General features: G+C 46.9%; 58 protein-coding genes and 3 tRNA genes (2 of these 61 running past the window's edge). 43 read left to right on the forward strand and 18 right to left on the reverse strand.

All coding sequences use genetic code 11. The annotated features are described in order from the left end of the window. Together ICE94_RS06105 and glnK are read left to right on the forward strand one after the other, a co-directional pair. Positions 1–982, forward strand: partial view of an NAD+ synthase gene (locus tag ICE94_RS06105; RefSeq protein WP_216149850.1) — the 3' portion only. Its footprint begins 635 nt before the window's first position; only the last 982 of its 1617 coding nucleotides appear in the window; its start codon lies beyond the left edge, outside the window; its stop codon occupies positions 980–982. 47 nt (positions 983–1029) lie between these two features. Continuing rightward, positions 1030–1368, forward strand: coding sequence for a P-II family nitrogen regulator (glnK, locus tag ICE94_RS06110; protein ID WP_216149852.1), 339 nt, complete (start codon positions 1030–1032; stop codon positions 1366–1368). A 12-nt stretch (positions 1369–1380) separates the two neighbouring features. On the opposite strand, the gene leuE is transcribed toward glnK, so the two are convergent. Continuing rightward, positions 1381–2028, reverse strand: a complete 648-nt coding sequence (gene leuE / locus ICE94_RS06115; RefSeq protein WP_216149854.1) for a leucine efflux protein LeuE — start codon at positions 2026–2028, stop codon at positions 1381–1383. Positions 2029–2046: 18 nt separating this feature from the next. Next, entirely contained in the window at positions 2047–3003 is a 957-nt protein-coding gene (trxB, locus tag ICE94_RS06120) for a thioredoxin-disulfide reductase (RefSeq protein ID WP_216149856.1), read from the reverse strand. 51 nt (positions 3004–3054) lie between these two features. Here trxB and ICE94_RS06125 point away from each other — a divergent pair, with 51 nt between their 5' ends. The 5 genes from ICE94_RS06125 (at position 3055) to ygiD (ending at position 8728) form a co-directional block, all read left to right on the forward strand. After that, the gene (locus ICE94_RS06125; RefSeq protein WP_216149859.1) at positions 3055–5367 is read left to right on the forward strand and encodes a DNA translocase FtsK; all 2313 of its coding nucleotides are present in this window, start codon (positions 3055–3057) and stop codon (positions 5365–5367) included. A 3-nt stretch (positions 5368–5370) separates the two neighbouring features. After that, entirely contained in the window at positions 5371–6033 is a 663-nt protein-coding gene (locus tag ICE94_RS06130; RefSeq protein WP_216149861.1) for an outer membrane lipoprotein carrier protein LolA, read from the forward strand. 24 nt (positions 6034–6057) lie between these two features. Further along, positions 6058–7374: a serine--tRNA ligase gene (serS, locus tag ICE94_RS06135; protein WP_216149863.1), complete on the forward strand. Its 1317-nt coding sequence runs from the start codon at positions 6058–6060 to the stop codon at positions 7372–7374. Positions 7375–7572: 198 nt separating this feature from the next. Further along, positions 7573–7854, forward strand: coding sequence for an HU family DNA-binding protein (locus ICE94_RS06140; RefSeq protein WP_216149865.1), 282 nt, complete (start codon positions 7573–7575; stop codon positions 7852–7854). A gap of 103 nt (positions 7855–7957) precedes the next feature. Continuing rightward, positions 7958–8728 (forward strand): 4,5-DOPA dioxygenase extradiol, encoded by a 771-nt coding sequence (gene ygiD / locus ICE94_RS06145; protein ID WP_255539100.1) that lies wholly within the window; start codon positions 7958–7960, stop codon positions 8726–8728. Here ygiD and ICE94_RS06150 read toward each other — a convergent pair. Next, entirely contained in the window at positions 8725–9540 is an 816-nt protein-coding gene (locus ICE94_RS06150; protein WP_370623779.1) for an SAM-dependent methyltransferase, read from the reverse strand. The two genes, ygiD and ICE94_RS06150, sit on opposite strands and share 4 nt — an antisense overlap. A gap of 67 nt (positions 9541–9607) precedes the next feature. Here ICE94_RS06150 and ICE94_RS06155 point away from each other — a divergent pair, with 67 nt between their 5' ends. Together ICE94_RS06155 and nadB are read left to right on the forward strand one after the other, a co-directional pair. Continuing rightward, a complete protein-coding gene (locus ICE94_RS06155) occupies positions 9608–11212 on the forward strand; it encodes a peptide chain release factor 3 (RefSeq protein ID WP_216149870.1) in 1605 nt (534 codons plus the stop codon). A 21-nt stretch (positions 11213–11233) separates the two neighbouring features. Further along, on the forward strand, positions 11234–12847 hold the full coding sequence (nadB, locus tag ICE94_RS06160) for an L-aspartate oxidase (protein WP_216149872.1): 1614 nt from the start codon (positions 11234–11236) through the stop codon (positions 12845–12847). 1 nt (position 12848) lies between these two features. Here the strand turns inward: nadB and nadC are convergent, their stop codons facing one another. Then, complete coding sequence (nadC, locus tag ICE94_RS06165; RefSeq protein WP_216149874.1) at positions 12849–13706, reverse strand: carboxylating nicotinate-nucleotide diphosphorylase; 858 nt, start codon at positions 13704–13706, stop codon at positions 12849–12851. Then, positions 13706–14818 carry a quinolinate synthase NadA gene (gene nadA / locus ICE94_RS06170; RefSeq protein WP_216149876.1) on the reverse strand — a complete coding sequence of 371 codons (1113 nt, stop codon included), beginning with the start codon at positions 14816–14818 and terminating at the stop codon, positions 13706–13708. The genes nadC and nadA overlap by 1 nt, the downstream gene beginning before the upstream one ends. 147 nt (positions 14819–14965) lie before the next feature. On the opposite strand from nadA, the gene ICE94_RS06175 reads away from it, so the two are divergent. Beyond that, positions 14966–15397 (forward strand): polymer-forming cytoskeletal protein, encoded by a 432-nt coding sequence (locus ICE94_RS06175; RefSeq protein ID WP_216149878.1) that lies wholly within the window; start codon positions 14966–14968, stop codon positions 15395–15397. A gap of 65 nt (positions 15398–15462) precedes the next feature. Here the strand turns inward: ICE94_RS06175 and ICE94_RS06180 are convergent, their stop codons facing one another. Both ICE94_RS06180 and ICE94_RS06185 read right to left on the reverse strand, forming a co-directional pair. Continuing rightward, positions 15463–15894: a polymer-forming cytoskeletal protein gene (locus ICE94_RS06180; protein WP_216149880.1), complete on the reverse strand. Its 432-nt coding sequence runs from the start codon at positions 15892–15894 to the stop codon at positions 15463–15465. Positions 15895–15911: 17 nt separating this feature from the next. Next, complete coding sequence (locus ICE94_RS06185) at positions 15912–16259, reverse strand: polymer-forming cytoskeletal protein (RefSeq protein ID WP_216149882.1); 348 nt, start codon at positions 16257–16259, stop codon at positions 15912–15914. A gap of 97 nt (positions 16260–16356) precedes the next feature. On the opposite strand from ICE94_RS06185, the gene panD reads away from it, so the two are divergent. After that, a complete protein-coding gene (gene panD / locus ICE94_RS06190) occupies positions 16357–16725 on the forward strand; it encodes an aspartate 1-decarboxylase (protein WP_216149884.1) in 369 nt (122 codons plus the stop codon). A 136-nt stretch (positions 16726–16861) separates the two neighbouring features. Here panD and ICE94_RS06195 read toward each other — a convergent pair whose 3' ends face one another. Beyond that, positions 16862–18247 (reverse strand): phosphomannomutase/phosphoglucomutase, encoded by a 1386-nt coding sequence (locus ICE94_RS06195; RefSeq protein WP_216149886.1) that lies wholly within the window; start codon positions 18245–18247, stop codon positions 16862–16864. A 4-nt stretch (positions 18248–18251) separates the two neighbouring features. Next, on the reverse strand, positions 18252–19712 hold the full coding sequence (gene pgi, locus ICE94_RS06200; RefSeq protein WP_216149888.1) for a glucose-6-phosphate isomerase: 1461 nt from the start codon (positions 19710–19712) through the stop codon (positions 18252–18254). Positions 19713–19795: 83 nt separating this feature from the next. Between pgi and ICE94_RS06205 the strand changes: the two genes are divergently transcribed. Next, positions 19796–19885, forward strand: a tRNA-Ser gene (locus tag ICE94_RS06205). Positions 19886–19925: 40 nt separating this feature from the next. Here ICE94_RS06205 and hemW read toward each other — a convergent pair. Genes hemW through rph form a run of 3 tightly spaced genes read right to left on the reverse strand, consistent with a single transcriptional unit; the run spans position 19926 to position 22424 of the window. Then, a complete protein-coding gene (gene hemW / locus ICE94_RS06210; protein ID WP_216149890.1) occupies positions 19926–21095 on the reverse strand; it encodes a radical SAM family heme chaperone HemW in 1170 nt (389 codons plus the stop codon). Further along, positions 21092–21691, reverse strand: coding sequence for an RdgB/HAM1 family non-canonical purine NTP pyrophosphatase (rdgB, locus tag ICE94_RS06215; RefSeq protein WP_216149892.1), 600 nt, complete (start codon positions 21689–21691; stop codon positions 21092–21094). The genes hemW and rdgB overlap by 4 nt, the downstream gene beginning before the upstream one ends. A 1-nt stretch (position 21692) precedes the next feature. Then, entirely contained in the window at positions 21693–22424 is a 732-nt protein-coding gene (rph, locus tag ICE94_RS06220) for a ribonuclease PH (RefSeq protein WP_216149894.1), read from the reverse strand. Positions 22425–22446: 22 nt separating this feature from the next. Between rph and ICE94_RS06225 the strand changes: the two genes are divergently transcribed. The 4 genes from ICE94_RS06225 to ICE94_RS06240 all read left to right on the forward strand — a co-directional run bounded on the left by ICE94_RS06225 (position 22447) and on the right by ICE94_RS06240 (position 26563). Further along, positions 22447–23367, forward strand: a complete 921-nt coding sequence (locus tag ICE94_RS06225; RefSeq protein WP_216149896.1) for a YicC/YloC family endoribonuclease — start codon at positions 22447–22449, stop codon at positions 23365–23367. Positions 23368–23369: 2 nt separating this feature from the next. Next, positions 23370–24008, forward strand: coding sequence for a guanylate kinase (gmk, locus tag ICE94_RS06230; protein ID WP_216149898.1), 639 nt, complete (start codon positions 23370–23372; stop codon positions 24006–24008). A 68-nt stretch (positions 24009–24076) separates the two neighbouring features. Then, positions 24077–24280 carry a DNA-directed RNA polymerase subunit omega gene (gene rpoZ, locus ICE94_RS06235; protein WP_216149900.1) on the forward strand — a complete coding sequence of 68 codons (204 nt, stop codon included), beginning with the start codon at positions 24077–24079 and terminating at the stop codon, positions 24278–24280. A 12-nt stretch (positions 24281–24292) separates the two neighbouring features. Next, positions 24293–26563: a RelA/SpoT family protein gene (locus ICE94_RS06240; RefSeq protein WP_216149902.1), complete on the forward strand. Its 2271-nt coding sequence runs from the start codon at positions 24293–24295 to the stop codon at positions 26561–26563. On the opposite strand, the gene greB is transcribed toward ICE94_RS06240, so the two are convergent. Continuing rightward, complete coding sequence (greB, locus tag ICE94_RS06245) at positions 26541–27026, reverse strand: transcription elongation factor GreB (RefSeq protein ID WP_216149904.1); 486 nt, start codon at positions 27024–27026, stop codon at positions 26541–26543. The two genes, ICE94_RS06240 and greB, sit on opposite strands and share 23 nt — an antisense overlap. A 19-nt stretch (positions 27027–27045) precedes the next feature. On the opposite strand from greB, the gene ICE94_RS06250 reads away from it, so the two are divergent. After that, a tRNA-Arg gene (locus ICE94_RS06250) sits at positions 27046–27122 on the forward strand. Positions 27123–27366: 244 nt separating this feature from the next. Continuing rightward, positions 27367–28338 (forward strand): tripartite tricarboxylate transporter substrate binding protein BugE, encoded by a 972-nt coding sequence (locus ICE94_RS06255; protein WP_216149906.1) that lies wholly within the window; start codon positions 27367–27369, stop codon positions 28336–28338. Here the strand turns inward: ICE94_RS06255 and ICE94_RS06260 are convergent. Beyond that, positions 28335–29978 (reverse strand): gamma-glutamyltransferase family protein, encoded by a 1644-nt coding sequence (locus ICE94_RS06260; RefSeq protein ID WP_216149908.1) that lies wholly within the window; start codon positions 29976–29978, stop codon positions 28335–28337. The two genes, ICE94_RS06255 and ICE94_RS06260, sit on opposite strands and share 4 nt — an antisense overlap. 60 nt (positions 29979–30038) lie before the next feature. Between ICE94_RS06260 and ICE94_RS06265 the strand changes: the two genes are divergently transcribed. After that, positions 30039–32537, forward strand: a complete 2499-nt coding sequence (locus ICE94_RS06265) for an ABC transporter permease (protein WP_216149910.1) — start codon at positions 30039–30041, stop codon at positions 32535–32537. Between the two features lie 10 nt (positions 32538–32547). Further along, the gene (locus ICE94_RS06270; protein ID WP_216149912.1) at positions 32548–32934 is read left to right on the forward strand and encodes a group II truncated hemoglobin; all 387 of its coding nucleotides are present in this window, start codon (positions 32548–32550) and stop codon (positions 32932–32934) included. Here the strand turns inward: ICE94_RS06270 and ICE94_RS06275 are convergent. Genes ICE94_RS06275 through ICE94_RS06290 form a run of 4 tightly spaced genes read right to left on the reverse strand, consistent with a single transcriptional unit; the run spans position 32890 to position 35028 of the window. Further along, complete coding sequence (locus ICE94_RS06275) at positions 32890–33498, reverse strand: RDD family protein (RefSeq protein ID WP_370623780.1); 609 nt, start codon at positions 33496–33498, stop codon at positions 32890–32892. The genes ICE94_RS06270 and ICE94_RS06275 overlap by 45 nt on opposite strands. A gap of 5 nt (positions 33499–33503) precedes the next feature. Continuing rightward, complete coding sequence (locus ICE94_RS06280; RefSeq protein WP_216149914.1) at positions 33504–34004, reverse strand: DUF3106 domain-containing protein; 501 nt, start codon at positions 34002–34004, stop codon at positions 33504–33506. Continuing rightward, on the reverse strand, positions 34005–34457 hold the full coding sequence (locus ICE94_RS06285) for a DUF3619 family protein (protein ID WP_216149916.1): 453 nt from the start codon (positions 34455–34457) through the stop codon (positions 34005–34007). Continuing rightward, positions 34450–35028: an RNA polymerase sigma factor gene (locus ICE94_RS06290; RefSeq protein ID WP_216149918.1), complete on the reverse strand. Its 579-nt coding sequence runs from the start codon at positions 35026–35028 to the stop codon at positions 34450–34452. Before ICE94_RS06290 ends, ICE94_RS06285 begins: the two co-directional genes overlap by 8 nt. Before the next feature lie 259 nt (positions 35029–35287). Between ICE94_RS06290 and ICE94_RS06295 the strand changes: the two genes are divergently transcribed. The 23 genes from ICE94_RS06295 to nuoK form a co-directional block, all read left to right on the forward strand. Next, positions 35288–36991, forward strand: a complete 1704-nt coding sequence (locus ICE94_RS06295; protein ID WP_255539153.1) for an acetolactate synthase 3 catalytic subunit — start codon at positions 35288–35290, stop codon at positions 36989–36991. Then, positions 36991–37482: an acetolactate synthase small subunit gene (gene ilvN / locus ICE94_RS06300; RefSeq protein ID WP_216149922.1), complete on the forward strand. Its 492-nt coding sequence runs from the start codon at positions 36991–36993 to the stop codon at positions 37480–37482. Before ICE94_RS06295 ends, ilvN begins: the two co-directional genes overlap by 1 nt. 37 nt (positions 37483–37519) lie before the next feature. Continuing rightward, positions 37520–38536, forward strand: coding sequence for a ketol-acid reductoisomerase (gene ilvC / locus ICE94_RS06305; RefSeq protein WP_216149924.1), 1017 nt, complete (start codon positions 37520–37522; stop codon positions 38534–38536). Between the two features lie 32 nt (positions 38537–38568). Beyond that, entirely contained in the window at positions 38569–39225 is a 657-nt protein-coding gene (locus tag ICE94_RS06310) for a phosphatidylserine decarboxylase (protein ID WP_216149926.1), read from the forward strand. A gap of 7 nt (positions 39226–39232) precedes the next feature. Further along, positions 39233–40087 carry a CDP-diacylglycerol--serine O-phosphatidyltransferase gene (gene pssA, locus ICE94_RS06315; RefSeq protein WP_216149928.1) on the forward strand — a complete coding sequence of 285 codons (855 nt, stop codon included), beginning with the start codon at positions 39233–39235 and terminating at the stop codon, positions 40085–40087. Positions 40088–40266: 179 nt separating this feature from the next. Next, positions 40267–41814, forward strand: a complete 1548-nt coding sequence (locus tag ICE94_RS06320) for a 2-isopropylmalate synthase (RefSeq protein WP_216149930.1) — start codon at positions 40267–40269, stop codon at positions 41812–41814. Between the two features lie 273 nt (positions 41815–42087). Continuing rightward, positions 42088–42357, forward strand: a complete 270-nt coding sequence (rpsO, locus tag ICE94_RS06325; RefSeq protein ID WP_216149932.1) for a 30S ribosomal protein S15 — start codon at positions 42088–42090, stop codon at positions 42355–42357. Between the two features lie 202 nt (positions 42358–42559). Further along, complete coding sequence (gene pnp, locus ICE94_RS06330) at positions 42560–44740, forward strand: polyribonucleotide nucleotidyltransferase (protein ID WP_216149934.1); 2181 nt, start codon at positions 42560–42562, stop codon at positions 44738–44740. 11 nt (positions 44741–44751) lie between these two features. Then, positions 44752–45774 (forward strand): NAD(P)H-quinone oxidoreductase, encoded by a 1023-nt coding sequence (locus ICE94_RS06335; RefSeq protein ID WP_216150994.1) that lies wholly within the window; start codon positions 44752–44754, stop codon positions 45772–45774. A gap of 3 nt (positions 45775–45777) precedes the next feature. Continuing rightward, complete coding sequence (tpiA, locus tag ICE94_RS06340; protein ID WP_216149937.1) at positions 45778–46530, forward strand: triose-phosphate isomerase; 753 nt, start codon at positions 45778–45780, stop codon at positions 46528–46530. A gap of 29 nt (positions 46531–46559) precedes the next feature. Beyond that, positions 46560–46937, forward strand: coding sequence for a preprotein translocase subunit SecG (gene secG, locus ICE94_RS06345; protein WP_216149939.1), 378 nt, complete (start codon positions 46560–46562; stop codon positions 46935–46937). Positions 46938–47007: 70 nt separating this feature from the next. After that, positions 47008–47092: transfer RNA gene (locus tag ICE94_RS06350), tRNA-Leu, on the forward strand. A 95-nt stretch (positions 47093–47187) separates the two neighbouring features. After that, positions 47188–47547, forward strand: coding sequence for an NADH-quinone oxidoreductase subunit A (locus tag ICE94_RS06355; RefSeq protein WP_216149941.1), 360 nt, complete (start codon positions 47188–47190; stop codon positions 47545–47547). Between the two features lie 12 nt (positions 47548–47559). After that, positions 47560–48042, forward strand: coding sequence for an NADH-quinone oxidoreductase subunit B family protein (locus tag ICE94_RS06360; RefSeq protein WP_216149943.1), 483 nt, complete (start codon positions 47560–47562; stop codon positions 48040–48042). A 1-nt stretch (position 48043) separates the two neighbouring features. Next, positions 48044–48637: an NADH-quinone oxidoreductase subunit C gene (locus ICE94_RS06365; protein ID WP_216149945.1), complete on the forward strand. Its 594-nt coding sequence runs from the start codon at positions 48044–48046 to the stop codon at positions 48635–48637. A 2-nt stretch (positions 48638–48639) separates the two neighbouring features. After that, positions 48640–49893 (forward strand): NADH-quinone oxidoreductase subunit D, encoded by a 1254-nt coding sequence (locus ICE94_RS06370; protein ID WP_216149947.1) that lies wholly within the window; start codon positions 48640–48642, stop codon positions 49891–49893. A gap of 32 nt (positions 49894–49925) precedes the next feature. Then, a complete protein-coding gene (gene nuoE, locus ICE94_RS06375; protein WP_216149949.1) occupies positions 49926–50414 on the forward strand; it encodes an NADH-quinone oxidoreductase subunit NuoE in 489 nt (162 codons plus the stop codon). Continuing rightward, positions 50414–51709, forward strand: coding sequence for an NADH-quinone oxidoreductase subunit NuoF (gene nuoF, locus ICE94_RS06380; RefSeq protein WP_216149951.1), 1296 nt, complete (start codon positions 50414–50416; stop codon positions 51707–51709). The genes nuoE and nuoF overlap by 1 nt, the downstream gene beginning before the upstream one ends. Before the next feature lie 26 nt (positions 51710–51735). Then, positions 51736–54042 carry an NADH-quinone oxidoreductase subunit NuoG gene (nuoG, locus tag ICE94_RS06385; protein WP_216149953.1) on the forward strand — a complete coding sequence of 769 codons (2307 nt, stop codon included), beginning with the start codon at positions 51736–51738 and terminating at the stop codon, positions 54040–54042. Between the two features lie 5 nt (positions 54043–54047). Further along, a complete protein-coding gene (nuoH, locus tag ICE94_RS06390; protein WP_216150996.1) occupies positions 54048–55115 on the forward strand; it encodes an NADH-quinone oxidoreductase subunit NuoH in 1068 nt (355 codons plus the stop codon). Positions 55116–55136: 21 nt separating this feature from the next. Beyond that, positions 55137–55622: an NADH-quinone oxidoreductase subunit NuoI gene (gene nuoI / locus ICE94_RS06395; protein WP_370623798.1), complete on the forward strand. Its 486-nt coding sequence runs from the start codon at positions 55137–55139 to the stop codon at positions 55620–55622. Beyond that, the gene (locus ICE94_RS06400) at positions 55622–56239 is read left to right on the forward strand and encodes an NADH-quinone oxidoreductase subunit J (RefSeq protein WP_216149955.1); all 618 of its coding nucleotides are present in this window, start codon (positions 55622–55624) and stop codon (positions 56237–56239) included. The genes nuoI and ICE94_RS06400 overlap by 1 nt, the downstream gene beginning before the upstream one ends. A 21-nt stretch (positions 56240–56260) precedes the next feature. Beyond that, a protein-coding gene (nuoK, locus tag ICE94_RS06405; RefSeq protein ID WP_216149957.1) for an NADH-quinone oxidoreductase subunit NuoK crosses the window boundary here: on the forward strand, positions 56261–56410 show its beginning. The gene runs 159 nt beyond the window's last position; the window shows 150 of its 309 coding nt (coding positions 1–150); it begins with the start codon at positions 56261–56263; its stop codon lies beyond the right edge, outside the window.

Consider the following 56410-nt stretch of genomic DNA (forward strand, 5'->3'; position numbering starts at 1 on the left):
ATTAGTCTTTGATGGCGGGTCATTTTCCCTTGATCAAAAAGGTCAGCTCATTGCCCGTCAGGCTTCATGGGTTAATGCCGATTATTTGCTGGAATGGCAGGCACATGGAGCCTGCGGTGACATTCATCCTGTAGCGCAGTCCGTGGAGCAAGATGTCTACAGTGCTCTAGTCTTAGGTGTACGTGATTATGTAAGCAAGAATGGTTTTCCGGGTGCCATCATTGGACTATCAGGCGGTGTTGATTCCGCTTTAGTGCTTGCCATCGCTGTCGATGCGCTGGGTGCTGACCGTGTACGGGCAGTCATGATGCCCTCGCGCTACACCGCAGATATCAGTTGGATCGATGCGCGAGAGATGGCCAAACGTCTACAAGTCCAATATGACGAATTAGCGATTGCTCCTATGGTCGATGCTTTTGAGGCTTCTTTGGCTGAGGAGTTCAAATCATTACCGGTGGATGTCACTGAAGAAAATATTCAGGCACGTATTCGTGGTACTTTGTTAATGGCACTATCTAACAAAAGTGGTCGAATTGTCCTCACCACTGGCAATAAAAGTGAGATGGCCGTGGGATATTGCACCCTCTACGGGGATATGGCCGGGGGTTTTGCGGTGATTAAGGATGTAGCCAAAACCTTGGTCTATCGTCTTTGCCATTACCGTAACGCAATCGCTCCTGTTATTCCTGAGCGCATCATCACACGGCCCCCATCTGCGGAGTTAAGGCCTGATCAAAAAGATCAGGATAGTTTGCCCCCTTACGATATTCTTGATGCGATTGTTGAGCGCTATATGGAACAAAATGAGGCGATAGATACGATCATTGCGGCAGGATATGCTCAGGAAGATGTTGAAAAAGTGACTCGTCTCATTAAGATCAATGAGTACAAGCGTCGCCAGGCCCCGATTGGTGTCAGGATTACCGCTCGAGCCTTTGGCCGTGATTGGCGTTACCCCATCACGAATCGTTTTCGTGCCTAGTGAACTTATGCCTGCGATTCGGTATGATTGATAAAAAGGAGATTGATATGAAACAAATTACCGCTGTAATTAAGCCATTTAAGTTAGATGAAGTGCGTGAGGGTTTGGCTGATTTGGGTGTAACAGGTCTCACGGTGACAGAGGTCAAAGGTTTCGGTCGTCAAAAAGGTCACACTGAGCTTTACCGTGGTGCTGAGTACGTTGTGGATTTCTTGCCTAAGGTCAAAGTTGAGGTTGTGGTGGCTGATGATCGTGTAGAAGCTGTGATTGACTCAATCGTGAAATCAGCGCATACCGGCAAGATTGGCGACGGTAAGATTTTTGTAACACCTGTAGAGCAGGTGATTCGTATTCGTACTGGTGAGACGAACGAGTCAGCTATTTAAGTAGGGCACGTTTTATTGAATCAGCCAATGCCCTGCAAAGGCAATAAACAGTAAACCGGTACTACCTAATACAGCGCTGTAGATCGCGGGCCTCTGACTGAGGCCCGTTGCTATTTTCTGACCCAAGATAATTAAGCAGCTCAGGTAAGCGATGCTAACAATTTGTAGAACCACGCCTAATATCAAGAATGAGAGGGCGGGTTGAGAATAGCTTGGGTCTACAAACTGTGTAAAAAATGAAATGAAAAAGGCAATCGCCTTGGGATTGGTGAGCGATAAAGTGAGTGCCGTTCGAAGGGCGGGTGTATTGACTGCCCAAGATCTCGATGTTGCTGGCGTTTTAGCTTGAAGTTTTTGATAGGCGCTCAATAGCAGTTGTAGACCTATGAAGCCCAAATAAAGGGCACCTAGCCAACGTACGATGGCATAGACGCCAGGCGCGTAACTCATCAGAGACGCTGAGCCTAATGCTGCTAGGATCATTAATACAGTATCGCCCAGCACAATGCCAGCAGCAGCTGCCCAAGCCCGCGCGCGATTTTGGCTTAATGCTTGAGCGAGTACATATAAAGAGTTAGGCCCGGGTAAAAGCACGATAAAAATCGTGCCTAGAAGATAACTCGAGAAATTCAGGACGCCGAAGGTGTGAAGACCTTCCATCAGACGTCCTGAAAGTGATTAAGCAAGGCTTTCTAGATAACGTTGCGCATCAAGCGCAGCCATGCAGCCCGTTCCTGCAGATGTGATTGCTTGGCGATAGATGTGGTCTTGCACATCGCCTGCTGCAAAAACACCAGGAATATTCGTGGCAGTCGCATTACCACTTAAGCCAGAGCGAGTTTTGATATAACCGTTTTCCATATCAAGCTGGCCCACGAATAAATCGGTATTGGGTTTATGACCAATCGCCACGAAGATGCCTTTGAGAGCAATTTCTTTTTTCTGGCCATTAGCATGCGCAAGGCGCACCCCTGTGACGCCGCTTTGATCGCCTAATACTTCATCAAGCGTACTATGCCATTCGATCGCCACTTTACCTTCGGCAACCTTGGCCATGAGGCGATCAATCAGGATAGGTTCAGCGCGGAACTTATCGCGACGATGAATAACAGTGACCTTATTGGCAATACCTGCTAGATAGAGGGCTTCTTCGACCGCCGTGTTACCGCCACCAATCACGCAGACATCTTGATTGCGATAGAAGAAACCATCACAGGTTGCACATGCCGATACACCTTTGCCCATAAAGGCTTCTTCACTCGGTAAGCCTAGGTATTGGGCAGAAGCACCGGTGGCAATAATCAGAGAATCACAAGTGTAAGTGCCAGCATCACCGATCAGTTTGATGGGCTTTGCAGTCAGTTCAGCGGTATGAATATGGTCAAAAATAATTTCTGTTTTAAAGCGCTCTGCATGCTCTAAAAAGCGTTGCATGAGTTCTGGACCCTGCACACCATGTGGGTCGGCCGGCCAGTTCTCAACCTCGGTCGTGGTCATTAATTGACCGCCTTGGGCCAAGCCTGTAATTAAGGTGGGGCTCAGGTTCGCGCGGGCTGCATAAACGGCCGCGGTATAGCCTGCTGGGCCCGAACCAAGAATTAGTAGTTTTGAGTGTTTAGTCGTAGTAGTATTCATAAGCACATTATAAGAGTGCTGACGTTTTTTGTTGATTACAATCTAACGAATATGGCACGAATAACACCTTCTACCCAGTCTAGCTCTGGAACTTCTATAAAAACTGAAGCAGAACAACGTTTTGCTCGTTTAGTCTGGGAGGTTAAGTGGTTAGCCTTTATGGCTTTGACCGTCGCCTTGTTTGCCATTCTATTTACTTACAGCAAAACTGACCCCGCTTGGTCACACGCCAATCAAGTAGCAACAATTTCTAACCTTGGCGGACGCGTAGGTGCATGGATCGCAGACTTGATGCTATATGTTTTCGGTGCCTCAGCCTATTGGTGGGTGATTTTGCTCTTACGCCGTGCAATGAGAGGCTGGCAAGAGCTTAATGCTTTGAAGTTGCCAGGTCAGTCTTTGGCCCCTGAACCTTTTTGGCCTCGCTTTTTCGGTTTTGGTCTGACGCTGTTTTCGTCGATGTGTCTCGAGTCGATTCGGATGCACAGTATGACGATGGATTTACCAAGACCACCTGGCGGTGTTTTAGGTGAACTCTTCGGGGATCCTTTACAGATGGCGATAGGCTTTACTGGCTCCACCTTATTATTACTTGTCACTCTGGCGATCGGCTTATCTTTATTCTTAAGATTCTCATGGTTAAGCTTGGCGGAGCAGATGGGGCGCCAGTTGGAATTGTTATGGCGTCGTGTTCGTGAGCGTCGTGAATCTGAGGCTGATCGAAAAATTGGTGAGGTAGCCGCAGAGGAGCGTGAAGAGCACGTTGAAGAAGAGCGAGTAAAGATTGAAGATGCGCCACCGGTACCCATCTATCGCGCGCCGCTAAAGGTTATTAAAAGCGAACGAGTAGAGCGTGAAAAACAGCAACCGCTCTTTGCAGAAATGGCGGATACGGCATTGCCACCCCTTTCTTTATTGTTAGAACCCCCTGAAGTGAAAGCTGAATCGATTTCTGCAGACACTCTAGAGTTCACTTCACGTTTGATTGAGCGAAAACTCAAAGAATTTAATGTGGAGGTCAAGGTCATCTCAGCCCATCCAGGGCCGGTGATCACCCGTTATGAAATTGAGCCTGCGGTGGGTGTTAAAGGCAGTCAGATTGTTAATTTGCAAACCGACCTCTCACGTGCTCTTGGGCTTGTCAAAGTGCGTGTCGTTGAAACAATTCCGGGTAAAACCTGTATGGGCATTGAGTTGCCTAACCCCAATCGTCAGTCTGTTTATCTCTCTGAGATTTTGGGCTCGCGGGTATACAACGATAGCCATTCTTTATTGACTTTATCTTTAGGTAAAGACATCGCTGGTTTGCCCATCGTTGCAGACCTGGCCAAGATGCCCCATTGCTTGGTGGCCGGTACGACTGGTTCAGGTAAATCGGTCGGTATTAATTCGATGATCTTATCTTTGCTCTACAAAGCAAAGGCAGATGAGGTGCGTTTGATCATGATTGATCCGAAGATGCTCGAGATGTCGGTATACGAAGGTATCCCTCATCTTTTGTGTCCGGTCGTCACAGATATGAAGCAGGCTTATAACGCTCTTAACTGGGCTGTTAATGAGATGGAGCGACGCTATAAGCTGATGAGTAAGTTTGGGGTACGTAATTTGGCTGGTTTTAATAAAAAGATCATGGAAGCCGAAGAGCGGGGCGAGCATTTATATAACCCATTTAGTTTGACGCCAGACGATCCAGAGCCTTTGCATAAGGCACCATTGATCGTGATCGTGATTGATGAGCTCGCTGATCTGATGATGGTAGTTGGTAAGAAGATTGAAGAGTTGATTGCGCGCATTGCACAAAAAGCACGTGCTGCAGGTATCCATTTAGTTTTAGCTACCCAGCGTCCGAGCGTCGATGTTATTACGGGCTTAATCAAAGCTAATATTCCGACTCGTATCTCATTTCAGGTGAGTGGCAAGATTGATAGCCGCACCATTTTGGATCAACAAGGCGCGGAGAGTTTATTGGGTATGGGGGATATGTTGTATATGGCTCCTGGTAGTGGTCTGCCCATGCGTGTACATGGTGCTTTTGTGACAGATGAAGAAGTGCATGCGGTGGTTAGTTGGCTCAAAGAGAAAGCCGGCGAGCCTAAGTACATTGACAGTATCTTGGAGCCGCAAAGTGAGTCAGATGCCGTGGGCGGTGCAGAGGCTAGTGGAGAGGCCGATCCGCTGTACGACGATGCCGTCAAAATTGTTCTGGAGAACAAGCGTGCTTCGATTTCTTTAGTACAACGTCATTTGCGCATTGGTTACAACCGTGCCGCACGTATTCTTGAGGATATGGAACGTGCTGGCTTGGTTTCAAAGATGGGTAGCAACGGTAACCGAGATATTTTGGTCAAAGGACCAGAGCACTAATTCATGCCTCAATTGATTATTTGGCTTATTAGCCTTGTTGCCCTATTCAGCGCTTCTGTAAAAGCTCAAACTCAAGCAGATGGCATTACCCAGCTCAAACAATTTTTATCTCAAGTGCAGTCCGCTGAAGGCGAGTTTGAACAACAGCAATTAAGAGCTCCCCGAGCGGGTGAAGATAAGCCCAAAGTACTGCGTAAAAGTTCGGGGCGTTATGTATTCAAGCGCCCTGGACAGTTTCTTTGGGAGACACAAAAACCATTTGCACAAAAAGTGATATCCAATGGTCAACAGATCTTGATCTGGGACCCAGATTTAAATCAATTGAGCATCCGCCCGATTGCTAGAGGTTTAGCAGCGAGTCCTGCAGCGCTATTATTTGGTGAGCAAGCTTTAGAAAATAACTTTGATCTCATCTCTGGTGGTGAAAAAGGGGGGGTGCAGTGGGTTGAATTAAAGCCCAAAGGTGATGCCGCTGCAGTACAAAATTATGTACGCCTCGGTTTGGGTTTCAGTGATGGCCTACCTCGTGCTTTAGAGCTACATGACAATTTTGGAGTAGTCACCATCATCGGACTAGGTAAAATGAGAATCAACATCAATGTGGAGGCTCAACAATTTAAATTTGAGCCTCCCAAAAACGCAGAAATTCTTAAGTTAAATCAGTAGTACTAGACCAGCCCAAGCCCTTATATGATTGATATTCAGCTCCTTAGAAAAGATTTAGATGGCGTTGCCCAGCGTTTAGCTGCTCGTAAGTTTGAGCTTGATACTCAAACTTTCAGTCATTTAGAGTCTGAGAGAAAAATAGTACAAAGTCGTACAGAAGAATTGCAGGCCAAGCGCAATCAGTTGGCCAAAGCGATTGGTATGAAAAAAGGTCAGGGGCAGGACGCTAGTGCCGAAATGACCGAGTCTGCAGCAGTGAATGCTGAGCTTCATCAGTTGACAGAAAAGTTGACAGTTTTGCAGTCACAGCTCAACGATTTCCTGATGAGTATCCCTAATCTGCCAGATACATCTGTACCCCATGGTAAGAGTGATGCAGACAATCAAGAGGTTTTGCGTTGGGGCACTGTACCCAGATTTGATTTTCCTATTAAAGATCATGTGGATATTGCCACTGCTTTAGGACTGGATTTCGATTCAGCCACCAAAATTACAGGTTCACGTTTCGTGGTGATGCGTGGGCAAGTCGCTCGTTTGCACCGTGCTTTGATTCAGTTGATGCTCGATATGCATACGGCTAAAGGTTATACCGAGCTCTATGTACCCTATATCGTTAATGCAGAATCCATGCGTGGGACTGGGCAGTTGCCTAAATTTGAGGCTGACTTATTCAAAGTGCCAAGACGGGTTGGTGGTGATGATCAAGATGCGGCTAGTGATGCAAGCTATGAAAACTTTTATCTCATTCCAACCGCTGAAGTACCTGTCACTAATTTGATGCGAAACACGATTACGACGGCTGAGGACTTGCCACAGCGATTTGTGGCGCATACCCCCTGTTTTCGTTCGGAGGCAGGTAGTTACGGGCGAGATACGCGCGGCATGATTCGCCAGCACCAATTCGAAAAGGTTGAGTTAGTGCATATTTCTAAACCAGAAGATTCGATGGCTGCCCTAGAGCAATTAACTCAAGACGCTGAAGAGGTTTTAAAAGTATTAGAACTCCCTTATCGCAAAGTCCTTTTGTGTACTGGTGATATGGGCTTTGGTAGCACGAAGACTTACGATTTAGAGGTTTGGTTGCCAGCGCAAGACGCTTATCGCGAAATTAGTTCTTGTTCCAATATGGGTGATTTCCAGGCGCGGCGTATGCAAGCACGCTATAAGCAGGGACAGGCGAAACCGGAACTCGTTCACACACTCAATGGTTCTGGTTTAGCAGTGGGGCGCACGGGTGTCGCAATTTTGGAAAACTATCAGCAAGCTGATGGTAGTGTGAAAGTTCCAAAAGCCTTACAAAAATATATGGGTGGCATCGAAGTTCTCGCGCCATCGACTTAATTTGCTAGTTTTTAGTGCGAAATCTCCCCGCTATGCACCATTTTGTTTAGGTAAAACCCTAAAGATGCTTTAAAAATATGGCTTGCCGGTGAGAATTTGTGTTTTAATCTAACCGTTACAAGTTGTGTTGATCTAATAATAAAGAGACGATTAATACCCATTTGTACAACCCCCAGTTTTAATGTTGAAAGGTGAATAATGAACAAAGCTGAATTAGTTGAAAAAATTGCAAAAGATGCTGATATCTCTAAAGCTTCTGCTGAAAGAGTATTGAATACATCCATTGATGCCATCATCAAGGCTGTTACTAAGGGTGACAAAGTACAGTTGATCGGTTTCGGTACATTTGGTTCTGGCAAGCGTGCTGCACGTACAGGCCGTAACCCAAAGACTGGCGAAGCCATCAAGATTGCTGCTGCTAAGACTGTGAAATTCACAGCTGGTAAGGCTTTCAAAGATGCAGTGAACAAGCGCAAGTAATTCTTGTATGCTCTGTAAAAAGGCTGCTCCAAGTGAGCAGCTTTTTTATTGCCTAAAATGGGCCGATGAAGCTTTTTTTTGATATCTGCGTATGAGTCATTTGATGCCCGCAGTATTTATTGGCCATGGCAACCCAATGTATGCCATTGAGCCCAATCGCTATGCGCAAGCATGGCAAGCATTATCAAGCCGTATAGCAAAGCCTAAAGCGATCTTAGTCATTTCCGCGCATTGGTTAACGAGTCAAACTTGGGTGACAGCGATGACGCAGCCACCTACTATCCATGATTTTTCAGGGTTTCCTGAGGCCTTATTTAAAGTCAGCTATCCTGCACCCGGATCGCCGCAGCTGGCTAATCAAGTGGCTGACTTATTGAGCCCTACAGAAGTCATACTAGAAGAGTTTGAATGGGGTTTAGACCACGGTGCTTGGGCGCCACTCCTACACATGTACCCCAATGCTGATATACCTGTGGTGCAATTAAGCTTAGATGCTCGATTAACGGGTGCGCAGCATTACGCCTTGGCTCAACAACTCAGACCCTTGCGTGAGGCGGGCGTCCTTATTGTGGGAAGCGGTAATGTTGTCCATAATTTGCGAGTCATTGATTTCACGCAAGAAAAAATTTATCCATGGGCTGAAAGATTCAATACCTATTTTCGTCAGAATCTATTAGCCCATCAGCATCAAGCTTTAATTAATTTCCAAAACTTTGGTCAAGATCACGTTTTGGCAGTACCAACCTTAGAGCATTATTGGCCTGCGCTGTATGTCCTTGCTCAGCAAGCTGATATTGAGCCGGTGAGCATCATTGTTGATGGGATAGATGCGGCTTCTATTAGTATGCTGTCATTCGTAGTAGGGCAGGTTTAAGCAAAGCGCGCGGCCAGTGCAGTCAAGCCGATCTCTTCTAGTATGCGATCTTTGCGGCGCGCTGCAGATGTCCCTGAGCTACCTCGGTAGCTGGCAATAATGAGTTCATTTTTCATTGAATGTTCCCAGCCAATTAATTCTGTGACGGTCACTTCATAGCCATGGGATTCGAGTTGTAAGCAGCGCAGCACATTGGTGATGTGGCTGCCAAATTCTCGGGTATGTAAAGGTCTGCGCCAGATTTCAGAGAGTTCATTTTTTAATTGATGGCCTTTAGTTTGGCGCAAGGCTGCAGCGACTTCAGCCTGACAGCAGGGTACTAAGACCATGAATTTAGCTTTTTTCTCAAGGCCAAAACGAATCGCATCATCGCTTGCTGTATTGCAAGCATGTAAGGCAGTCACAATATCTACTTCTTGCGGGATTGCGGGGTGTTTCTGGGCTTCAGAGCTTAGACAGTCAATAAACACCATATTCTTAAAGTTCAGCTTTTGCGCAAGGTCTTGAGACTTTTTCACCAAATCAGAGCGACTATCAATGCCAATAATCTGGGATGGATTTTTTTGTAATTTACAAAATAAATCATTAAGCAAAAAGCCCAAATAGGATTTGCCGGCGCCATGATCGACCAAGGTCATATGCCCTTTCTCCAAGCATTCACGCATGAGTGGTTCAATAAATTGAACTAGATGAAAGACTTGCTTGAGTTTGCGACGGGAGTCCTGATTCAATTTGCCATCGCGCGTGAGGATGTGCAGCTCTTTTAACAATTCCACGGACTGGGTGGGTAAAACATCATATTTCTCGGTCACTGGGTTATCTTTCTGGCTTGCGCAGGCGCTGTCCACTAAACTATAGGGCTTACTAGAAGTGAATATTATGACAATAAGCTCCGATATCGCCAAGGAAGTAGCTCGCCGCCGTACTTTTGGCATTATTTCCCACCCTGACGCTGGTAAAACAACGCTGACAGAAAAGCTCTTGATGTTTTCAGGGGCGATTCAATTGGCGGGTACGGTTAAGGCACGTAAAAGCGGACGTCATGCGACTTCAGACTGGATGGAAATTGAAAAGCAAAGAGGAATTTCCGTGGCCAGCTCAGTCATGCAGTTTGAGTACCGTGATCATGTAATTAATTTATTAGATACCCCAGGCCACCAAGACTTTTCGGAAGATACCTATCGCGTCTTAACGGCGGTGGATTCGGCATTGATGGTCATTGATGCTGCCAAAGGTGTTGAAGAGCAAACCATTAAGTTATTGAATGTATGTCGGATGCGACATACTCCCATCATTACATTTGTGAATAAGATGGACCGCGAGACGCGTGATCCTATGGAGCTCATGGATGAGCTAGAGTCGATTCTCAAAATTGAATGTGCACCAGTGACATGGCCTATCGGGATGGGTAAGAATTTCCGTGGCGTCTATCACTTAATTCGTGATGAAATCCTACTTTTTTCTCCTGGTAATGACCGAGCTGATCAAGAATTCGAGTTAGTCAAAGGCATCGACAACCCCAAACTACATGAGTTATTCCCTGACGAGATGGCGCAGTTACAACTCGAAGTCGAGCTAGTGAGAGGTGCATCGCATGCATTTAATTTGGAGCGTTTTTTAAACGGTATTCAAACTCCTGTTTTCTTTGGTTCGGCGATCAACAACTTTGGTGTTCGAGAGATTCTGAATGCCCTCTTAGATTGGGCGCCGGGGCCTCGTGAGCGTGATGCTACGGTGCGCGTGGTTAAGCCTCAAGAAAATAAGTTCTCAGGCTTTGTCTTTAAGATTCAAGCCAATATGGATCCAGCACATCGTGATCGCATTGCTTTCTTACGAGTGTGTTCCGGACGTTTTGAGCGGGGCATGAAGATTAACCATTTGCGTATTGCGCGTGAGGTCAAGGTATCCAATGTGGTGACCTTCATGGCTTCATCACGTGAGCAGGTAGAAGAAGCTTACGCGGGGGATATCATTGGTTTACCCAATCACGGCAATATGCAAATTGGCGATAGTTTTTCTGAAGGTGAAATGTTGCAATACACCGGTATCCCATTTTTTGCACCTGACTTTTTCCGTGTCGCCAGAATTCGTAACCCCATGAAAATCAAGCAACTCCAAAAAGGTCTACAACAACTCGGTGAGGAAGGCGCTGTTCAAGTGTTTCGACCTGTCAATAGCAGTGATTTGATTTTGGGAGCGGTGGGGGCTTTGCAGTTTGAAGTCGTGGCCAGTCGCTTACTGAATGAATATGGTGTGGATGCTGTATTTGAAAACTCCAGTATTCATTGCGCACGTTGGATCAGTTGTGAAGATAAAAAAATACTGGCTGACTTTGAAAAATCATCAGCAGGCCATCAATTAGCTCATGATGCGGCTGATAACTTAGCGTTTTTAGCGACCTCTTCTGTCAATTTGCGTGTCACCCAGGAGCGTTGGCCACAAATTGTCTTTCATGAAACGCGTGAACATTCAGCAAAACTCTAAATCATTGAAGATAATCGTGTAATGGCTGCTACTGAACAACCGATTGTAGTTATAGGCGCAGGTTTAGCCGGATTAACTGTGGCTTTAGAGCTCGCAGAAAAACATACCGTCATTCTTTTGGCCAAAAGACACTTAGAAGAGTCTGCCACCGCCTGGGCGCAAGGCGGTATTGTGGGCGTGATTGATGAGCAAGATAGTGTCGATGCTCATGTTAAAGATACAGTTGAGGCAGGTGCGGGCTTGGTCGTTGAGTCGACCGCGCGCTATATTGCTGAGCAAAGTTCCTTGGCGATTGATTGGTTGATTGAGCAGGGGGTGCCCTTTACCCCAGATCCTGAAGGCCCTAAGGGCTTACATTTGACGCGTGAAGGTGGGCATAGCTATCGACGTATTGCCCATGCAGCCGATGCTACGGGTTGGGCGATTCATCAGGTTTTGTTAGCTAAAGCAAAACAACATCCACGCATTCAGATTCGTGAAAAGTGTATGGCTTTAGATCTGATTACGAATAAGCATCTTGCTGAGCAAAAAAAATCTAGCAAAGCACAAGCTTGTTATGGCGTTTATGCATTAGATATTGAAAAGGGGCAGATAGAGACCCTCGCTGCCCAAGCTGTTGTTTTAGCAACAGGTGGTGTGGGTAAGGTTTATCGTTACACCAGTAACCCTGAAACTGCTACTGGTGATGGCATTGCCATGGCTTGGCGGGCAGGTTGCCGTGTAGGCAATATGGAATTTGTTCAGTTTCATCCTACTTGCTTGTATCACCCCCAGGATCGAACTTTTCTCATTACCGAAGCCTTAAGAGGCGAAGGGGCTCAGCTCAAGTTACCCGATGGCACGCGATTTATGCCACACCATGATGCCCGTGCTGAGTTGGCTCCGCGGGACATTGTGGCGCGTGCTATCGATTTTGAAATGAAAAAGCATGGTCTTGATTATGTGTTGCTAGACGCCACGCATTTAGGCGAGCAAAAAATTAAAGAACATTTCCCCAATATTTATGCAAGATGCCAGGCTTTGGGCATTGACATAGCCAAAGAGCCTATTCCAGTGGTGCCTGCGGCGCACTATACCTGTGGAGGAGTAGTTACCAACTTACAGGGTCAGACTGATTTACCGGGTCTTTATGCGGTGGGTGAGGCCACCTATACGGGTTTACATGGCGCCAATCGTCTAGCAAGTAATTCATTGCTCGAGTGTGTTGTGATTGGCAAAGCAGCAGCACGGCAAATTGATCAAGAAAGCCCGCATGTACAGCCTGCTATCTTGCCCTGGGATGAGTCGCGCGTCGAAGATGCCGATGAAAGTGTTGTGATTGCCCATAACTGGGATGAGTTGCGTTTGTTGATGTGGAACTATGTGGGCATTGTGAGAACTAATCGGCGTCTTGAGCGTGCTTTACACCGTATTGAGCTTCTCCAAAGTGAAGTGCAGGAGTATTACTCTAACTTTAGAGTGAGTCGTGATCTATTGGAATTGCGTAATCTTTTGACCTGTGCAGAATTGATCGTACGTTCAGCGCTCATGCGTAAAGAGAGTCGTGGCTTGCATTACAGCCGTGATTATCCGCAAAGCTGGAGCGTTTCTTACCCAACAATTCTGACGCCGATGCCCAAATCAAAAATAAATTAAATTAGGCCATCACCCTTAGTGAATAATCTGTGGCGGCCACGTCTTTGGTGAGCTTGCCAATCGAAATGCGATCGACTCCTGTGGCGGCTATCTCGCGGACCTGGACTAAGTCGACGCCCCCAGAAGCCTCTAGCAAGGCACGACCTGCGGTCAGTTGGACAGCTTCGCGCATTTGATCGGTAGAAAAGTTATCTAAGAGAATGCTGGTTGCGCCGGCATCTAGGGCTTCCTTCAGTTCAAGAAGATTTTCTACTTCAATCTGAATACTGACAGGGGCATTGAGTGCCTGAGCTTGTTGAAGTGCTTGAGTGATGCCACCCGCAGCTGCAATATGATTTTCTTTGATCAAAATGCCATCCCATAAAGCAAGGCGTTGGTTTTGACCGCCGCCGACCGTCACTGCGTATTTTTGTGCTTGTCTGAGCCCGGGCAAAGTTTTTCTAGTATCTAAAATATGACAACCATGAGGATTGGGGCTAGCACCTTCAATCGCTTTTACATAAGCGTGCGTGATTGTTGCGGTTGCTGAGAGGGTTTGTAGAAAATTGAGGGCGGGGCGTTCAGCTGATAAAAGCGCGCGAGCACGTGCTTGAATAAAACATACTTCACTGTTGGCCTGCATGGCATCACCTTCACGGTAACGCCATTGAATCTGAGCGTCTTGATCGAGTGTTTTTAGACAAGCCTCAAACCATGCCACACCACACAAGATGGCGTCTTCGCGTACGATTAGTCGAGCCGTTTTGAGGTCATCCGGTACTAATTGAGCGGTATAGTCGCATAGACCAATATCTTCAACCAATGCTTCACGAACATTGCGTTCAATAGCGGCCGACAGGGTTTCATTACTTTGGTACATTAGGCCGCTCCAATGTTTTTAACAAAGCCGTGCTGAGCTTGTGCCAATAACTCGGGATGGTCTTGGGTAAATTGCAACATTTTTTCTATACAATTTTTAGCATCCACTCGAATCGATTCTGGGACAGTGATTTCGCCCTTGCCTGTATCTAGACTATGCAAAATACCTTCTAGACCATTCATCGCCATCCAGGGGCAATGAGCGCAACTCTTGCAGGTGGCACTATTCCCAGCAGTTGGAGCTTCAATCAATGTTTTATGAGGGGCCAGCTGCTGCATACGATGCAAAATACCTTTGTCTGTGGCCACAATAAAACGTGTCTCTGTGCGGTCTGTTACCGCTTTAATCATGGCTGAGGTAGAGCCAACCACATCTGCTAGAGCGACGACGGCAGCAGGAGATTCAGGATGAACTAAAACGAGGGCGTCAGGATATTGCTCTTTGAGCAACTCTAATTCTTGGGCTTTGAACTCATCATGCACAATGCAATGCCCTTCCCAGAGCAATATATCAGCACCCGTTTGCTCGGCAATATAGCGACCCAAGTGACGGTCAGGTGCCCATAGTATTTTTTTACCTTGTTGCTTGAGGGCATAAACAATCGCTAGGGCGCATGAGCTAGTGACCATCCAATCGGCTCGCGCTTTGACTGCGGCACTGGTGTTGGCATAAACCACTACTTCACGATCTGGGTGGGCATTACAAAATGCCTCGAAGTCGTCCGCTGGACATCCTAAGTCGAGTGAACAGGTCGCGTCTAAGTCGGGCATGAGCACCGTTTTCTCAGGACTCAGAATTTTGGCGGTTTCGCCCATAAAGCGTACGCCCGCCACGACTAATTTTTTTGCCGGATGATTTTTACCAAAACGAGCCATCTCTAAGGAGTCAGCAACGAAACCCCCTGTTTCCCAAGCTAAATCTTGGATGTCTGCATCGACATAGTAATGTGCGACTAAAACAGCGTTTTGCTCCTGCAATCGCTCTTTGATCTGAGCTCGTAAGATTGTTTTTTCTTCTAAAGACAAAGGGCGTGGTACTTTTGCCCAAGCCTGAGCGGTACAGCTAATTCCCTGGGCATTTTGTAAGGGATATTCGTAAATTTCTTGGTTCATCGTTGAATCTTAAGGATATTTTGATACTGTCCCTAGGGCAAATTGGAAAATGTAATGTTCAATAGGTATATTGTCCCTTACTTAGTAAAATTCAACTAGAAAAACAAGAATATTGATACAGTACCAACAGGTACGAGGAGAGTAGATATGTTTGGTAAGCGCAACAAAAACAATTTATTAATGCCTAGCCAAGAGCGCTTTGACACGCTCATTGGCAAGAGTTCAGAGATCTTTGGTCGTATGGCCGTTGGTGATAGCCTACGTATTGACGGTAAAGTGGTCGGCAATATCGAGAGCATGCCAGAGGCGAAGGTCACTGTAGCGATTGGTATCGATGGTACTGTGATTGGCGATATTTTTGCTCATCGAGTCATGGTTGCAGGCAAGGTAGAGGGCAATATTTACGCAGCGGAGCGTGTCGAGTTTCATCGCTCAGCCTCTGTGAAGGGTGATGTCACCTATGGTTCTATAGGTATTGAGCATGGTGCGCAAATTGTTGGTTTGATTATTCAAGGTGCTGATCGTGAACCTGCTACTCAAGCTCAATCAGTGATTGCCTCTGCAAAAGATAAGCGTTAATTTTTAGTTCACAGTAGAAAAATAAAAGGGCTCATGAAGAGCCCTTTCTTATTGAGTGAGCGTTTTTATTTACGCTTTAAATCACCCTTGACGGTGCCGCCTCGCTGAATCGTAATGCTGGCATAGGATAGTTTGCCATCTACTGTAGCGCGACCGCCAATAACCAAGTCACGACAGTCGATGGTGCCTAGTAGACGACCTTTGACGTTGATGCTATCGGCATTCACTGTGCCATCAACTAGGCCGTTAGCGCCAATCAAGAGGGTCTGCACCGATAGGTTTCCTTTAAATGTGCCATCGACTGTGATGGAGCCGCCTGATTTCATATCCCCAGTAAACTCAAAACCTTCGCTGATGATAGAAGGCTTGAGCATATTGGATCCAGAGCTCGTAGGAGTTTCTACCTGAGAAAGATCTAGGTTTTCAGCAGCTTCTTGGCCACTCTGGCTGTCATACTCATTTGAACCGTCTTCTGGTTTTTTGTTGTTGCCAAACATACGCTTCTCCAAAAGTCTTAAGCGGCACTATAGCCGTTATCGTTTTTCTGTAGTGAACCTTGTAAGTCCCCACCTTTTTCAATCTCAATTTCGGCGTATTGCACTGAGCCAATTACTTTGCCGGTAGAGCGGATAAATAAAGATTTGCGAGAAGTGAGGTTTTCATGAATTTCGCCACGCACATCAACAACGTCAGCGGTGACCTTACCCTTCACAACGCCTGTGCTACCGACTAGGATTTCACGCGCTGTGAGTTCACCTTCGATGGTTCCTGAAATAGAGGCGATATCGGGCACAACAAAGTTACCGGTTAGTTTGACGCCTTCACCGACTGTCAAGCAGCCGTTTTGGTTATTTTCCGCCATATTCTTTCCCTATTTAATTGGTGGTATAAATTAAAGCTTCTAAATTTTAACGCTATTGGCCTTCGGGCGAGGTAGAATGCGCAACCGGAGGGTATTTATGCAAAGAGTGATGTTGCGTGCCAAATTGCATCGTGTCAAGGTGACAGAAGCAGATTTGGAGTATGAAGGTTCGTGTGGTATTGATGAAGACTTGCTGGATGCAGCAGGTATGCGCGAGTATGAAAGAATTGAGCTATACAACATTAATAATGGTGAGCGTTTTTCAACCTACATTATTAAAGCGGGTCGTGGTACGGGGGTGATCTCTCTCAATGGGGCTGCTGCTAGAAAGGCTCATGTCGGTGATTTATTAATTATCTGCACCTATGGGCCGATGAGTGAGCAAGATGCTGCTACCTTTATCCCCAAGGTTGTCTTGGTCGATGAGAGAAATAAGATTAAAGAAGTAAAAAAAATTACGATTTAATCGACAGGATTACCAAATTACAAAGCCGGCTGATGCCGGCTTTATTCATTGCAAGACGCAAAACAAAAAACTAAAAAAAATAAAAACTAAACCGAAACAAAACCAAAAAAGCTACAAAACCAGAACGCTAAAAAAGCTAAAAAGGTAGTTGGGCATCGGGCTTCACAGCCAAAAATGCTTGCCTAAACTCTGCTTGGATAGCCTCGATTGCCTCTTGTGTATCTGCTTCAAAACGCATCACGACGATAGGAGTCGTGTTGGAGGGGCGAGCTAAGCCAAAACCATTGGCATACTCGACGCGTACGCCATCAATCGTATTGATACTTTGGGCGCTAGGGAACTGGGGGTTTGCTTTGATTTTCTCTAAGAGCTCAAATGACTCACCCTCAGCACAAGGCATTTGAAGCTCTGGGGTACAGATGGCATTCGGTAAACCATTCAGAATGGCTGAGGGATCGTTAAAGCGACTCAAAATTTCAAGTAAACGTGCGCCTGTGTAAAGACCATCATCAAAACCGTACCAACGTTCTTTAAAGAAGATGTGACCGCTCATCTCACCCGCTAATGGGGCACCTGTTTCCTTTAATTTGGCTTTGACCAGAGAGTGCCCGGTCTTCCACATCAGGCCTTGACCACCATGAGCCTGAATATGCTTAGCCAAATTTCGGGTACATTTCACATCGTAAATAATTTGGGCGCCTGGATTTCTGGATAGTACATCCTGTGCAAAAAGCATCATTTGGCGGTCTGGGAAAATCACTTGTCCGTCTTTGGTAACAACGCCTAAACGGTCGGCATCACCGTCAAAAGCTAAACCAAGCTCATTATCTGTGGTGCGTAGATTTTCAATCAGATCTTGTAAATTTTCGACGTGTGCAGGGTCTGGATGGTGATTGGGAAAATGTCCATCGACTTCACAAAATAGTTCTTCTACTTCGCACCCGAGTGCGCGAAAGAGTTGACCTGCGAATGCACCTCCCACACCATTACCACAATCGACTGCGATTTTGAGTGGCTTGGCTAAGCGCACATCAGAGACGATACGTTGTAGATATTCGGGGAAAATTTGATATTCAGAACGAGTGCCTTGGCCATGCGTAAATTGTTTAGCCACGATGCGTTCGCGCAATGCCTGAATTTGCTCGCCATATAAGGCAGATCCACCGAGCACCATTTTGAAGCCGTTGTAATCGGGTGGATTATGGCTGCCGGTAATCATGATGCCTGACTGTGCCTGACGACCATTGAGAGGAATATTGGTGCCGAAATAAACCATTGGGGTTGCGACCACGCCAAGGTCGATCACATCGATACCACTCGCTAAAAGACCAGCAGTCAAGCCTTGCACGAGGGCTGGACCTGATAGACGTCCATCACGGCCGACGACACAAACAGATTCGCCGCGTTCTTTCATGGTGCTACCAAAAGCGCGACCAATCAGTTCGGCAATATCAGCATTCAGAGTTTTATCAATAATGCCGCGTATGTCATACGCTTTGAAGATCGATGTAGAGAGTTCCATAGGTCTATTGTTGTGTGAGCCAATTGAGGCGTGCTTGAGTAATCGCATCGATACCCTCGGATACCTGCTGTGGATTTTTGAGGGCTTCTTGTATTGGTTTGGCTAGGCGCTTGCCTAATTCGACGCCGGGTTGGTCAAAGCTATTGAGATTCCAAATCGCACCTAAACAGAGTGCACGATGCTCGTATAAAGCGAGAAGTGAGCCAAGATGATAGGCGTCTAGGCGAGGTAACCAGATCAGGTTGCTGGGTCGACCACCCGGACAGGAGTCGTAGGCATTCTTTTCTTCTGAGCCATTAGCGAGCGCTTGAGCTTGCGCCAGACAGTTTGCAATCAGTAATTGATGATGTTCAGCAGCTTCCGATAATTGACTCATCGGTTCGCGTACCGCAATAAAGTCCACTGGAATGATTTGCTGACCCTGGTGCAGCATTTGGAAGTAGCTGTGTTGTGAATTACTGCCGGCGCTACCAAATACGACAGGTGAAGTCGGGTCACTGACACTGCCATCGATTCCAATCGTTTTACCGTGACTTTCCATTTCTAATTGCTGGAGCCATTCAGGTAAAAAGCGTAAACCGTGAGCGTAAGGCACGATGGCTTTTGCCTGGATACCATGAGTTCTTTGGTTATGAATCAAGGTGAGGGCCAGCAACAGGGGCATATTTTCGTGAGCTGGGGCATCTCTAAAATGAAGATCCATTGCATGAGCACCTGCTAAAAAATCCTCGAATGCGCTAAAGCCAAACTTGATGGCAATGGGTAAGCCTACTGCTGACCATACCGAGAAGCGACCGCCCACCCAATCCCAAAAAGGGAAGATATTCTCTTCTGTGACACCAAAATCTTTAGCAGCCTGTACGTTAGCGGTGACTGCAATCACCGATTTTTTCAACTGCGAAGGTGTTAATTGATGTTGTTTGAACCAATTGATGACCGTACGAGCATTGCGGATGGTCTCTAAGGTGGTAAACGTTTTAGATGTAACGAGTACACGCGTGCTGTTTGGTTGTGCTTTGGCTAGAGCTGTGGCTAATTCAGCGCTATCTACATTGGCAACAAAATGAAGACGAATCGATTTGCCCTCTTTGGGGCGAACTTGGTACAAAGCATCACAGACTAAACGTGGACCCCAGTCAGAGCCGCCAATGCCTAAGCAAATGATGTCGGTGATCCCTATGAGTTGATTACAAAACGCCGACATTTTTTGCCATACTTGTTTGACCTCAGGCATCACATCTGTGCCATCGATCAACATGGGCTGCATACTCAAATTACGCAAAGCAGGGTGAAGCGCAGCACGTTGCTCTGAATGATTAATCGTTTGTCCTGCAAACAGTGCTTGGCGTTTATCTAAGGCGCCGCGCTCATGGGCTAGGGACAATAGGTCCTGCCATTGGGCTGGATTGATTTGTTGATAGGCCGTATCGAGGGTGAGTCCGGCTGCACTGATTAATGGAAGCATTTATGAATTTTATCAGTAGGAGGGGACGGAAAAATGAAAAAATCGACTTCAAGACGACTTCACTCTATAATCATCGCTGTTTTGGAAGCTTGGCAGAGCGGTTGAATGCACCGGTCTTGAAAACCGGCAAGGATGCGAGTCCTTCGTGAGTTCGAATCTCACAGCTTCCGCCAGACACACAACTCCCGTATAGATTCGCTCTGACGGGAGTTTTTATTTGAGAAAAAGCATTTGTAATTCATTGAGGTATTGCATACCTAATGGGCTAGCTTTCAAGTAACGAGGATCTTCGTCGAGTAGGTTTTTGCGTAAAGCTTCTTGGATTTCTCTTTGAATCACGCTGATTTCAAGACCAGTTCTTTCTTTGAAGTACTCAGTGGGGACGCCTTCTACTAATCTGAGGGAATTGAGCATGAATTCGAAGGGTAGATCATGGCGGTCGAGTTCACGCTCTTCAATGAAAACCTGAGGATTTTTTTCCATCTGCTGCATATAGCTTTCAGGATGTTTTTCTCGGGTGGTTCTGCGAATGCCAAACGCGGAGCTGATCTTGCCATGAGCGCCCGCACCGATTCCCAAGTAGTCACCAAATTGCCAATAGTTCATATTGTGTTGGCAACGCGAGCCTTTTTTGGCATACGCTGAGACCTCATAACGTTCGTATCCTGCAGCCGCGATCGTGGCCATTAATTCTTCTTGCATGATGTGTGCGAGATCATCTTCAGGCAGTACCGGGGGGTATTTAGCAAAATACGTGTTGGGTTCCAAGGTCAGGTGATAGAGCGAGAGGTGACTTGTTTGAAAAGAAATTGCCGTCTCAATATCGCGCTTAGCCATTGCCAAACTTTGTTGGGGTAAGGCGTACATTAAATCGATATTCACTTCATCAAACAAAGACTGCGCATATTGAATCGCAGCTTGTGCCATCTCACTATTGTGAACGCGCCCTAAAGATTGCAGATGTGTATCGTTAAAGCTTTGCACCCCAATGGATAGACGATTGACCCCAGCATCCTTAAAGGCCTGAAATTTCTCTTGTTCAAAAGTGCCAGGATTGGCTTCTAAGGTGATTTCTGCATCTGCATTGATAGGTAGTAGGGCGCGAATATCGGACATTAGCTGAGCAATACCTGTTGGAGATATCAGGCTAGGTGTTCCACCACCGATAAACACAGAGTGGACTCGACGACCCCAAACACTGGCCAACTGTGCGCTTAAGTCTTCTCGCAAACAGTGGAGGTAGCGAGTTTCATCAAATCCTGTGCTGGGATCCCCTGAGGTATTTTTAACCTGATGGGAATTAAAGTCACAGTAAGGACATTTTTTAATGCACCAAGGAAAATGAATATAAAGAGAGAGCGGCGGTAAGCTCGAAAGTTTCATGCCAAAGCTTGCAGTTGTTTTAGTAACAGCTGTAGTGCCTGACCGCGGTGACTCAGCTTATTCTTATCTTCAGCGCTCAGCTGTGCAGCGGTTTTATGGAGTTCCGGAATGAGAAAGTGGGGGTCATAACCAAAACCACCGGAGCCACGGGCCTCGTCGATGATTTCTCCTTGCCAGTAGCCTGTCGCGATGACGGGTTCTGGATCCTCTGGATAACGAATATAGACTAGGGTAGAAATAAAGTGGGCTTGGCGTTCGGTGACGTTTTGTAAATCACGTATGAGGCGAGCGTTATTGTCTGCATCGCTAGGTGACTTTTTATGATCCGAGAGGGCGTAGCGAGCTGATAAGACGCCAGGGCGACCTTCTAAGGCTTTGACACAGATGCCTGAATCATCAGCCAGCGCAGGTAGGCAACTTAAGCGACTTGCATGGCGAGCTTTGGCGAGAGCGTTTTCCACAAATGTAGGATAAGGCTCATCACAGCTACTAATCCCAAATAGGCTCTGGGGTAAGACCTCAAAACCCAGGGGGGCGAGGAGCTCATTGAACTCTTTAACTTTCCCCGCGTTATTGGAAGCTAAAACAACTTTCATCTTAGTTCTGTGAGAGTGTTTTCTTTTGTAGCTCGATCAGCTCTTTGATACCTTTTTCACCTAAGTGCAATAGTTGGCTTAGCTCATCTTTTGAGAAAGCTTGTCCTTCGGCTGTCCCTTGAATCTCAATCATGCCGCCTGAGCCGGTCATCACAATATTCATATCCGTATCGCAGGCAGAGTCTTCGTTATAGTCAAGATCAAGCACTGGGACTCCCTGATAAATGCCTACCGAGATCGCTGCGACTTGGTCGATGATGGGGTCCTTTTGTAGAACTCCCTGATTTAAGAGTTGGTTGACTGCGTCGCGTGCGGCGACAAAAGCCCCGGTAATGGCGGCAGTTCGGGTGCCCCCATCGGCTTGGAGAACGTCACAATCTAGATGAATCGTACGTTCGCCTAATAGCTCAAGTTGAAAGACGCTACGCAGTGCTCGCCCAATCAAGCGTTGAATTTCTTGGGTACGGCCACTTTGCTTACCTTTGGCAGCCTCGCGGTCAGAGCGTGTGTGGGTTGAGCGAGGTAGCATTCCGTACTCAGCAGTCACCCAACCCGCCCCTGAGCCTTTCTGATGCGGAGGCACTTTATCCAAAATACTCGCGGTACAGAGTACATGTGTATCGCCAAATTGGACTAAAACAGAGCCTTCGGCATGTTTGGTGAAATGGCGTTGAATATTGACCTGACGCAAACTGTCATAGGGTCTTTGGCTGGGTCTTTGAATAGTTGTCATGGTAAGACTTTACAATAGCTAAATGATAGAGAGTATGACCGGTTATGGTACTGCATCCCAAAGATTTGATTTGGGGGGTGGATTATTTGCCAGCATTAGCGCTGAGTGCCGCTCGGTCAATAGTCGTTTTCTGGATCTCAACCTGCGTCTGCCTGATGAATGTCGTCCTGCAGAGCTTGCTATTCGTGATTTGGTTCATCAGCATATTCAGCGGGGCAAGCTCGATATTCGTTTGCAGTATCAATTAGAGGAAGCCAGCAACCCAAGCTCTGCAGAACTGATTGACCCAGATGTTTTGCAAAAATTACTGCTAGCGCAAGAGCAAATTCGTCATTCTGTGCCAGATGCTGGGCAATTAAGGATGGCAGACATTTTGCGTTGGCCTGGTCTGATTAGAGAAGCTAAAGGTAGCGAGCAAGCCTGGCGTGAAGCTAGTTTAAGTGTCGTGCGCCAGGCCATCACGACTATGAAAGAGGCGAGACGTGGCGAGGGCCAGGCTTTAGCCCTGATCATGAAACAGAAAACCCGAGCGATACGTGAGATCGTCAAGCAATTAGAGCCTCTCATGCCACAGATTGTTGCTGCTCACCAAAATAAGCTGCAGCAGAAATTGACTGAAATGTTGGCAGGCCAAGATGCCCAGGGGCAAGCTATTCAGCGCCAAGATATTGCCGAGCGTGTGCGCCAAGAACTCATTTTGTATGGTGTCAAAATTGATGTGGCAGAGGAATTAGGGCGTTTGTGTACCCACTTAGATGCCATTGATCAGGCTCTTAATAAGGGCGGTGCTGTGGGTAAGCGCTTGGATTTCATCATGCAAGAGCTCAATCGTGAAGCCAATACCCTCGGATCTAAATCGGTCTCGCAAGAGAGTAGTCAGGCATCAATCGAAATTAAGATTCTGATTGAGCAAATGCGCGAGCAAGTACAAAACTTGGAGTAACTATGGCGACCAATCATTTTTATACCGGCAGTATGTTGATGATTGTGGCGCCATCGGGCGCCGGTAAATCATCCTTGGTTAATGCTTTATTGGAAAAAGATCCGAGCTTACAACTCTCTATTTCTTGTACAACTCGCGCACCTCGGCCTGGTGAAGTGAATGGTCGTGAGTACCATTTCTTGACTGAAGCAGAATTTAAAGCGCGACGCGATGCTGGGGACTTTCTGGAATGGGCTGAAGTGCATGGTAATTTTTATGGCACTTCACGTTCATGGATTGAAGGTCAGATGCAAGCTGGCAAAGATGTGATCTTAGAGATCGACTGGCAAGGCGCTAGACAAATTCAGAAATTAGTTCCAAGTGCGACTTGGATATTTATCTTGCCACCTTCTTTGGAAACGCTAGAGGATCGTCTTAAAAAACGTGCCCAAGATGATGAGGCAACCATACAAAAGAGAATTGCTGCTGCTAAAGAAGAGTTGGCGCATGTTCGCGAAGCTCATTATTTAGTGATTAATGATTTATTCGAGGCTGCTTTATTCGAATTAAGACAAATTATTTCTGCGACGCGTCTGCGTGCAGATTGTCAGTTAGCCCGTCATCAAGACCTTGCTCAGCAGTTAGGGGTTTTATCAAATTAGGCATTTTTGGGAGAAATTTCCCTAAGTGCGTTATCCTTTAGGTATTGATGCTTAATTAGAGATTAAAGATGGCACGTATTACTGTAGAAGATTGTTTAAAAACCATCCCCAACCGTTTTGAATTGGTGTTGGCAGCGACTTATCGCGCACGCCAGTTGGCCCAGGGTCACGCACCTCGTGTGAACTCCAAGGACAAGCCAACTGTCGTGGCTTTGCGTGAAGTTGCAGCGGGTGTTACCGATCGAGACATGTTGGTTAAAGTACCTCTGTAAGAGAGGTGCCCGGTGGCAGAGCGAGTCGATGCGCAAGGCATCATTGCCGCCTTCTTAGAGCAGTCGAGCCGCCATTTATTTGGCCCCACCTCCCAGCCGTCTGCTCCACCTAAGTCACAAGTTATTTCTGTATCGAGCTTGATTGATAAGCTCGATCATCTCAAGCCTGAAGATCTGAGTCTCATCCGTCGGGCATTTCAATATTCTGATAACGCCCATCTAGGGCAATATCGTCAATCGGGTGAGCCTTACATTACTCATCCACTCGCTGTCGCTGAATTATGTGCTGACTGGAAGCTAGATGCTCCTTCTATTATGGCTGCGCTGTTGCATGACGTGATTGAAGATACTGGCAGTACACGCCAGGAGTTGGTTGAAATTTTTGGTGCCAAAGTGGCAGAGTTAGTTGAAGGTCTAACGAAGCTCGATAAATTAGAATTTCAAAGCCATGCCGAAGCTCAAGCGGAGAGTTTTAGGAAGATGTTTATGGCGATGGCGCGGGACGTACGCGTTATCTTAGTCAAGCTCGCAGATCGCTTACATAATATGCGTACGCTCGACTCCATGGCCATAGAAAAGCGCCGTCGCGTTGCCTTAGAGACTGCAGAGATTTATGCCCCGATTGCCCACCGCTTGGGCTTAAACATGGTGTATCGCGAGCTACAAGATTTAAGTTTTAGACATTCTTCACCCTTTCGTTTTGCCACTTTAGATAAGGCCATTAAACGTGCCCGGGGTAATCGCAAAGAGATGGTTAATAAGATTTTGGATGCTGCCCGTATGGCCTTATCTAAATCTGGTTTGGAAGTGGATTTAAGAGGTAGAGAAAAAACGCTCTATAGCATCTATCGCAAGATGCAAAGTAAACATCTCAGTTTTTCAGAAGTTTTGGATGTTTATGGTTTTCGTGTCACCGTAAAAAGTATTGATGATTGTTATCGTGCCTTAGGTGTGTTGCATAGTTTGTACAAACCTATGCCTGGAAAATTTAAGGATTACATCGCTATTCCCAAGCTCAATGGTTATCAATCTTTGCATACGACCTTAGTCGGACCATTTGGTATGCCGGTGGAGTTTCAGATCCGTACTCAAGAAATGCATCGAGTGGCAGAAGAGGGTGTGGCAGCACACTGGGCCTACAAGGATGGTGAAAATGACCTCACAGAAATGCAAACGCGAGCGCACCAGTGGTTGCAGTCATTGGTCGATATTCAGGATATTAGTGGTGACTCACAGGAGTTTTTAGAGCACGTCAAGATTGATTTATTCCCCGATGCAGTTTATGTGTTTACGCCCAAGGGTCAAATCCGCGCTTTACCAAGAGGATCTACCGTGCTTGATTTTGCCTATGCAGTACATAGTGATTTAGGCAATCAGTGCGTGGCTGCAAAGGTCAATGGGGTGCAATTACCGTTGCGTACCGAGCTCAACAATGGCGATATTGTTGAAATTACCAGCGATCCCAACTCTCAACCAAATCCTGTTTGGCTGACTTTCGTTAAAACCGGTAAGGCACGCGCTGCCATTCGTCATGATTTGAAGACAAAGCGTTACAAAGAATCTATTCAGCTAGGTGAGCGCCTACTTTTGCAAGCACTCAGACAGCAGGCGATTGATTTAGCTATGCTTGATGATGGAGTTTGGGAAAAATTAATTTATTGGACTGGATCAAAGACACGTGATGATTTGTGCGCCGATATTGCCATGGGTCATCGTGTGCCCGCTGTGATTGCCAAGAGAATTGAATTTATCCTTTCAGAGAACTCTGGCAGTGGACAGATGCGTTTGGATTCTCAAGCATGGGATCAGGCTTTGGCCGCTGATCACCGTCAAGCAATCATGATTGATGGTGCTGAGGGAGAGTCGGTGCAGTACCCGCACTGTTGTTATCCCATTCCGGGCGATGTCATCTTGGGATACTTGGGCAAAGGTGAGGGTTTGCAAATTCATACGCGTGAGTGTCGTCATGCGCAACGTTTACACAATAAAGATCCTGAACACTGGGTCGATGTGATTTGGTCTGAAGATATTAAGCGCAGTTTTGATGTGGCTATACGAGTCGATGTGGTCAATGGTAAGGGGGTCCTTGCCAGAATAGCGGGCACATTGACTTCAGCAGATGCCAATATTGCTCACGTGACGATGGATGATCGCTTGACTGAGCATGCCGCTAGTATGCGTTTCGTGATTCAGGTCGAAGGGCGTTATCACCTTGCCAAAGTCATGCGACGTTTGCGACAAAATCAGGATGTGATTCGCATTAGTCGAGTGCTTGGTAAGTAACTTCTAAAATCTCAATCGCTTTGGACCCCTTGGGAGTTTGTAGTTGCACGGTATCTCCAACCCGAGCTTTGATAAGCGCTTTGGCAATCGGTGAAATCCAGCTGACGTAGCCTTTATCGACATCGACCTCGTCAACCCCAACAATTGAAATTCTGGTTTCTTCACCATCCGCATTGAGATAGTTGACTGTGGCACCAAAAAATACTTGATCTGTTTCTTCGCGCGCAGCAGGGTCAACTACTACGGCATCTTCAAGGCGCTTGGTTAAAAAATGAATGCGTCGATCGATTTCACGCAAACGTTTTTTGCCATATTGATAGTCGCCATTTTCTGAGCGATCACCATTAGAGGCTGCCCACGAGACCACGCGCACGATTTCAGGGCGTTCAACATCGAGTAGATGTAAAAGCTCGTCTTTAAGTCTTTGCTGACCCTGCGGAGTTATGTAGTTTTTAATTTCCATGGCATAATAGCGGTCTTATGCGGCTGTAGCTCAGTTGGATAGAGTACTTGGCTACGAACCAAGGGGTCGTGGGTTCGAATCCTGCCAGCCGCGCCATTTAATTTGTGAAGGGCCTAGTTTAGCGCTAGGCCCTTTTGCATTCAAGTCAATCTGTCCTGAAACGGTCTACTCATGCGTCCCATTCAGGCGGCCTACTCAGTCAGACCCTCTTTGACAAAACTTCCCTAATTAAATCATCGGTTTACAGATCAATTACCCTATTGTTGAACAGGGGATACGAGAATTTGAGAAAACAATTTTCTGTGTTTAAATGAATACAAACTTGATAAGAGGAGATGTTATGAAAGTTTCGAGCCTGTTAAAAGCGCTGATGCTCGCCTTAGGTTTGTCATCGACCCTAGCGATTGCTCAGTCATATCCTAATAAACCAATTCGTTTGATTGTGCCTTTTGCTCCTGGCGGTACCACAGACATTATTGCCCGTGCTGTTGCAGATCCATTGGGTAAAGCCTTAGGTCAGTCTGTGATTGTTGAGAACAAAGCCGGTGGTGGTGGTTCTATTGGTGCGCTTGAGGTCGCGAAAGCTCCTAAAGATGGTTATGTCATCGGTATGGCTACAGTCTCCACCACAGCTGCTAATCCAGCGATTAATAAAAAGATTGGTTATGACCCTGTGAAAGATTTCCAGGCGATTACTAATATTGCAGCTACACCGAACGTGATTGCTGTGCATCCTAGCTTTGCTGGTAAGGATTTCAAATCGTTCCTAGAGATTATCAAGAAGAACCCAGGTAAGTTTTCTTATTCGAGCTCAGGTACAGGTGGTATTGGCCATTTACAGACTGAGTTGTTTAAAAACTTGACAGGGACCTTCATCGTACACATTCCTTATCGTGGCGCCGGCCCAGCATTGGTCGATACGGTCGCAGGCCAGGTTCCTATTATTTTTGATAACTTGCCTTCAGCATTACCCTTCATTAAAGATAATCGCTTAGTACCGATTGTTGTTGCGGCTCCTAAGCGCGTAGCAGGTATGCCTAATGTGCCCACATTTGCTGAAGTGGGTTTGGCTCCAGTTAACCGCATGGCTTATTACGGTTTGCTAGGTCCTGCTGGTATGCCTAAAGAAGTGGTTGATAAGATTTATGCAGCGATGCAAAAGGCATTGCAAGACCCAGCTTTACGCAAGCGTATTGAAGATACAGGTTCGATTATTGTTGCAAATACACCTGATCAATTCACCGCAGAAATTAAAGCCGAGTTTGAAGTCTACAAAGACGTTGTGCAAAAACAAGGTTTGACGCTCAATTAATAGGAGGCTGCGTGTCCGTCACGACGACTGTCGCTGGCGGCCACATAGCCATCCTCTAGTTCGTTTGATAAACGCCAGATAAACTGGCCTGCGCCAAAATCCATATAAGGGTCATCGACACGTTTGAGTTGATGACCTTTTTTAATGAGTTCATTCACTGTCTGCGCATTCATGTTGCTTTCTACATCTAAAGTGTAGTCACGATTTACTTTCCAGCGAGGCGCATCGCATGCAGCTTGCGGCTGTTGTTGGTAGTCGAGCATGCGCACTAAAGTTTGTAGATGACCTTGAGGCTGCATATCTGCACCCATGACACCAAAACTCATTACCGGCTGCACATGTCCTGCCACGGTTTTTGTCAGAAAACCTGGAATGATTGTGTGGAAGGGCCGTTTGCGACCAGCTACAACATTGGCTGAGCGAGGATCAGAAGAAAATGCAAAGCCGCGGTTTTGCAGACTGATACCAGTCCCTGGTACAACGACCCCAGAGCCAAAGCCCATGTAATTACTCTGAATAAAAGACACCATTCGGCCAGATTCATCTGCAGTACTGAGGTAGATTGTGCCTCCCAATCTAGGTATACCGGTTTGTGGACTCGGCATGGCATGGTCAGGGTCAATTAATTTTGCGCGCGCGCGAAGATAGTCGGGGTCTAAAAAATCTTCCGTGCGATATTGCATGCTGCTTGGGTCAGCCACGTGCGCGTATAAGTCACTAAAAGCCAGTTTCATGGCTTCAATTTGCAGATGTTGGCTAAGACTGCTATCCACTGGAATGTTGCCAATATCAAAGTGTTCCAGAATGCCTAGCGCAATCAGTGCAGCAATTCCTTGACCATTAGGCGGAATCTCGTGCACATCATAGCCACGATAGTTTTTGCTAATCGGTGTTACCCAATCAGGGCGGTATGAGGCCAAATCATCTAGGCTTAAGGCGGCGCCATTTTCCTTGGCGGCGTGACAAATCTGTTCAGCAATTTGACCTTGGTAATAATCTTTTGCCCCATGTAAGGCTAAGCGTTCTAGGGTCTTAGCGGCACTAGGCATAGTGAAGCGCTCACCCACATGAGGTGCGCGTCCTAAAGGCATAAAGCAATCGGCAAAACCGGCTTGGTCTTTGAGTTCAGGAATTGCTGCTGCCCATTTATAGGCGACCACAGGTGGTACTGCGTAACCTCTTGCGGCAATCTCGATAGCAGGAGCGAGTACTTGATGCCAAGGTAGGGCACCAAATTTTTGATGAAGGGCTTCCCAGCCAGCGATCGCACCCGGCACAGTCACGCTATCCCAACCTCTTTTAGGACGCTTTGCTAAACCATTTTCATCGACGCCGTATTTGCCAGCGAAGTATTCAGGGGACCAGGCTTGCGCTGAGTGACCTGAAGCATTTAAACCATGCAAGCTATGGCCATCCCAAACAATTGCAAATGCATCACTACCAAGACCGCAAGAGACGGGTTCGCAGATCGTGATTGCGGCAGCGGCTGCAATCGCAGCATCAATCGCATTACCGCCCTCGTGCAGGATTTTTAAGCCTGCTTGAGCGGCATAGGGGTGAGATGTAGAAACGATATTCCTACCAAAAACCGGAATACGGCTAGTGGGATAGGGGTTTTGCCATTGAAATGGTTTGTGCATATTTGTCTCCTAGGGACTATCCTACAACCTTTAGCATTTTTGTGTTGATAAGGATCGTTAATGAAGCGCTTCATCCACCGTTTGTGGCGTGCCAATGAACTCATTTGGTTGTTTTTGGCTGTCCTGGTATCGGTAGCGGCTTTAAGTAGCGTGGCATTTTTAGCCGATCGTATGCAACTTGCCTTCGAGCGAGATGCGAAGCAACTCATTGGTGCTGATTTATTGGTGCAAAGCGATCAACCATTACCGCGCTATTTTTTAGATGAGGCGCAAAAAAGTGGTTTAACAACGGCGCAGACCACAGTCTTCCCAACCATGGCGACCCATCGAGAGCAGAGTAAATTAGTCGCTCTCAAAGCGGTCACACCCAGCTACCCATTACGCGGACAGTTACTCTTGGGAGATACGCCCACAGGTCATAGTCGAGTGGCTACTGGCGCGCCTGGGATTGATGAAGCGTGGATTGATCCAGCGCTGATGCCGAGCTTGCAAATTAAATTAGGCGATACCTTGCAATTGGGTTATGCCCGCTTTCGGGTGACGGCCTACATTCATCAAGAGTTAGACCGTGGTGCTGGTTTTTTAAATTTTGCACCGCGTGTCATGATTCATGCAGATGCGCTAGCCGCAACAGGTTTGATTGGTTTTGGTAGTCGTGTCACTTATCGTTTACTGCTAGCAGGTGATGCTCAAGTATTAAAAACATATCAAGCATGGGTGGATCAAACGATTAGTCAGAAAGATTTACGAGGGATCAAGGTAGAAGGTATTGATAACAGTCAACCTCTGATGCGCAGTACCCTAGATCGAGCTGAAAAATTCTTATCATTAGTTGCCTTACTCACCGCCATGGTGGCTGCGGTCGCGATTGCCTTAGCCGCACGGCGTTATGTCAATCGCCAAGCGCAAGCGAGCGCGATTTGGAAATGCCTGGGTGCCACACGCATGGAAATTTTGTTAGATCATATTCGTGTGACTGCCACCTTGGCCTGTCTGGGAGGCGTTCTCGGAGCGGGTCTCGGTTGGTTGGGCCACCAGGTGTTGCTGTGGTTCTTGCAGGACCTTTTGGTCGCGCAGTTACCAGCTAGCTCTTTATGGCCATTTGTTTGGGCTGTCTTGGTAGCCATGGTTTTACTTTTAGGTTTTGTTTGGCCGCCTTTATTTGCCTTAACAAAGATTTCGCCACTGATGGTCTTGCGTAAAGAGATTTCTTATCGCGCCGTATCGGCTTGGTTAGTGTTATTGCTCGGTTTAGCGGCGTTTGCTTTATTGCTTCTCGTGGTGGCGCAAAGCCCTCAGTTAGCGCTTTATACATTGGGTGGTTTTGCCGCTGCCGCGATACTTTTTTGGGTATTTGCTTGGTTATTGGTACGCGGCCTTTCATTTCTTGCGCAGCAAGCATTTTTGGCTCAAGGGGTGATTCAGCGTTTTGTCTGGCAAGCGATGTCGCGGCGTGCTGCATTTACCAGTTTGCAAATCGCGTCTTTAGCGATTGCGCTGATGGCACTCTTACTTTTGTCCGTGGTACGCCATGATTTATTGTCTGCATGGCAGACGAGCCAGGCGAGCTACGCACCCAATCGTTTCTTAATTAATATTCAGCCTGATCAAGCGCCACAAGTTGAGAAGCACCTGCGTAATGTAGGTATTGAAGAGGTGACCTTATATCCCATGATTCGGGGGCGGTTAGTCCAAATCAATGGCAAGACTGTCACGCCTGATGATTTTGACGAGGGTCGAGCCCAAAGACTCGTTGATCGAGAGTTCAATCTCTCTTACGGTACTGATATTCCTGAGGGTAATCGTATCGTTGCTGGTCGTTGGCATCAGGTAGCGCGTGATGAATTATCGATAGAAGAGGGCATTGCCAAGACCTTGGGTCTGAAGTTAGGGGATCAACTGACATTTGATATGGCGGGTTTGTCTGTCAATGCCAAAATTACTTCTATCAGAAAACTCGATTGGACCAGTATGCGAGTGAATTTCTTTGCGATACTCTCACCATCGACTTTGCAAGACATGCCGCAAACTTGGATTACGGCATATCGTCAAAATCAAGAACAGATTGGACATCTGCCTGCTGATATCGCTTTGGTTGCTAAATTCCCCAATATAACGGTTGTTGACGTGGATGCCTCACTCAAACAAGTCCAAGATGTTCTGGATAAATTGTCCGCTGCGATTGAGTTATTGTTCTCGCTCACCATTGCGGCAGGCATATTGGTGCTGGGTGCGGCATTGGCCAGTACGCAAGACGAGCGTATGCGTGACGCAGGTTTGTTGAAAGCCTTGGGGGCGAGTAGTGCGCAAGTACGCAAAGCTTTTTATACAGAATTGATTTTGATCGGTATGGTCTCTGGTCTACTCGCTGCTATTGCTGCAAGCGTGGTGGGTTCATTGTTGGCTCAACGTGTTTTTGAGATGCCCTTACAGGCTTCTTTGAACCTCTATATCTACGGTATTGTGGCAGGCACAATAGCCAGTGTGATTGGGGGCTTATGGCTCGATGGTAAAGTGTCGCGTAGTTCAGCATTGCAAGTGTTACGCGATGCTACCTAATGGATGAGTGATGACAGAGAAAACGACCTACGAATTAATCGGTGGCGAAGAAGGTGTGAGAGCCTTGGTTGATCGTTTTTATGATTTGATGGATTTGGATCAGGCTTATGCAGGGATTCGTCAAATGCACCCCCAAGATTTAACAAGCTCCAGAGAGAAGCTCTATCTCTTCTTGAGTGGCTGGATGGGTGGGCCTGATCTTTATGTACAGCAATATGGACATCCACGTCTAAGAGCGCGTCACTTACCTTTTCCCATCGGTTTGAGTGAAAGGGATCAGTGGTTGCAATGTATGGGTGCAGCGATGAGAGATTTAGAGATTCAAGGACCGCTCTTTGAGCGCCTCATGCAATCATTTTTCACTACTGCTGATTGGATGCGGAATCGTTCGGGGTAGTTGTACTAGTTTGGTATGTGCCCAGCGATCAGGTAACATTTGGCGATGAGTGCGATCCAAGAGCGCAGTCAGTGGCCAAAAAAATAAAGTGATACTAAAAAAGATCAAAGAAAAACTCAGCCCCATACTTTGGCGACCATAGATTTGTAAAGAGACGTACAACAACAGGGCTGCAGGTATGAGCCACAGTGAGCCATACGCATAACGTGCTAAAGCTTGTGAGCGTTTGAGTAACTGGCCCTCAGCGCTAACCATTTGGATGCGCCAAGTCTGCATAGCCAAGGTTTGACCTGTTTTCGTCCAATACCAAGTGAAATAAAACGCCAGTACTAAATAGGCGTGAGCCATCAAGAACCAAGCAGGTGCCGTGACTTGGGCGAGAACGCCGATGATTAGATGGGGAACCAAAAAAGTGAGGGCCAGCACACCCATGAGCACCAACATTTCATAGAGGTTAAGGGCGATTCTGCGACGAATGCTCGGTGCTGGCAGTTGATTTAAATAGTCAGCCGGTAGTGGCTGAAAACCCGAGTTTGTTGTTGAAGTGCTGGCCTTGTTTTTCACAGGGCTTATTTTAGCGTTGGTGAGGTCACCGTGGTAGGTTTGTTTTGACGGCGCTCCGCTAATTTCTTTTTATCTTCTTCGGATAGTTGTTGATAAGCTTGCCATGCCTCTGCTTTTTTCTCTGGTGAGATATTCAGGGTACGAAGATAGTTGTCGCGCGCTTTTTGACGTTCTTGAGTGGATAGTTGGGCCCAACTTGTCATGCGGGACTGTAGGGTCTGTTTGTCTTGCTCAGACATGCGTGGATAGCGATTGGCTACTTCTAACCATTTTTTTTGTCGATCTTTTGTAAGGCTTGACCAATCTGACTCTAACGGAGCCAGAATTAATTTTTGATCCTCACTGAGGCGCTCCCAGTTTTGTGCAAAAGCGCTGACTTGATAGCCCAATAGAATCGCGACAAACACCAAGATCTGCATGAGTATGCAGCGACTTAAACAAATATAGCGATTTTGGCATTTTGAATCGCGCAGTAAGGCCCATACAGAAATCCGAGTCGAGCTCATTTAAGCCTCGTCTTCGTCGTCTTCGGGGACTACTTCTAGATCCTTACCGTTGGTGATTAAAAAGCGCACATAGCCATCATCTTTGTAGGCTTCAAAAGGCACTTGATCAATCAATACTGCGCTATCGACTTTGGCAATATCTTTGATACGTTGATCACTTTGCCAGTCTGCAATGAAGAATAGACCAAGGACTAAGGCAGCCATCGGCAAGTATGTCGCTATCTTCAACATCGACCCATTCGATGTGAAGCCCCAATTAGTTTTGGGGTGGCCAGCAAATGCGTACTCTGGCACTGCTACTGGTGATTTTTGGGCATCTAGGGCTTGCAAACGAGCTTCACGTAAGCGCTGCGCCACTTTTTCAGAAACAGGGAGGTCTTTGCTCAGGGCGTGAGTCAACATCCCGAGATTCTGCTCGAGGTGTTCCGCTTGTGTTGTGTTCCATTTACTCACGATTAAGTCCTTGTTTTTTAAGGGCATAAGCCAATGCTGAAGCAGCTCTTGAGCAATGTGTTTTCACGCTACCTTCAGAGCAACCCATGATTTTTGCCGTTTCTGCAATATCAAGCCCGTCCCAATAACGCATGAGGAAGGCTTCGCGTTGACGTGTCGGCAGCTTTTCAATCTCATTTTCGATGATTTTGAGCGTTTCTTTACGTTCGAGTAGCTTTTCAGCATTGTGAAGGAAGCTAAACTCATGATTTACATCAATAAATTCCAGTGGATCGGAAGAGTCATGACCGTCTTCAGGGTCTTGAGACTGGAAAGCAGAGAAAAAGCTCAACCAGTTATTTTGGGTTTTTTGCCGCCTAAACCAGTCCATCGTGGCATTGTGCAAAATCCGATTAAACAACATGGGGAACTCTTGGGCAGGATGGTCGCCATACTTTTGGGCTAAGCGCATCATGCTGTCTTGAACGATATCGAGGGCTGCTTCGTCATCTCTCGTGGCATAGGCCGCCCGCTTAAAAGCTTTGAGCTCAATGCTTTTAAGAAAGTCGGAAAGTTCTTTTTCAGATGCCATATGCGTATTAGACAACTTATTGAAAGTCTACCCAAGAGTTCTGCTTATAGGCTAAAATAGTAGGTTCGACTTGCCGGACCTTTCATGAGATGGTTTTTTCCGGATTAAGCGCTAACGGCTCGCGCCTTGACCACAAGTTAAGTGTCAGAGCAACCCAAACAATTTTTTGCCGAAAATTGCAAAGGAGAAAATGATGAATGCAAATAACAGCGCGGAACTTTTGAACCCTGCTAAACAAAACGATGTCAGCGGCCCAGAAATGATTGGTGCCGAAATTCTTGTGCATGCTTTGCACGCCGAAGGTGTGGAATTTGTCTGGGGCTATCCCGGTGGTTCAGTTCTTTACATCTACGATGAGATTTTTAAACAAAACAAGTTTGAGCACATTTTGGTGCGTCACGAACAGGCTGCAGTTCATGCTGCTGACGGTTACGCGCGAGCCACAGGGAATGTGGGCGTCGCTTTAGTGACCTCAGGCCCAGGTGTTACCAATGCCGTGACCGGTATTGCTACAGCCTATATGGACTCTATTCCAATGGTCATTATCACGGGCAACGTCCCAACGCACGCCATTGGTGAAGATGCTTTCCAAGAGTGTGACACTGTGGGTATTACTCGCCCCATCGTCAAACATAATTTCTTGGTGAAAGACGTTAAAGATTTAGCGCTTACCCTGAAAAAAGCTTTTCATATTGCTAAAACAGGTCGCCCTGGCCCTGTGGTGGTGGATATTCCGAAGGATGTTTCATTCCAAAAGGCGCCATTCCATTACCCTAGCGATTTGATGATGCGCTCCTATAACCCGGTGAGCAAAGGTCACAGCGGTCAGATACGTAAGGCTGTATCACTATTGTTAGAGGCGGAGCGTCCTTATATCTATACCGGTGGTGGCGTGATTTTGTCAGACGCCGCTGCTGAGCTAAAAGCTTTTGCTGAACTACTCGGCTATCCAGTGACCAATACTCTGATGGGTTTGGGTGGTTTCCCAGGTACACATCCGAATTTTGTGGGCATGCTGGGTATGCATGGTACGTATGAAGCGAATATGAGCATGCAGCATTGCGATGTTCTGATTGCTATCGGTGCGCGTTTTGATGACCGAGTGATTGGTAATCCAAAACATTTCGCAAGCAACCCTCGCAAAATTATTCATATTGATATTGACCCCTCAGTGATTTCTAAGCGCGTTAAGGTCGATGTACCGATCGTGGGTAATCTCAAAGAAGTATTGGTTGAGATGACGGCTTTGATTCAGTCTTCACCCGCGCGTAAAAACCAAGCTAAGGTTGACGCTTGGTGGTCACAAATTAATGAGTGGCGTAAAAAAGACTGCTTGAAGTACGATCGCGATTCAGAAATCGTCAAACCTCAGTATGTGGTTGAGAAGATTTGGGAGCTCACCAAAGGTGATGCTTTCATTTGTTCTGACGTGGGTCAGCATCAAATGTGGGCAGCGCAGTTCTATAAATTTGATAAGCCACGTCGTTGGATTAATTCAGGCGGCTTGGGCACCATGGGTGTTGGCTTACCTTATGCCATGGGTATCAAAAAGAAGTTCCCTGACTCAGAAGTCGTCACTATTACAGGTGAAGGTTCTATTCAGATGTGTATTCAAGAACTATCCACTTGTTTGCAGTACGACACGCCTGTCAAAGTGGTATCTCTGAACAACCGTTATTTAGGTATGGTGCGTCAGTGGCAAGAGCTGACTTACGACAAGCGTTACTCACACTCCTACATGGACTCTTTACCTGACTTTGTAAAGTTAGCTGAAGCTTTTGGTCATGTGGGGATGCGTATTGAGAAGAAGTCAGACGTTGAGCCTGCTCTCAGAGAGGCCTTTAAGCTCAGGGATCGTACCGTGTTTATGGATTTCCAAACGGACCCTGGTGAAAACGTCTGGCCGATGGTTCAGGCCGGTAAGGGCATTACAGAAATGCTCTTGGGAAGTGAGGATTTGTAATGCGACATATTATTTCCGTGCTCTTGGAGAATGAACCGGGTGCCTTGTCACGCGTGGTCGGTTTATTCTCTGCTCGCGGCTACAACATTGAGTCACTCACTGTGGCGCCAACAGAAGATCCTTCTTTATCTCGCATGACGATTGTGTCAATTGGTAGTGAGGATGTGGTGGAGCAAATTACCAAGCACCTGAATCGTCTCGTCGATGTGGTCAAGCTCATCGATTTGAGCGATGGCCCGCATATCGAACGCGAGCTAATGTTAATCAAGGTGCGTGCAGTGGGTAAGGAGCGTGAAGAGATGAAGCGTATGACGGATATTTTCCGCGGTCGCGTCATTGATGTCACTGATAAGTCATACACCATTGAGTTAACTGGTGATGCTGCTAAGTTAGATGCTTTTATTGAGGCAGTGGATAAGAGCGCTATTTTGGAAACGGTTCGCACCGGTACATCAGGTGTGGGTCGTGGTGAGCGAATTTTAAAAGCTTAATATTTTTAAATAATTAACAAAGACTAGGAAAGACAACATGAAAGTTTTTTACGATAAAGACGCAGATTTATCTTTAATCAAGGGTAAGCAAGTCACTATTATTGGTTACGGTTCACAAGGCCATGCACACGCTCAGAACTTAAACGATTCTGGTGTGAAGGTCACCGTTGGTTTGCGTAAAGGTGGTGCGTCTTGGAATAAAGCTGCTAATGCTGGTTTGCAAGTGAAGGAAGTTGCGGAAGCGGTCAAGGGTGCTGATGTAGTCATGATGTTGTTGCCTGACGAGCAAATTGCCGAGGTCTACAACAAAGAGGTAGCTCCTAATATCAAAGCGGGTGCTGCACTTGCATTTGCTCACGGTTTTAACGTTCATTATGGTCAAGTGATCCCACGTGCTGACGTTGATGTCATCATGATTGCACCTAAAGCACCAGGTCACACTGTTCGTGGTACCTACACACAAGGTGGTGGTGTACCGCATTTGATCGCTATTCATCAAAACACAACAGGCTCTGCTCGTGATGTTGCTTTGTCTTACGCTACAGCTAACGGTGGCGGTCGTGCTGGCATTATTGAAACTACTTTCCGTGAAGAGACTGAAACTGACCTCTTTGGTGAGCAGGCTGTCTTGTGTGGCGGTACTGTTGAATTGATCAAAGCTGGTTTTGAAACTTTGGTTGAAGCAGGTTATGCCCCAGAAATGGCTTATTTCGAGTGTTTGCACGAGCTCAAGTTGATCGTTGATTTGATCTACGAAGGTGGTATTGCCAATATGAACTACTCGATCTCTAATAACGCAGAATATGGTGAGTACGTTACTGGCCCACGCGTGGTGACAGAAGATACCAAGAATGCAATGCGTCAGTGTTTGAAAGATATTCAAACAGGTGAGTACGCGAAGAGCTTCATCTTGGAAAACAAAGCGGGCGCCCCTACTTTGATTTCACGTCGCCGTTTGACTTCTGAGCATGAGATCGAAGTTGTTGGTGCGAAGTTGCGCGCCATGATGCCTTGGATTGCTAAAAACAAACTCGTTGACCAAAGCAAGAACTAAGAACCAAGATCAATTCATAGATAGGAGACAGCATGGCAGTTAATTACCCACATCCAATCATCGCTCGTGAAGGTTGGCCGCATGTGGCAATCAGTGGTGCTGTGCTGTTTCTGGTTCATTCCATGGGAGGCTGGGCTTGGTCTTGGCCCTTTTGGATTATTTTTATCTTTGTGGTTCAGTTCTTTCGTGATCCAGGTCGTCTAGTGCCTGTTGCCAAAGATACTGTTTTATCGCCTGCCGACGGCAGAGTGATTGTGGTTGAAAAAGCTTTTGATCCGTACGCTAAACGTGAAGCATTAAAAATCAGCGTTTTCATGAACGTCTTTAATGTCCACTCGAATCGTGCGGCTGTTAATGGCGTAGTGAAGGCCATTGAATATTTCCCTGGCAAGTTTGTGAATGCCGACTTAGATAAAGCCTCAGAAGAAAATGAGCGCAATGCAGTCATCATTGATGCCAATGGTCATACCATCACCTTGGTGCAAGTAGCTGGTTTGATTGCGCGTCGCATTCTCTGTTACATCCGCTTAGGGGATCGTCTGAAAAAAGGTGAGCGCTATGGCTTTATTCGTTTTGGCTCACGCGTAGATGTTTATCTCCCACTCACAGCAGAACCCCTAGTCACGGTTGGGGAAAAAGTCTCTGCTACAACCACCATACTAGCCAAAATTCCCGGTTTAGACTCATAATAGGTTCATGAGTACATTTCGTCGCCGTCGTTTGCGTTCGACTAAGTCATTGCCGTCGAACGTCACCCCCTTACGTCAAGGGGATTGGAATCCTAATGCAGGACGTGGGGATCGTCCGCGTAATCGTGGCATCTATTTGTTGCCGAACGCCTTTACTACGGCAGCTTTGTTTTGTGGCTTCTTTGCGATTGTGCAAGCCATGAACCAACGTTTCGAAGCGGCAGCCATTGCTATTTTTTGTGCTTTAGTTCTTGATGGTATGGATGGCCGTGTGGCGCGTATGACCAATACGCAAAGCCCATTTGGTGAGCAATACGACTCTTTGGCGGATATGGTTTCTTTTGGTGTGGCTCCTGCCTTGGTTGCTTATGAGTGGGTACTGAAGGATTTGGGTAAGTGGGGTTGGCTGGCCGCTTTTGCTTATTGCGCAGGGGCTGCCTTACGCTTAGCCCGCTTTAATACCAATATTGGCGTGGTTGATAAACGCTTCTTTCAGGGATTGCCCAGCCCAGCTGCTGCCTCTTTAATCGCCGGTTTTGTGTGGTTAGCGGTGGATAACAAATTGCCTGTCCAAGAGTACGCGATTCCTTGGGTGATGTTTGGTTTAACCATCTATGCCGGTATTACGATGGTATCTAACGCCATGTTCTATAGTGGTAAGGCGCTTGATGTCCGTTATCGCGCCCCCTTTGGCATGATGGTGGTCGTTATTTTGGGCTTTGTTTTGATTTCTAGTGACCCACCTTTGGCCCTATTTGGCTTATTTGTGGCTTATGCGATTTCTGGCTATGTATTTTGGGTTTGGCAGAAATTTGTTGCAAAGCAAAAAGATGCCCCGAATTCATTGATTGACACACAATAATCATTTTTGTGTATATTAGTGTTTATGAAATTTAAATCTTTGCTTCTCTTGTTACTGGGACTAGGTCAAAACCTGGGGTCGGTGCACGCTTGAACGATTAGCAAATATAAACGAGCAAACATCAAACCCCGGCCCAGCTGGGGTTTTTTATTATGGGTAGTTCTAATGTAGGAGGCGGTATGACAGATAAGTTGATCATTTTTGACACCACATTGCGTGATGGTGAGCAGTCGCCTGGCGCTTCAATGACTAAGGACGAAAAGGTCCGTATCGCTCGTCAGCTCGAAAGACTGAAAGTGGACGTGATTGAGGCAGGTTTTGCCGCGAGCTCCAATGGTGACTTTGAGGCGATCTCGGCCATTGCTCAGGTGATTAAGGATTCGACGGTATGTTCTTTGGCACGCGCCAATGAAAAAGATATTGGCCGTGCTGCAGAAGCATTGAAGGCTGCGAACTCTAAGCGTATCCATACTTTTATCGCTACCAGCGCCTTGCATATGGAAAAGAAGTTACGTATGACGCCTGATGAGGTCTATGAGCAAGCGATTAAAGCAATTCGCTTTGCCCGCTCACACACCAATGATGTTGAGTTTTCTCCAGAAGATGGCTATCGCTCAGATGTGGACTTCTTGTGCCGCGTCTTAGAGGCGGTGATCAAAGAGGGCGCCACAACGATCAACGTGCCCGACACGGTGGGTTATGCGGTACCTGAGCTCTACGGTGAGTTTATTAGAACTTTGCGCGAGCGCATTCCTAATTCAGATAAAGCTATATGGTCTGTGCATTGCCACAATGATTTAGGTATGGGTGTGGCGAACTCCCTAGCAGGGGTGAAGATTGGTGGTGCGCGCCAAGTCGAATGTACGATCAACGGTTTAGGTGAGCGTGCTGGCAATACTTCTTTAGAAGAAGTCGTGATGGCGATTAAAACTCGTAAGGACTACTTCAATTTGGCGGTAGGCATTGATACGAGCCAAATTGTGCCGGCCTCAAAGATGGTGTCACAAATCACTGGCTTTGTGGTCCAGCCTAACAAGGCTGTGGTGGGGGCGAACGCTTTTGCCCACGCCTCTGGCATTCACCAAGATGGTGTTTTGAAAGCTCGTGATACCTATGAAATCATGCGTGCTGAAGATGTGGGTTGGTCTGCCAATAAGATTGTTCTTGGTAAATTGTCAGGGCGTAATGCGTTTAAACAGCGTTTGCAAGAATTGGGTATTGAGTTGGAGTCAGAGGCTGAGCTCAATGATGCATTTGCACGGTTTAAAGCCTTAGCTGATCAAAAAGCAGAAATTTTCGACGAGGATATTACAGCGATTGTTTCTAATACCGCACAAGCGGAAGCTAGTGATTACTATCGTTTTGTCTCCATGGCGCAAAAGTCTGAGACGGGTGAGCGCCCTCAGGCCAAAGTTGTATTCAAGGTGGGACAAGAGGAGTCGGTCTCACAAGCTGAAGGCAATGGCCCCGTCGATGCCACTTTGAATGCTATTGAAAGTAAGGCGAAATCTGGGGCTGAGTTATTGCTCTATTCAGTGAATGCGATCACGACCGGCACAGAGTCTCAGGGTGAGGTGACGGTCCGCTTGTCTAAAGGGGGCCGTATTGTGAACGGGGTCGGCACCGATCCGGATATCGTGGCAGCATCGGCCAAAGCTTATTTGGCGGCCTTGAATAAATTGCATGATCCGAGTCAGCAAAAGCTCAACGCACAAATGGCTCCATAAGACCAAAGAGTCACAGGGTCGCAGGACCTGATTAAGCAGGGTGAACAGGGCGAAAAATCGCCCTGTTTTCATATAAACCCTTGATTTATATATGTTTAGCTCTTGAAACTGTCTTTTTAGGACAAAATCAGCTACAATTTGAGTCTTGCCTGTTTTTAGGTATGGGTCGTCAAAAGCCAAGGATTGATAGGTATTTTTAGGTTTTGGCGCTTTTTAACACGGCATCAGCGGTTCTCAGTAGAGCGACTGCGGTGTTCGCAAGTGGAGTAAATAATGACTGTAGCAAATATTAATAAGGCTGAAATCGTTCAGCAAAACGCTCGTGGCGCAAATGACACAGGTAGTCCAGAAGTTCAGGTTGCTTTGTTGACTGCGCGTATTAACGAGTTGACCCCTCACTTCAAGGCCAATGCCAAAGATCATCACAGCCGTCGTGGTTTGTTGAAGATGGTGAGCCGTCGTCGTCGTTTGCTCGACTATCTCAAGGGTAAGGATTTTGATCGTTACCGTGCCTTGATTGATAAGCTCGGTCTACGTAAATAAATTTCGAAAGATGCCTGCTAAGTTTTTTTAAGCAGGCATTTTCGTTTAGGGCGGAGTGTATTTGCGCGCTGGACCCGTGTCATTCCATAGGTAAGTTTGTAAAAGCTTTTCTCTGGAATGGCATCCACGCCAAACAATACGCATCTGCTCCAGTGCTGCCATGACGCTGCTGTTTCATGGCGATTGTTGATTGGAGATAGATATGACTATGTTTAATAAAGTAGTAAAAACGTTTCAATGGGGTGCACACACAGTGCGCATGGAGACTGGTGAAATCGCACGTCAAGCCAGTGGTGCAGTCTTGGTGGATGTGGACGATACAGTTGTATTGGCAACGGTTGTAGGGGCGAAAAACGCCAAACCGGGCCAAGACTTTTTCCCGCTGACAGTGGATTACCTAGAAAAAACTTATGCCGCTGGCAAGATTCCAGGTGGTTTTTTCCGTCGTGAAGGTCGCCCATCTGAGGGTGAAACATTGATTTCACGTTTGATCGACCGTCCGATTCGTCCTTTGTTCCCAGAAGGTTTTTATAACGAAGTACAAGTGGTGATCCATGTGGTATCGATCAACCCCGATGTGCCTGCAGACATTCCTGCGATGATTGGTGCATCTGCTGCTTTGGCGGTCTCTGGTATTCCATTTAATGGTCCGATGGGCGCTGCTCGTGTGGGTTATCAAGACGGTCAATACATTCTCAATCCAACGCGTTCACAACAAGTGAACAGCCAATTGGATTTAATTGTTGCGGGTACGCAAACTGCTGTGTTGATGGTGGAGTCTGAGGCTCATCAATTATCAGAAGAAGTCATGTTGGGTGCTGTCGTTTTTGGTCACGAGCAAGCGCAAGTGGCGATTAACGCTATTAACGACTTGGTTCGTGAAGGTGGTAAACCTGAGTGGGATTGGCAGGCTGCTGCTAAGAACGAGCCTTTGATTGCTAAAGTCACTGCTTTGGCTGAGGCAGGTTTGCGCGAAGCTTATCAAATTCGTCAAAAGCAAGCTCGTTCAACTAAGCTTAAAGAAGTGAGTGCTGCTGTCTTGGCTAAGCTCGCTGAAGAAGGTGAAGTGGATGAGGTCGAGGTCAGCAATATTATTTTCGAACTCGAGTCGAAAATTGTTCGTAGCCAAGTGTTAAATGGTGAGCCGCGTATCGATGGTCGTGATACTCGTACAGTTCGTCCGATCGAGATTCGTACAGGTGTATTGCCACGCACACACGGTTCAGCTTTATTTACTCGCGGTGAGACACAGGGTCTGGTGGTCGCGACTTTGGGTACGGCACGTGATGAGCAGATTATTGATGCCTTAGAGGGTGAGCAGCGTGATCGCTTCATGTTCCACTACAACATGCCTCCGTTTGCGACTGGTGAAACTGGCCGCGTAGGTAGTCCTAAGCGTCGCGAAATCGGTCACGGCCGTTTAGCTAAACGTGCTCTGATTCCAGTATTGCCAACACCAGAAGAGTTTGCTTATAGCTTGCGTGTGGTTTCTGAAATCACTGAGTCGAATGGTTCATCATCAATGGCTTCGGTGTGCGGTGGTTGCTTGGCTTTGATGGATGCAGGTGTACCTGTTAAAGCACATGTGGCGGGTGTTGCCATGGGCCTCATTTTGGATGGCAATCGTTTTGCCGTGTTAACAGATATCTTGGGTGATGAAGATCACTTAGGTGATATGGACTTTAAGGTAGCAGGGACTGCTAATGGTATTACTGCTTTGCAGATGGATATCAAAGTTCAAGGTATTACCAAAGAAATCATGCAAGTCGCTCTTGCTCAAGCAAAAGAAGGTCGTTTGCATATTTTGAGCAAGATGCAAGATGCGATGAGTGGTGTACGCACTGAGCTCTCAGCCCATGCCCCACGTATGGTGACCATTAAGATCCATCCGGACAAAATCCGTGAAGTGATTGGTAAGGGTGGTGCAACCATTCAGGCGCTCACCAAGGAAACAGGTACTAGCATTGACATTACTGATGACGGCACAGTGACGATTGCCTCTACCAGCGCTGAAGGCATGGAAGAAGCGAAGCGTCGTATTGAAGCCATTACTGCAGAAGCAGAAATCGGCAAAATCTACGAAGGCCCAGTGGTTAAGTTGCTCGAGTTTGGTGCACTAGTGAATATTCTTCCTGGTAAAGATGGTCTCTTGCACATCTCTGAAATCGCCAATGAGCGTGTGAAGGATGTCAAAGACTACTTGCAAGAAGGTCAAGTTGTGCGAGTTAAGTTGTTGGCTGCTGATGATCGTGGTCGTTTGAAGTTATCTCTCAAAGCTGCTTGTGCTGAAGAGGGTACCAGCATTGCACCTCTGAATGGTGCGGCTGTCGAAACTTCTGATGCTGCGGCTCAAGAGCAACAGCAACAACAGCAGCAACAATAAATTTGAGTCGTATGCGCGCGATTGAAATCAGCGCATTCGGTGGGCCAGAACAACTCAGTTTGGTGAATCGAGCTGAGCTGGCCATACCTCCTGCAGGTTCTGGTGAGGTACTGATACGGGTGCGAGCAGCGGGCGTCAACCGTCCTGATGTATTGCAACGTAAAGGACTGTATCCAGTGCCGCCGGGGGTCTCTGACCTACCTGGTTTGGAGCTCGCCGGTGAGATCATCGGTGGGGACTTATCTGCCCCGAGTAATTTCTTTAGTCTTGAAGTGGGGCAGCGCGTTTGCGCTCTGGTCGCCGGTGGTGCCTATGCTGAATATTGCATTGCACCTTTGGCGCAATGTTTACCTGTGCCGCGTGGTTTATCCGATGTTGAAGCGGCCAGTTTGCCTGAGACCTACTTTACGGTCTGGAGTAATGTCTTTGATCGTGCCAAGCTTTGCGAGAAAAATGGTCAAAAAGAATCTTTGCTAGTGCATGGGGGTAGTAGTGGCATTGGGGTCGCAGCGATTCAGATGGCGACTGCTTTAGGGCATCCTGTGATGGTGACTGTGGGTAGCCCTGCTAAAGCCAAAGCCTGCCTTGAGCTCGGTGCTGTTTTGGCGATTGATTATCGTCAAGCAGATTTTGTGGAAGAGGTACTTGCACATACGCAAAAGCGTGGTGTGGATGTGATCTTAGATATGGTAGCGGGCCACTATCTTCAAAAAGAAATTAATTGCTTGGCGGATGATGGAAGAATTGTGATTATTGCAACTCAAGGTGGCAAGATGGGTGAGGTCGATTGCTCACAAATCTTAAGACGTCGCTTGAGTATTTCTGGTTCTACTTTGCGACCACGTTCAGTTGATTTCAAAGGCGCGATTACTCGAGCTTTGAGAGCGCATATTTGGCCACTCCTAGAGTCTGGGGCAATACGGCCGGTCATACATCAGGTATTTCCCTTGGCCAATGCAGCAGCAGCGCATACTTTGATGGAATCTAGTCAGCATATCGGTAAGATAGTGTTATCGATGGATGAGGAGAGATAAAACATGAGACCCTTGACGATGGTCGGTAACTGGAAAATGCATGGTAGCTTGAGTGCTAATCAAGCGTTTCTGCAAGAGTTGCTCGCTGCGCCTGATTTAGGCAAAAAACCAGGGCGTTTTGCTTTATGTGTGCCTTATCCCTATTTGGCTCAGGTCAGTCAGTTATTGGCCCATAGCCCTGTGGTGTTGGGTGCGCAAGATATTTCAGATCATAGTCATGGCGCTTACACGGGCGAGGTCAGTGGTCAAATGCTCAAAGAGTTTGGTACCCGCTATGTGATCGTAGGGCATTCTGAGCGTCGTGCCTACCATCATGAAACCGATGATTGTGTTGCGCGCAAGGCGAAGGCTGCCCTTCTTAATGGGATTACGCCGATTATTTGCGTCGGTGAGACTGAGTCTGAGCGTGATGCAGGTCAAACTTTGCCAGTCGTTCGACGCCAATTACAAGCGGTCTTAGATCTTCTACAAAATAAGATTGCTGATTGTTTAATTGCCTATGAGCCGATCTGGGCGATCGGAACCGGGCGTGTAGCCAGTCCTCATGAAGCTCAAGACGTACATCGTGAATTACGTCTGCAATTAGCGAAGTTCGATGCCGATGCTGCATCAAAAGTCGCGATTTTATATGGCGGTAGTTTGAAGCCTGACAATGCCAAAGAAATGCTGGCGATGCCAGATATCGATGGGGGTTTGGTGGGGGGTGCCTCTTTGGTAGCAAAAGATTTTTTGGCTTTATGTGCCATTGACCAATAAAATAGCGGATTAATTGGAGATTCATAGACATGGAATGGGTTAAAACATTACTAGTGGTTTTGCAAATCGTCTCAGCCTTGGGCGTGATTGGTTTGGTCTTGGTGCAGCAAGGTAAGGGTGCTGATATGGGGGCCGCCTTCGGTGGTGGTTCATCAGGCAGCCTATTTGGTGCTGCTGGTTCGGCTAACTTTTTGTCTCGTTTGACAGCTGGCTGTGCCACGATTTTCTTTTTGGTCACGATCGCTATTACATGGATGGGTTCGACCAAGTCTCAAAATGCCGGTGTTTTATCAGGAACTAGCGCTCCTGCGCCAGTAGTAGCGCCTGATGTACCACCTGCTGCAGGTGCCGCTCCAAGCGCTCCTGTTGCTCCAGTCAAGGGTTCTGGGCAAAACGTTCCAAAATAATTCCCTACCGTAGTAAAAACCTTCGGTTTTTGAGTCTAAATAGGCTAAAATCCTAGGGTTTTTACTGAATGCCGTCGTGGTGAAATTGGTAGACACGCTATCTTGAGGGGGTAGTGGCGAAAGCTGTGCGAGTTCGAGTCTCGCCGACGGCACCAAGAAATTAGGGACAAGGTCATGCAGTCAGTCTCTTGCAAGACCTTGAGAGGAAAATTTGCCTTATTTGCTAACGGATTAGAGAACAGGACCACTCTTGAACTTAGAAGCCTACTTACCCGTCTTTTTATTTATTCTTGTGGGTATTGGAGTTGGTCTAGCTCCCATGGCCTTGGGCAAAATCTTAGGTCCCTCTAAACCCGATACAGAAAAAGTCTCCCCATACGAGTGCGGTTTTGAAGCGTTTGAAGACGCCCGTATGAAATTCGACGTTCGTTATTACCTGATTGCCATTCTTTTCATTCTCTTTGATTTAGAAACAGCCTTTTTGTTTCCATGGGGAGTCGCTTTGTCTGAGATTGGCTGGACGGGTTATGTGTCGATGGTGATTTTCTTGTTGGAATTTGTCATTGGATTTGCGTATATCTGGAAGAAGGGCGCCCTGAACTGGGAATAAGGATTAAGGGATATGTCAATCGAAGGTGTTTTAAAAGAAGGCTTTATCACCACATCAGCGGACAAGTTGATTAACTGGACGCGTACAGGCTCTTTGTGGCCTATGACTTTTGGTTTGGCCTGTTGTGCTGTTGAAATGATGCACGCCGGTGCTTCACGTTACGACTTGGATCGTTTTGGCGTTGTGTTTAGACCATCACCCCGCCAGTCAGACCTCATGATTGTTGCTGGCACTTTGTGTAACAAAATGGCACCCGCTTTACGAAAAGTATATGACCAGATGCCTGAGCCACGTTGGGTCATCTCAATGGGTTCTTGTGCAAATGGTGGTGGTTATTACCATTACTCCTATTCAGTGGTGCGTGGTTGTGACCGTATCGTGCCGGTCGATGTTTATGTGCCAGGTTGCCCCCCGACTGCTGAAGCATTGATGTACGGCATCATGCAGTTACAGGCCAAGATTAAGCGTACGAGCACGATTGCGAGAAAGGCCTAAGATGTCTCATTCACTAGCTCAGTTGCGTGCTTGTCTAGAAAAGACACTCGATAAAAAAATCGCACAGCTCCAAGAAAACTTGGGTGAACTCACTTTAATTGTGAAAGCTGAAGATTATTTAGAGCTTGCCCGCACTTTGAGAGACCACCCTGATTTAGGTTTTGATCAATTAATTGATTTGTGTGGCGTCGATTACAGCGAGTATGACAACGCGACTTGGGAAGGCCCACGATTCGCAGTGGTTAGTCACTTACTCTCTGTAAAGCACAACTGGCGCTTACGTTTACGTGTTTTTGCACCACAGGATGATTTTCCCTTGGTGGCTTCTGTGACACCCATTTGGAACTCTGCGAACTGGTTTGAGCGTGAAGCTTTTGACTTGTACGGCATCCTATTTGACGGCCATGACGATCTACGCAGAATCCTGACAGACTACGGTTTCATGGGCCATCCCTTCCGTAAAGACTTCCCTATTTCAGGGCATGTTGAAATGCGTTATGACCCTGAGCAAAAGCGTGTGGTTTATCAACCAGTCACCATCGATCCACGTGAGATTACACCGCGTGTGATTCGTGAAGAGAACTACGGAAGCTGATCATGGCAGAGATAAAAAATTACACACTCAATTTCGGTCCACAACACCCGGCAGCACACGGCGTTTTGCGTTTGGTTTTGGAGCTAGATGGTGAAGTCATTCAGCGTGCTGACCCGCATATTGGACTCTTACATCGCGCTACTGAAAAATTAGCAGAAACAAGAACTTGGGTACAAAGTGTGCCCTACATGGACCGTTTGGACTATGTATCGATGATGGCTAATGAGCACGCTTATGTCATGGCCATTGAAAAGCTTTTGGGTGTGGATGTGCCAGAGCGTGCGCAATACATCCGTGTCATGTTTGACGAGATTACTCGTCTGTTAAATCACTTACTCTGGATTGGTTGTCATGGTCTAGACGTGGGTGCCATGGCAGTCTTCTTGTATGCCTTCCGTGAGCGTGAAGATTTATTTGATATGTATGAGGCGGTCTCTGGTGCGCGTATGCACGCCGCTTACTATCGTCCTGGTGGCGTTTATCGTGATTTGCCAGAGAGCATGCCACAGTATCAGGCAAATAAGATTCGTGGTGAGAAGGCTGTGAAGAAGCTCAATGAAAACCGCCAAGGTTCTTTATTGGATTTCATTGAAGACTTCACCAAGCGTTTCCCAGCTTATGTGGACGAGTACGAAACCTTGCTGACTGATAACCGTATTTGGAAGCAGCGTTTAGTGGGTATTGGTGTGGTCTCGCCCGAGCGCGCTCTGCAATTAGGTTTTACCGGTGCAATGTTACGTGGTTCTGGTATTGAGTGGGATTTGCGTAAGAAGCAACCTTACGAGGTCTACAGCAAGCTCCAATTTGATATTCCTGTGGGTAAAAACGGGGATTCATATGACCGTTATCTTGTGCGCGTAGAGGAAATGCGCCAATCGAATCGCATCATCCAGCAGTGCGTGGAGTGGTTACGTAAAAATCCAGGCCCTGTGATGAGTGACAACCATAAGGTTGCCAACCCTAAGCGCGAAGATATGAAAACCAATATGGAAGAGTTGATTCACCATTTCAAGCTCTTCACTGAAGGTATTCATGTGCCAGCAGGTGAGGCTTATGCAGCAGTTGAGCATCCTAAAGGTGAATTTGGTATTTACGCGATTTCAGACGGCGCTAACAAGCCTTACCGCCTGAAGATTCGTGCCCCTGGTTTTGTGCATTTATCTGCTTTGGATGAAATGGCTAAGGGCCACATGTTGGCAGATGCTGTCACGATTATTGGTACGCAGGACATTGTGTTCGGCGAGATCGACCGTTAATTGGAAATATAGAAAAAGGATCAGAGAACGAGATGTTGTCACAACAAGCCCGTGCTGAAATAGATCGTAACGTTGCTAAATATCCCGCTGACCAAAAGCAGTCTGCGGTGATGGCGGCTTTAGTCGTTGCTCAAGATGAATATGGTTGGGTCAGTCCAGAAGCGATTGAAGAAGTAGCACAAATTTTGGATATGCCACCGATTGCGGTGCAAGAAGTGGCTACTTTCTACAATATGTATGACACCCAGACAGTGGGTCGTTTCAAGATTACGGTTTGTACCAATTTGCCGTGTGAACTCTCAGGTGGTGCAAGAGCAGGTGAGTACCTCAAGAAGAAGTTAGGCATTGATTACAACCAAACCACAGCTTGTGGCACTTTCACCCTGAAAGAGGGTGAGTGTATGGGAGCTTGTGGTGATGCGCCTGTGGCTTTGGTGAATAACAAAACCATGTGCAGTTTCATGAGCAATGAAAAATTAGATGCTCTGATTGAAGATCTCAAAGCGCAAGGAGCTAAATAATGACCTGTTTACATGATCGTCATATTCAGCCTTTAATTCTTGCTGGTTTAACAGGCGACAACTGGCGCTTGAAAGACTATGTAGCGCGTGGTGGTTATGCTCAGTTGCGTCGCATTCTGACCGAAGGCATTACGCCAGAAGCGGTGATTGCTGAAGTCAAGGCCTCAGGCCTTCGTGGTCGTGGGGGTGCAGGCTTCCCAACCGGTTTGAAGTGGAGCTTTATGCCCCGCCAATTCCCTGGAGATAAATATCTCGTTTGTAATACCGACGAAGGAGAACCAGGGACATTTAAAGACCGTGACATCATTCGTTACAACCCACATGCTTTGATTGAGGGCATGGCCATCGCCGCCTATGCCATGGGTATCAAAGTCGGTTACAACTATATTCACGGCGAAATCTGGGAAGGTTACGTTCGTTTTGAAGAGGCTTTAGAAGAAGCGCGCGCCGCTGGATTCTTGGGCGAGAAGATCATGGGAAGCGATTTCTCATTCCAATTACACGCGCACCATGGTTGGGGTGCTTATATCTGTGGTGAGGAAACAGCTTTATTGGAGTCGCTTGAAGGTAAAAAAGGTCAGCCCCGCTTCAAGCCACCATTCCCGGCGAGTTTTGGTTTGTATGGCAAACCCACCACGATCAACAACACAGAAACTTTTGCGGCTGTACCTTACATCTTCGCAGTTGGCGGTGAAAGCTATGCCAAGATGGGTAAGCCGAATAATGGCGGCACGAAGATTTTCTCCATCTCGGGTGATGTTGAAAGACCCGGCAATTATGAGATTCCGCTCGGTACACCTTTTGCCAAATTGCTTGAGCTAGCAGGTGGTATGCGTGGCGGTAAAAAAATTAAAGCCGTCATTCCGGGTGGTTCATCGGCCCCAGTAGTGCCCGGCGCGATGATGATGGATACCGATATGGATTACGACAGCATTGCTAAAGCCGGCTCGATGTTGGGTTCTGGTGCTGTGATTGTGATGGATGAGACACGTTGTATGGTCAAGTCACTGTTGCGTTTGTCTTATTTCTATCACGAAGAATCATGTGGCCAATGTACGCCTTGTCGTGAGGGTACCGGCTGGTTGTGGCGCATGGTTAATCGTATTGAGCATGGTGAAGGTCGTCCTGAGGATCTCGATTTGCTCAACGATGTCGCTGCCAATATTCAGGGGCGCACGATTTGCGCTTTAGGTGATGCTGCAGCTATGCCTGTACGAGGCATGCTCAAGCACTATATGGATGAATTTGCGTATCACGTAGAGCACAAGCGTTGCATTGTGCCTGCTTACGTTTGATGGCTTGAAGACCGACAGGAAAAAAGATGGTTGAAATCGAAATTGATGGCAAGACGGTTGAGGTAGAGCAGGGTGCCATGGTGATGGAGGCGGCCAAGAAAATTGGTACGCACATTCCTCATTTTTGTTATCACAAGAAACTATCCATTGCTGCTAACTGTCGTATGTGTTTGGTTGAGGTGGAAAAAGCACCTAAGCCACTCCCTGCCTGTGCAACGCCTGTGACGCCAGGTATGAAAGTACATACTCATTCTGAGAAAGCGGTTGCTGCTCAGAAATCAGTCATGGAGTTTTTGTTGATTAACCACCCCTTAGATTGTCCGATTTGTGACCAAGGTGGAGAGTGTCAATTACAAGATTTAGCGGTGGGTTACGGTAAGACCAGTTCGCGTTATCAAGAAGAAAAGCGCGTTGTATTCCATAAGAATGTTGGTCCACTGATCTCTATGGAAGAGATGAGTCGCTGTATTCATTGCACACGCTGCGTACGTTTCGGTCAAGAGATCGCCGGCGTCATGGAGCTTGGCATGTTGCATCGTGGTGAGCATTCTGAGATCACCGCTTTTGTTGGCAAGACCGTAGATTCTGAGCTCTCGGGCAACATGATTGACTTGTGCCCAGTCGGAGCTTTAACCAGTAAACCATTCCGTTATTCAGCACGCACTTGGGAGCTGGGCCGTAAACGTTCGCTCAGCCCACATGATGCTTTGGGTAGCAATATTGTGGTGCAGACTAAAGCTAATTTAGTGAAGCGCGTCGTGCCTTATGAAAATGATGCGATCAATGAGTGTTGGATCAGCGACAAAGATCGTTTTGCCTATGAAGGCCTCAATAGTCCAGATCGCTTGCAAAAGCCGCTTGTCAAACAAGACAACCGCTGGATTGAAACTGATTGGGAGACGGCGCTGCAGTATGTCGCTCGTTCATTCTCAGCCATTCGAGCAGATCATGGCGCTGAGTCACTAGCGGCCTTTTCTCATGGTTTAGCCAGTGTTGAAGAGTTACATTTGCTCAAGAAGATTTTTAAAGCTTTGGGTTCTGATCAGGTAGAAACACGTCTGCGCACTACTGATGTGAGTGCTGCTCCAGTCATGCCATGGTTGGGTATGAGTATTCCTCAAGTCGGTCAGTTACAGCGTGCCTTCTTTATTGGTAGTTTCTTGCGTAAAGATCAACCGCTTTTGGCTGCGCGCGTGCGTCTAGCGACGAAAAAAGGTTTGAAGGTGAGCCGTTTGGGCGCAAGCCAAGAAGATTGGTTAATGCCTGTAGCGAATACGATCAATGTGGCTCCTTCACAATGGATCGCAGAATTAGCGGCCATTGCTAGCGCAGTCGCTCAAGTCAAGGGTGTTGCTGCGCCAGCACAGGCGAGCGTGACCCCTGTTGCCCAAGCGATTGCAGAGAGCTTGTTGGGTGGTGAGCGTAAGGCGATTTTCTTGGGCGCTGCTGCTGTGGCTCATCCACAATATGCACAACTACATGCTTATGCTCAGTTTATCGCTGAGCACACAGGCGCTGTTTTAGGTTTCTTGCCAGAGTCTGGTAATACTGTGGGCGCTCACTGGGTGGGTGCGGTATCGGCTCAAGGCGTTCAAGGTTTACTCGCTAAGCCTCTCAAGGCCGTTGTCTTATTGGGTGCAGAGTTGGATGATTTTGCTAATCCGCAAGCGCTCAAAACTACTTTATCTCAAGCCGGTACTGTGGTGGCGTTGACTGCTTTTGATAGCCCTGAGATGCGCGCGCTTGCCGATGTTCTCTTGCCGGTTGCGCCCTATACAGAAACATCAGGTAGTTATGTCAATGCTGCTGGCACCTTGCAATCCGTGCAAGCCACTGTGAAGCCATTGGGTGAGGCACGCCCTGCATGGAAGGTGCTGCGTGTTTTGGGCAACTTACTCAACGTCGATGGTTGTCACTTCAATAGTTCTGAAGAAGTTTTGAGTGAAGCTAAGTCTTGCGGTGATATTGGCCAGGCTTTGAACAACACTACTTCGGCTAAGCCCCAAGCCCCTGTAGGTCAGGCTAAAACTGTAGAGCGTATCGCTGATGTACCTATTCATGCAACCGATGCGATAGTGCGTCGCGCGCCTGCTTTGCAAGCGACTACAGATAGCGCGCGTGCACAAACGATTGGTCTGGCTTCAGATATTTTTGCCGGTCTTGGTATTCAGAATGGCGATTTAGTCAAAGTCACACAAGACTCCTGTGTTGTCACAGCCAAGGCCATTGAAGAAAAATCATTAGCTGCGGGGGTTGTACGTGTTTCAGCGGCAACGGCTCACAGTGCTCAGTTGGGCAATATGTTCGGATCTTTGACTGTGGAGCGTGTATGACCGAGTTGATTCAAACCATCAATACCCACGGTCTAGCGCTCTTTGGTGAGTTGATCTGGCCAGTTGTTTGGTCTTTGATCAAGATTGTGGTGATTGTCTTGCCAATGTTTGGCTGTGTTGCTTACTTGACGCTTTGGGAGCGTAAGCTCATTGGCTGGATGCATATTCGTCTTGGCCCCAATCGAGTCGGCCCTCTAGGTTTGTTGCAACCGATTGCAGATGCTTTAAAGCTATTGCTTAAAGAAGTCATCATGCCAAGCAAGGCCAATAAGGTGCTATATATCGTTGCGCCTGTGATGGTGATTGCTCCTGCCTTTGCGGCTTGGGCAGTGGTGCCGTTTCAGCTTGACTTGGTCCTTGCCAATGTTAATGCTGGCTTGCTGTACATCATGGCCATTACTTCGATCGGTGTATACGGCGTGATCTTGGCTGGTTGGGCATCGAACTCTAAGTATGCGTTCTTAGGGGCCATGCGTGCTTCTGCGCAGATGGTCTCCTATGAAATCTCGATGGGTTTGGCTTTGGCAGCTGTATTGGTCGTGTCTGGCTCATTGAACTTAACGGATATCGTCAAATCTCAGCAAACGGGTTACTTCGCTGATATGGGCCTTAATTTCCTCTCTTGGAATTGGTTGCCCTTATTGCCGATGTTCTTGGTTTACTTTATTTCAGGGGTGGCCGAACTGAATCGTCACCCGTTTGACGTGGTCGAGGGTGAGTCTGAGATTGTGGCCGGTCATATGATTGAGTATTCAGGTATGGCATTTGCCATGTTCTTCTTGGCTGAGTATGCCAATATGATTTTGATCGCCACTTTGACTGCCATCATGTTCTTTGGGGGTTGGTCACCGATCGTCGATTTACCTATTCTGCGTGATATCCCAGGATTTTTCTGGTTGGCTGCAAAAACATTTTTCTTCCTGTCTTGCTTTATTTGGTTGCGTGCGTCTTTCCCACGTTATCGCTATGACCAATTGATGCGCTTAGGTTGGAAGGTATTTATCCCCATCTCCTTGGTTTGGGTCTTATTGGTTGCTGCTTGGCAGTTATCGCCCTTGAGTATTTGGAAATAGGGCAAAGGCATAGATATGTTGATGAGAATCCGTGAGTTCTTAAGCAGTCTTCTCTTAAAAGAGTTGCTTCAAGGTTTGGCTTTAACTGGGCGTTATTTATTTAAACCCAAAATTACAGTGCAGTACCCTGAAGAAAAAACACCTATGTCACCGCGCTTCCGCGGTTTACATGCTTTGCGTCGCTACCCCAATGGCGAAGAGCGCTGTATTGCTTGTAAATTGTGTGAGGCTGTCTGTCCTGCGATGGCTATCACGATTGAATCCGATCAACGTGATGACGGCACGCGCCGCACTACGCGCTATGACATTGATTTAACAAAATGTATCTTTTGTGGTTTTTGTGAAGAAGCATGCCCAGTAGATGCGATTGTTGAAACGCATATTCATGAATATCACGGCGAAAAACGTGGCGATTTGTATTTCACTAAAGAAATGCTTTTGGCTGTGGGTGATCGTTACGAAAAAGAAATCGCAGCTAATAAAACAGCGGATGCTAAATACAAATGATGCTAGAACCTAAATCTATTCTCTTTTACGTCTTTGCAGCAATATTGATTATTGCGGCCTTGCGCGTCATCACTGCTAGAAATCCGGTACACGGTGCCTTGTTTTTGGTTCTATCGTTTTTTACAGCAGCCGCTATTTGGATGCTCTTGGAAGCAGAATTCTTAGCCATTATGTTGGTCTTGGTCTATGTTGGCGCCGTGATGGTTTTATTCCTCTTTGTGGTGATGATGTTAGATCTGGATTTAGGACATTTGCGTAAAGATTTCAAGCGCTATATTCCTGTAGCTTCTCTAGTGGGTGCTATTGTGGTTGCAGAAATGGCGATCGTCCTGATTAGGGGATTCATCGGTACACGTGCACCCGTGCAGAGTTTGCCTCCCGAAGTCGCTGCAAATAACACCAAGGCATTGGGTACTCTGATGTATACCCAATACTTGTTTGCTTTTGAGGTGGCCGGTTTAGTCTTATTGGTCGCGATTGTGGCTGCCGTGTCTTTAACTTTGCGTCGCCGTAAAGATACAAAAACCCAAGATATTCCAGATCAAATCCGTACCCGTCGCGAAGACCGTCTACGCCTTGTAAAAGATATGGGTGTTGATGAAGCCCCGAAAAAGTAAGCCATCGAAAAGAGATTAATTATGGAAATCACACTCGCCCACTACCTTGTCCTTGCGAGCATTTTGTTTGCCACTGGCGTGGTTGGAATTTTTCTAAATCGTAAGAACTTGATTGTTTTGCTGATGTCGATCGAGTTAATGCTCTTGGCTGTGAACCTAAACTTTGTCGCT

It is taken from the genome of Polynucleobacter sp. MWH-Loch1C5 (genome assembly GCF_018881775.1).
Classification (GTDB): domain Bacteria; phylum Pseudomonadota; class Gammaproteobacteria; order Burkholderiales; family Burkholderiaceae; genus Polynucleobacter.

What these genes read in the sequence shown, in the direction of transcription:
- ICE94_RS06335 (WP_216150994.1), top strand. Translation starts at nt 44,752, where the DNA reads ATGCGCGCGATTGAAATCAGCGCATTCGGTGGGCCAGAACAACTCAGT.
- ICE94_RS06125 (WP_216149859.1), top strand. Translation starts at nt 3,055, where the DNA reads ATGGCACGAATAACACCTTCTACCCAGTCTAGCTCTGGAACTTCTATA.
- ICE94_RS06265 (WP_216149910.1), top strand. Translation starts at nt 30,039, where the DNA reads ATGAAGCGCTTCATCCACCGTTTGTGGCGTGCCAATGAACTCATTTGG.
- rph (WP_216149894.1), bottom strand. Translation starts at nt 22,424, where the DNA reads ATGACAACTATTCAAAGACCCAGCCAAAGACCCTATGACAGTTTGCGT.
- ICE94_RS06195 (WP_216149886.1), bottom strand. Translation starts at nt 18,247, where the DNA reads ATGGAACTCTCTACATCGATCTTCAAAGCGTATGACATACGCGGCATT.
- nuoF (WP_216149951.1), top strand. Translation starts at nt 50,414, where the DNA reads ATGACCTGTTTACATGATCGTCATATTCAGCCTTTAATTCTTGCTGGT.
- nadC (WP_216149874.1), bottom strand. Translation starts at nt 13,706, where the DNA reads ATGTACCAAAGTAATGAAACCCTGTCGGCCGCTATTGAACGCAATGTT.
- leuE (WP_216149854.1), bottom strand. Translation starts at nt 2,028, where the DNA reads ATGGAAGGTCTTCACACCTTCGGCGTCCTGAATTTCTCGAGTTATCTT.
- ygiD (WP_255539100.1), top strand. Translation starts at nt 7,958, where the DNA reads ATGCCCGCAGTATTTATTGGCCATGGCAACCCAATGTATGCCATTGAG.
- ICE94_RS06255 (WP_216149906.1), top strand. Translation starts at nt 27,367, where the DNA reads ATGAAAGTTTCGAGCCTGTTAAAAGCGCTGATGCTCGCCTTAGGTTTG.
- ICE94_RS06295 (WP_255539153.1), top strand. Translation starts at nt 35,288, where the DNA reads ATGATTGGTGCCGAAATTCTTGTGCATGCTTTGCACGCCGAAGGTGTG.
- pnp (WP_216149934.1), top strand. Translation starts at nt 42,560, where the DNA reads ATGACTATGTTTAATAAAGTAGTAAAAACGTTTCAATGGGGTGCACAC.
- nuoI (WP_370623798.1), top strand. Translation starts at nt 55,137, where the DNA reads ATGAGAATCCGTGAGTTCTTAAGCAGTCTTCTCTTAAAAGAGTTGCTT.
- nadA (WP_216149876.1), bottom strand. Translation starts at nt 14,818, where the DNA reads ATGAACCAAGAAATTTACGAATATCCCTTACAAAATGCCCAGGGAATT.
- ICE94_RS06180 (WP_216149880.1), bottom strand. Translation starts at nt 15,894, where the DNA reads ATGTTTGGCAACAACAAAAAACCAGAAGACGGTTCAAATGAGTATGAC.
- secG (WP_216149939.1), top strand. Translation starts at nt 46,560, where the DNA reads ATGGAATGGGTTAAAACATTACTAGTGGTTTTGCAAATCGTCTCAGCC.
- ilvC (WP_216149924.1), top strand. Translation starts at nt 37,520, where the DNA reads ATGAAAGTTTTTTACGATAAAGACGCAGATTTATCTTTAATCAAGGGT.
- ICE94_RS06185 (WP_216149882.1), bottom strand. Translation starts at nt 16,259, where the DNA reads ATGGCGGAAAATAACCAAAACGGCTGCTTGACAGTCGGTGAAGGCGTC.
- pssA (WP_216149928.1), top strand. Translation starts at nt 39,233, where the DNA reads ATGAGTACATTTCGTCGCCGTCGTTTGCGTTCGACTAAGTCATTGCCG.
- ICE94_RS06130 (WP_216149861.1), top strand. Translation starts at nt 5,371, where the DNA reads ATGCCTCAATTGATTATTTGGCTTATTAGCCTTGTTGCCCTATTCAGC.
- ICE94_RS06260 (WP_216149908.1), bottom strand. Translation starts at nt 29,978, where the DNA reads ATGCACAAACCATTTCAATGGCAAAACCCCTATCCCACTAGCCGTATT.
- ICE94_RS06290 (WP_216149918.1), bottom strand. Translation starts at nt 35,028, where the DNA reads ATGGCATCTGAAAAAGAACTTTCCGACTTTCTTAAAAGCATTGAGCTC.
- ICE94_RS06175 (WP_216149878.1), top strand. Translation starts at nt 14,966, where the DNA reads ATGTTTGGTAAGCGCAACAAAAACAATTTATTAATGCCTAGCCAAGAG.
- ICE94_RS06155 (WP_216149870.1), top strand. Translation starts at nt 9,608, where the DNA reads ATGACAATAAGCTCCGATATCGCCAAGGAAGTAGCTCGCCGCCGTACT.
- ICE94_RS06280 (WP_216149914.1), bottom strand. Translation starts at nt 34,004, where the DNA reads ATGAGCTCGACTCGGATTTCTGTATGGGCCTTACTGCGCGATTCAAAA.
- serS (WP_216149863.1), top strand. Translation starts at nt 6,058, where the DNA reads ATGATTGATATTCAGCTCCTTAGAAAAGATTTAGATGGCGTTGCCCAG.
- ICE94_RS06370 (WP_216149947.1), top strand. Translation starts at nt 48,640, where the DNA reads ATGGCAGAGATAAAAAATTACACACTCAATTTCGGTCCACAACACCCG.
- gmk (WP_216149898.1), top strand. Translation starts at nt 23,370, where the DNA reads ATGGCGACCAATCATTTTTATACCGGCAGTATGTTGATGATTGTGGCG.
- rpoZ (WP_216149900.1), top strand. Translation starts at nt 24,077, where the DNA reads ATGGCACGTATTACTGTAGAAGATTGTTTAAAAACCATCCCCAACCGT.
- panD (WP_216149884.1), top strand. Translation starts at nt 16,357, where the DNA reads ATGCAAAGAGTGATGTTGCGTGCCAAATTGCATCGTGTCAAGGTGACA.
- tpiA (WP_216149937.1), top strand. Translation starts at nt 45,778, where the DNA reads ATGAGACCCTTGACGATGGTCGGTAACTGGAAAATGCATGGTAGCTTG.
- ilvN (WP_216149922.1), top strand. Translation starts at nt 36,991, where the DNA reads ATGCGACATATTATTTCCGTGCTCTTGGAGAATGAACCGGGTGCCTTG.
- trxB (WP_216149856.1), bottom strand. Translation starts at nt 3,003, where the DNA reads ATGAATACTACTACGACTAAACACTCAAAACTACTAATTCTTGGTTCG.
- ICE94_RS06310 (WP_216149926.1), top strand. Translation starts at nt 38,569, where the DNA reads ATGGCAGTTAATTACCCACATCCAATCATCGCTCGTGAAGGTTGGCCG.
- ICE94_RS06360 (WP_216149943.1), top strand. Translation starts at nt 47,560, where the DNA reads ATGTCAATCGAAGGTGTTTTAAAAGAAGGCTTTATCACCACATCAGCG.
- ICE94_RS06270 (WP_216149912.1), top strand. Translation starts at nt 32,548, where the DNA reads ATGACAGAGAAAACGACCTACGAATTAATCGGTGGCGAAGAAGGTGTG.
- rpsO (WP_216149932.1), top strand. Translation starts at nt 42,088, where the DNA reads ATGACTGTAGCAAATATTAATAAGGCTGAAATCGTTCAGCAAAACGCT.
- nuoG (WP_216149953.1), top strand. Translation starts at nt 51,736, where the DNA reads ATGGTTGAAATCGAAATTGATGGCAAGACGGTTGAGGTAGAGCAGGGT.
- greB (WP_216149904.1), bottom strand. Translation starts at nt 27,026, where the DNA reads ATGGAAATTAAAAACTACATAACTCCGCAGGGTCAGCAAAGACTTAAA.
- hemW (WP_216149890.1), bottom strand. Translation starts at nt 21,095, where the DNA reads ATGAAACTTTCGAGCTTACCGCCGCTCTCTCTTTATATTCATTTTCCT.
- nadB (WP_216149872.1), top strand. Translation starts at nt 11,234, where the DNA reads ATGGCTGCTACTGAACAACCGATTGTAGTTATAGGCGCAGGTTTAGCC.
- ICE94_RS06225 (WP_216149896.1), top strand. Translation starts at nt 22,447, where the DNA reads ATGATAGAGAGTATGACCGGTTATGGTACTGCATCCCAAAGATTTGAT.
- ICE94_RS06320 (WP_216149930.1), top strand. Translation starts at nt 40,267, where the DNA reads ATGACAGATAAGTTGATCATTTTTGACACCACATTGCGTGATGGTGAG.
- ICE94_RS06140 (WP_216149865.1), top strand. Translation starts at nt 7,573, where the DNA reads ATGAACAAAGCTGAATTAGTTGAAAAAATTGCAAAAGATGCTGATATC.
- ICE94_RS06400 (WP_216149955.1), top strand. Translation starts at nt 55,622, where the DNA reads ATGCTAGAACCTAAATCTATTCTCTTTTACGTCTTTGCAGCAATATTG.
- rdgB (WP_216149892.1), bottom strand. Translation starts at nt 21,691, where the DNA reads ATGAAAGTTGTTTTAGCTTCCAATAACGCGGGGAAAGTTAAAGAGTTC.
- nuoE (WP_216149949.1), top strand. Translation starts at nt 49,926, where the DNA reads ATGTTGTCACAACAAGCCCGTGCTGAAATAGATCGTAACGTTGCTAAA.
- glnK (WP_216149852.1), top strand. Translation starts at nt 1,030, where the DNA reads ATGAAACAAATTACCGCTGTAATTAAGCCATTTAAGTTAGATGAAGTG.
- pgi (WP_216149888.1), bottom strand. Translation starts at nt 19,712, where the DNA reads ATGCTTCCATTAATCAGTGCAGCCGGACTCACCCTCGATACGGCCTAT.
- ICE94_RS06365 (WP_216149945.1), top strand. Translation starts at nt 48,044, where the DNA reads ATGTCTCATTCACTAGCTCAGTTGCGTGCTTGTCTAGAAAAGACACTC.